The organism is Mesorhizobium sp. M0894, assembly GCF_040319725.1.
Lineage (GTDB): Bacteria > Pseudomonadota > Alphaproteobacteria > Rhizobiales > Rhizobiaceae > Mesorhizobium.
The window spans coordinates 227,235-282,489 of the sequence record NZ_JAMYOG010000005.1 but is presented as its reverse complement, the minus strand read 5'-3'; the positions used below and the strand labels follow the sequence as shown (position 1 = coordinate 282,489).

At 60.7% G+C, this 55,255-nt stretch carries 56 protein-coding genes and 3 pseudogenes (1 of these 59 running past the window's edge); 30 read left to right on the top strand and 29 right to left on the bottom strand.

What is annotated here, in order from left to right; translation table 11 throughout:
• Positions 1–63 precede the first annotated feature (63 nt).
• Complete coding sequence (locus NKH91_RS12790) at positions 64–648, top strand: PHB depolymerase family esterase (protein ID WP_502895954.1); 585 nt, start codon at positions 64–66, stop codon at positions 646–648.
• 16 nt (positions 649–664) lie between these two features.
• A complete protein-coding gene (locus NKH91_RS12785; RefSeq protein ID WP_352885117.1) occupies positions 665–1,015 on the top strand; it encodes a hypothetical protein in 351 nt (116 codons plus the stop codon).
• A 186-nt stretch (positions 1,016–1,201) separates the two neighbouring features.
• On the opposite strand, the gene NKH91_RS12780 is transcribed toward NKH91_RS12785, so the two are convergent.
• Positions 1,202–2,284, bottom strand: coding sequence for a sensor histidine kinase (locus NKH91_RS12780; protein ID WP_352494311.1), 1,083 nt, complete (start codon positions 2,282–2,284; stop codon positions 1,202–1,204).
• A 33-nt stretch (positions 2,285–2,317) separates the two neighbouring features.
• Between NKH91_RS12780 and NKH91_RS12775 the strand changes: the two genes are divergently transcribed.
• Both NKH91_RS12775 and NKH91_RS12770 read left to right on the top strand, forming a co-directional pair.
• A complete protein-coding gene (locus tag NKH91_RS12775; RefSeq protein WP_352589219.1) occupies positions 2,318–3,217 on the top strand; it encodes an alpha/beta fold hydrolase in 900 nt (299 codons plus the stop codon).
• 273 nt (positions 3,218–3,490) lie between these two features.
• Positions 3,491–4,417 (top strand): ArsR/SmtB family transcription factor, encoded by a 927-nt coding sequence (locus NKH91_RS12770; protein WP_352589216.1) that lies wholly within the window; start codon positions 3,491–3,493, stop codon positions 4,415–4,417.
• A 429-nt stretch (positions 4,418–4,846) separates the two neighbouring features.
• Here NKH91_RS12770 and NKH91_RS12765 read toward each other — a convergent pair whose 3' ends face one another.
• The gene (locus NKH91_RS12765; protein WP_023717098.1) at positions 4,847–5,770 is read right to left on the bottom strand and encodes a glycoside hydrolase family protein; all 924 of its coding nucleotides are present in this window, start codon (positions 5,768–5,770) and stop codon (positions 4,847–4,849) included.
• Positions 5,771–6,190: 420 nt separating this feature from the next.
• Between NKH91_RS12765 and NKH91_RS12760 the strand changes: the two genes are divergently transcribed.
• The 3 genes from NKH91_RS12760 to NKH91_RS12750 all read left to right on the top strand — a co-directional run bounded on the left by NKH91_RS12760 (position 6,191) and on the right by NKH91_RS12750 (position 8,857).
• A complete protein-coding gene (locus NKH91_RS12760) occupies positions 6,191–7,363 on the top strand; it encodes a glycosyltransferase family protein (RefSeq protein WP_023717097.1) in 1,173 nt (390 codons plus the stop codon).
• 2 nt (positions 7,364–7,365) lie between these two features.
• Positions 7,366–8,508, top strand: coding sequence for a UDP-galactopyranose mutase (gene glf / locus NKH91_RS12755; RefSeq protein ID WP_352589208.1), 1,143 nt, complete (start codon positions 7,366–7,368; stop codon positions 8,506–8,508).
• A 259-nt stretch (positions 8,509–8,767) separates the two neighbouring features.
• The gene (locus tag NKH91_RS12750; RefSeq protein WP_352494395.1) at positions 8,768–8,857 is read left to right on the top strand and encodes a hypothetical protein; all 90 of its coding nucleotides are present in this window, start codon (positions 8,768–8,770) and stop codon (positions 8,855–8,857) included.
• Between the two features lie 49 nt (positions 8,858–8,906).
• Here the strand turns inward: NKH91_RS12750 and NKH91_RS12745 are convergent, their stop codons facing one another.
• From NKH91_RS12745 to NKH91_RS12730, 4 genes and pseudogenes are all read right to left on the bottom strand, one after another.
• Positions 8,907–10,073 (bottom strand): beta-glucosidase, encoded by a 1,167-nt coding sequence (locus NKH91_RS12745; RefSeq protein ID WP_023717094.1) that lies wholly within the window; start codon positions 10,071–10,073, stop codon positions 8,907–8,909.
• Positions 10,070–10,342 carry a cell division topological specificity factor MinE gene (locus tag NKH91_RS12740; protein WP_023717093.1) on the bottom strand — a complete coding sequence of 91 codons (273 nt, stop codon included), beginning with the start codon at positions 10,340–10,342 and terminating at the stop codon, positions 10,070–10,072. The genes NKH91_RS12745 and NKH91_RS12740 overlap by 4 nt, the downstream gene beginning before the upstream one ends.
• Positions 10,339–10,452, bottom strand: a pseudogene (locus NKH91_RS12735) (septum site-determining protein MinD); the annotation flags it as partial. The pseudogene NKH91_RS12735 and the gene NKH91_RS12740, both read right to left, overlap by 4 nt.
• Positions 10,453–10,639: 187 nt before the next feature.
• Positions 10,640–11,164 (bottom strand): YciE/YciF ferroxidase family protein, encoded by a 525-nt coding sequence (locus NKH91_RS12730; RefSeq protein WP_352494317.1) that lies wholly within the window; start codon positions 11,162–11,164, stop codon positions 10,640–10,642.
• 784 nt (positions 11,165–11,948) lie between these two features.
• Between NKH91_RS12730 and NKH91_RS12725 the strand changes: the two genes are divergently transcribed.
• The 4 genes and pseudogenes from NKH91_RS12725 to NKH91_RS12715 all read left to right on the top strand — a co-directional run bounded on the left by NKH91_RS12725 (position 11,949) and on the right by NKH91_RS12715 (position 15,844).
• Positions 11,949–12,875: an NAD(P)/FAD-dependent oxidoreductase gene (locus tag NKH91_RS12725; RefSeq protein ID WP_352589202.1), complete on the top strand. Its 927-nt coding sequence runs from the start codon at positions 11,949–11,951 to the stop codon at positions 12,873–12,875.
• Between the two features lie 1,588 nt (positions 12,876–14,463).
• Positions 14,464–14,630: pseudogene (locus NKH91_RS32370) on the top strand (PIN domain-containing protein); the annotation flags it as partial.
• Positions 14,631–14,780: 150 nt separating this feature from the next.
• Complete coding sequence (locus NKH91_RS32365) at positions 14,781–15,065, top strand: DUF982 domain-containing protein (protein WP_353041502.1); 285 nt, start codon at positions 14,781–14,783, stop codon at positions 15,063–15,065.
• Between the two features lie 176 nt (positions 15,066–15,241).
• Positions 15,242–15,844, top strand: a complete 603-nt coding sequence (locus tag NKH91_RS12715; RefSeq protein WP_352884958.1) for a PTS sugar transporter subunit IIA — start codon at positions 15,242–15,244, stop codon at positions 15,842–15,844.
• An 89-nt stretch (positions 15,845–15,933) separates the two neighbouring features.
• On the opposite strand, the gene NKH91_RS12710 is transcribed toward NKH91_RS12715, so the two are convergent.
• Together NKH91_RS12710 and NKH91_RS12705 are read right to left on the bottom strand one after the other, a co-directional pair.
• The gene (locus NKH91_RS12710) at positions 15,934–16,290 is read right to left on the bottom strand and encodes a hypothetical protein (RefSeq protein ID WP_023717087.1); all 357 of its coding nucleotides are present in this window, start codon (positions 16,288–16,290) and stop codon (positions 15,934–15,936) included.
• A 346-nt stretch (positions 16,291–16,636) separates the two neighbouring features.
• On the bottom strand, positions 16,637–17,461 hold the full coding sequence (locus tag NKH91_RS12705; protein WP_352483876.1) for a 5'-3' exonuclease: 825 nt from the start codon (positions 17,459–17,461) through the stop codon (positions 16,637–16,639).
• A gap of 825 nt (positions 17,462–18,286) precedes the next feature.
• On the opposite strand from NKH91_RS12705, the gene NKH91_RS12700 reads away from it, so the two are divergent.
• Positions 18,287–18,562 (top strand): hypothetical protein, encoded by a 276-nt coding sequence (locus NKH91_RS12700; RefSeq protein ID WP_352884957.1) that lies wholly within the window; start codon positions 18,287–18,289, stop codon positions 18,560–18,562.
• Positions 18,563–18,725: 163 nt separating this feature from the next.
• Here the strand turns inward: NKH91_RS12700 and NKH91_RS12695 are convergent, their stop codons facing one another.
• From NKH91_RS12695 to NKH91_RS12680, 4 genes are all read right to left on the bottom strand, one after another.
• The gene (locus NKH91_RS12695) at positions 18,726–19,040 is read right to left on the bottom strand and encodes a hypothetical protein (protein WP_352884956.1); all 315 of its coding nucleotides are present in this window, start codon (positions 19,038–19,040) and stop codon (positions 18,726–18,728) included.
• A gap of 457 nt (positions 19,041–19,497) precedes the next feature.
• Positions 19,498–20,943 carry a HipA domain-containing protein gene (locus NKH91_RS12690; protein WP_502898984.1) on the bottom strand — a complete coding sequence of 482 codons (1,446 nt, stop codon included), beginning with the start codon at positions 20,941–20,943 and terminating at the stop codon, positions 19,498–19,500.
• A 731-nt stretch (positions 20,944–21,674) separates the two neighbouring features.
• Positions 21,675–22,082, bottom strand: coding sequence for a hypothetical protein (locus tag NKH91_RS12685; protein WP_352884954.1), 408 nt, complete (start codon positions 22,080–22,082; stop codon positions 21,675–21,677).
• On the bottom strand, positions 22,063–22,359 hold the full coding sequence (locus tag NKH91_RS12680; RefSeq protein ID WP_352483872.1) for a hypothetical protein: 297 nt from the start codon (positions 22,357–22,359) through the stop codon (positions 22,063–22,065). The genes NKH91_RS12685 and NKH91_RS12680 overlap by 20 nt, the downstream gene beginning before the upstream one ends.
• Positions 22,360–22,450: 91 nt before the next feature.
• Between NKH91_RS12680 and NKH91_RS12675 the strand changes: the two genes are divergently transcribed.
• The 7 genes from NKH91_RS12675 to NKH91_RS12645 are packed head-to-tail and all read left to right on the top strand — an operon-like array spanning position 22,451 to position 30,112.
• Positions 22,451–23,656 (top strand): ROK family transcriptional regulator, encoded by a 1,206-nt coding sequence (locus NKH91_RS12675; RefSeq protein ID WP_245278510.1) that lies wholly within the window; start codon positions 22,451–22,453, stop codon positions 23,654–23,656.
• A complete protein-coding gene (locus NKH91_RS12670) occupies positions 23,653–24,912 on the top strand; it encodes a M20 family metallopeptidase (protein ID WP_023717077.1) in 1,260 nt (419 codons plus the stop codon). The genes NKH91_RS12675 and NKH91_RS12670 overlap by 4 nt, the downstream gene beginning before the upstream one ends.
• Before the next feature lie 33 nt (positions 24,913–24,945).
• On the top strand, positions 24,946–26,007 hold the full coding sequence (locus tag NKH91_RS12665) for a substrate-binding domain-containing protein (protein ID WP_352589191.1): 1,062 nt from the start codon (positions 24,946–24,948) through the stop codon (positions 26,005–26,007).
• A gap of 59 nt (positions 26,008–26,066) precedes the next feature.
• Positions 26,067–27,128 carry a substrate-binding domain-containing protein gene (locus NKH91_RS12660; protein ID WP_031193416.1) on the top strand — a complete coding sequence of 354 codons (1,062 nt, stop codon included), beginning with the start codon at positions 26,067–26,069 and terminating at the stop codon, positions 27,126–27,128.
• A 35-nt stretch (positions 27,129–27,163) separates the two neighbouring features.
• Entirely contained in the window at positions 27,164–28,138 is a 975-nt protein-coding gene (locus NKH91_RS12655; protein ID WP_023717074.1) for an ABC transporter permease, read from the top strand.
• 12 nt (positions 28,139–28,150) lie between these two features.
• On the top strand, positions 28,151–29,350 hold the full coding sequence (locus NKH91_RS12650) for an alanine racemase (protein ID WP_352494326.1): 1,200 nt from the start codon (positions 28,151–28,153) through the stop codon (positions 29,348–29,350).
• 9 nt (positions 29,351–29,359) lie between these two features.
• Entirely contained in the window at positions 29,360–30,112 is a 753-nt protein-coding gene (locus NKH91_RS12645) for an ATP-binding cassette domain-containing protein (RefSeq protein WP_036244138.1), read from the top strand.
• A gap of 104 nt (positions 30,113–30,216) precedes the next feature.
• Here the strand turns inward: NKH91_RS12645 and NKH91_RS12640 are convergent, their stop codons facing one another.
• Positions 30,217–32,607 (bottom strand): thiamine pyrophosphate-binding protein, encoded by a 2,391-nt coding sequence (locus NKH91_RS12640; RefSeq protein ID WP_352884952.1) that lies wholly within the window; start codon positions 32,605–32,607, stop codon positions 30,217–30,219.
• A gap of 129 nt (positions 32,608–32,736) precedes the next feature.
• Between NKH91_RS12640 and NKH91_RS12635 the strand changes: the two genes are divergently transcribed.
• On the top strand, positions 32,737–33,210 hold the full coding sequence (locus NKH91_RS12635; RefSeq protein WP_352515862.1) for an Lrp/AsnC family transcriptional regulator: 474 nt from the start codon (positions 32,737–32,739) through the stop codon (positions 33,208–33,210).
• 66 nt (positions 33,211–33,276) lie between these two features.
• Here the strand turns inward: NKH91_RS12635 and NKH91_RS12630 are convergent, their stop codons facing one another.
• Both NKH91_RS12630 and NKH91_RS12625 read right to left on the bottom strand, forming a co-directional pair.
• A complete protein-coding gene (locus NKH91_RS12630) occupies positions 33,277–33,993 on the bottom strand; it encodes an acyl-homoserine-lactone synthase (protein WP_352589186.1) in 717 nt (238 codons plus the stop codon).
• 73 nt (positions 33,994–34,066) lie between these two features.
• Entirely contained in the window at positions 34,067–34,816 is a 750-nt protein-coding gene (locus NKH91_RS12625; RefSeq protein ID WP_352515860.1) for an autoinducer binding domain-containing protein, read from the bottom strand.
• Between the two features lie 127 nt (positions 34,817–34,943).
• Here NKH91_RS12625 and NKH91_RS12620 point away from each other — a divergent pair, with 127 nt between their 5' ends.
• Positions 34,944–35,159, top strand: coding sequence for a helix-turn-helix domain-containing protein (locus NKH91_RS12620; RefSeq protein ID WP_352790884.1), 216 nt, complete (start codon positions 34,944–34,946; stop codon positions 35,157–35,159).
• Between the two features lie 28 nt (positions 35,160–35,187).
• Here the strand turns inward: NKH91_RS12620 and NKH91_RS12615 are convergent, their stop codons facing one another.
• Positions 35,188–35,466 (bottom strand): helix-turn-helix domain-containing protein, encoded by a 279-nt coding sequence (locus tag NKH91_RS12615; protein WP_352515859.1) that lies wholly within the window; start codon positions 35,464–35,466, stop codon positions 35,188–35,190.
• Between the two features lie 146 nt (positions 35,467–35,612).
• On the opposite strand from NKH91_RS12615, the gene NKH91_RS12610 reads away from it, so the two are divergent.
• The 6 genes from NKH91_RS12610 (at position 35,613) to NKH91_RS12585 (ending at position 41,257) form a co-directional block, all read left to right on the top strand.
• Complete coding sequence (locus NKH91_RS12610) at positions 35,613–36,386, top strand: IclR family transcriptional regulator (protein WP_352846215.1); 774 nt, start codon at positions 35,613–35,615, stop codon at positions 36,384–36,386.
• Positions 36,376–37,569 (top strand): M24 family metallopeptidase, encoded by a 1,194-nt coding sequence (locus tag NKH91_RS12605; RefSeq protein ID WP_352857349.1) that lies wholly within the window; start codon positions 36,376–36,378, stop codon positions 37,567–37,569. The genes NKH91_RS12610 and NKH91_RS12605 overlap by 11 nt, the downstream gene beginning before the upstream one ends.
• Positions 37,566–38,858 (top strand): threonine synthase, encoded by a 1,293-nt coding sequence (locus tag NKH91_RS12600; protein WP_352589177.1) that lies wholly within the window; start codon positions 37,566–37,568, stop codon positions 38,856–38,858. The genes NKH91_RS12605 and NKH91_RS12600 overlap by 4 nt, the downstream gene beginning before the upstream one ends.
• A 160-nt stretch (positions 38,859–39,018) precedes the next feature.
• Positions 39,019–39,765 (top strand): substrate-binding periplasmic protein, encoded by a 747-nt coding sequence (locus NKH91_RS12595; protein WP_352790888.1) that lies wholly within the window; start codon positions 39,019–39,021, stop codon positions 39,763–39,765.
• Between the two features lie 107 nt (positions 39,766–39,872).
• Complete coding sequence (locus NKH91_RS12590; protein ID WP_352589171.1) at positions 39,873–40,529, top strand: amino acid ABC transporter permease; 657 nt, start codon at positions 39,873–39,875, stop codon at positions 40,527–40,529.
• Positions 40,526–41,257, top strand: coding sequence for an amino acid ABC transporter ATP-binding protein (locus NKH91_RS12585; RefSeq protein WP_352589168.1), 732 nt, complete (start codon positions 40,526–40,528; stop codon positions 41,255–41,257). Before NKH91_RS12590 ends, NKH91_RS12585 begins: the two co-directional genes overlap by 4 nt.
• A gap of 45 nt (positions 41,258–41,302) precedes the next feature.
• Here the strand turns inward: NKH91_RS12585 and NKH91_RS12580 are convergent, their stop codons facing one another.
• Both NKH91_RS12580 and NKH91_RS12575 read right to left on the bottom strand, forming a co-directional pair.
• Entirely contained in the window at positions 41,303–42,349 is a 1,047-nt protein-coding gene (locus NKH91_RS12580) for a cysteine synthase family protein (RefSeq protein ID WP_352884948.1), read from the bottom strand.
• A complete protein-coding gene (locus tag NKH91_RS12575) occupies positions 42,346–43,023 on the bottom strand; it encodes a GHMP family kinase ATP-binding protein (protein WP_352846209.1) in 678 nt (225 codons plus the stop codon). Before NKH91_RS12575 ends, NKH91_RS12580 begins: the two co-directional genes overlap by 4 nt.
• 652 nt (positions 43,024–43,675) lie before the next feature.
• Here NKH91_RS12575 and NKH91_RS12570 point away from each other — a divergent pair.
• The 3 genes and pseudogenes from NKH91_RS12570 (at position 43,676) to NKH91_RS32355 (ending at position 45,788) form a co-directional block, all read left to right on the top strand.
• Positions 43,676–44,563: a LysR family transcriptional regulator gene (locus tag NKH91_RS12570; RefSeq protein WP_352884947.1), complete on the top strand. Its 888-nt coding sequence runs from the start codon at positions 43,676–43,678 to the stop codon at positions 44,561–44,563.
• Positions 44,564–44,784: 221 nt separating this feature from the next.
• Positions 44,785–45,129, top strand: a pseudogene (locus NKH91_RS32360) (AAA family ATPase); the annotation flags it as partial.
• 95 nt (positions 45,130–45,224) lie between these two features.
• A complete protein-coding gene (locus NKH91_RS32355) occupies positions 45,225–45,788 on the top strand; it encodes a DUF4143 domain-containing protein (protein WP_502898983.1) in 564 nt (187 codons plus the stop codon).
• 388 nt (positions 45,789–46,176) lie between these two features.
• Here the strand turns inward: NKH91_RS32355 and NKH91_RS12560 are convergent, their stop codons facing one another.
• The 11 genes from NKH91_RS12560 to trbB form a co-directional block, all read right to left on the bottom strand.
• Positions 46,177–46,404 (bottom strand): DUF2274 domain-containing protein, encoded by a 228-nt coding sequence (locus NKH91_RS12560; RefSeq protein ID WP_352589159.1) that lies wholly within the window; start codon positions 46,402–46,404, stop codon positions 46,177–46,179.
• Positions 46,401–47,615, bottom strand: coding sequence for a TraB/TrbI/VirB10 family type IV secretion system protein (locus tag NKH91_RS12555; RefSeq protein ID WP_352857361.1), 1,215 nt, complete (start codon positions 47,613–47,615; stop codon positions 46,401–46,403). Before NKH91_RS12555 ends, NKH91_RS12560 begins: the two co-directional genes overlap by 4 nt.
• Positions 47,612–48,610 (bottom strand): P-type conjugative transfer protein TrbG, encoded by a 999-nt coding sequence (gene trbG / locus NKH91_RS12550; protein WP_352884967.1) that lies wholly within the window; start codon positions 48,608–48,610, stop codon positions 47,612–47,614. The genes NKH91_RS12555 and trbG overlap by 4 nt, the downstream gene beginning before the upstream one ends.
• Positions 48,611–48,672: 62 nt before the next feature.
• Positions 48,673–49,359, bottom strand: coding sequence for a conjugal transfer protein TrbF (trbF, locus tag NKH91_RS12545; protein ID WP_352884946.1), 687 nt, complete (start codon positions 49,357–49,359; stop codon positions 48,673–48,675).
• A complete protein-coding gene (trbL, locus tag NKH91_RS12540; RefSeq protein ID WP_352884945.1) occupies positions 49,356–50,720 on the bottom strand; it encodes a P-type conjugative transfer protein TrbL in 1,365 nt (454 codons plus the stop codon). Before trbL ends, trbF begins: the two co-directional genes overlap by 4 nt.
• Positions 50,717–51,085, bottom strand: coding sequence for a putative entry exclusion protein TrbK-alt (gene trbK-alt, locus NKH91_RS12535; RefSeq protein ID WP_352589147.1), 369 nt, complete (start codon positions 51,083–51,085; stop codon positions 50,717–50,719). Before trbK-alt ends, trbL begins: the two co-directional genes overlap by 4 nt.
• An 11-nt stretch (positions 51,086–51,096) precedes the next feature.
• The gene (gene trbJ, locus NKH91_RS12530; RefSeq protein WP_352589264.1) at positions 51,097–51,810 is read right to left on the bottom strand and encodes a P-type conjugative transfer protein TrbJ; all 714 of its coding nucleotides are present in this window, start codon (positions 51,808–51,810) and stop codon (positions 51,097–51,099) included.
• A gap of 32 nt (positions 51,811–51,842) precedes the next feature.
• Entirely contained in the window at positions 51,843–54,350 is a 2,508-nt protein-coding gene (trbE, locus tag NKH91_RS12525; protein ID WP_352884944.1) for a conjugal transfer protein TrbE, read from the bottom strand.
• Between the two features lie 10 nt (positions 54,351–54,360).
• A complete protein-coding gene (locus NKH91_RS12520; protein ID WP_352589142.1) occupies positions 54,361–54,624 on the bottom strand; it encodes a VirB3 family type IV secretion system protein in 264 nt (87 codons plus the stop codon).
• Positions 54,624–54,887, bottom strand: a complete 264-nt coding sequence (locus NKH91_RS12515; protein ID WP_254818676.1) for a TrbC/VirB2 family type IV secretion system protein — start codon at positions 54,885–54,887, stop codon at positions 54,624–54,626. Before NKH91_RS12515 ends, NKH91_RS12520 begins: the two co-directional genes overlap by 1 nt.
• A gap of 74 nt (positions 54,888–54,961) precedes the next feature.
• A protein-coding gene (trbB, locus tag NKH91_RS12510) for a P-type conjugative transfer ATPase TrbB (protein WP_352589139.1) crosses the window boundary here: on the bottom strand, positions 54,962–55,255 show its end. Its footprint extends 723 nt past the window's final position; only the last 294 of its 1,017 coding nucleotides appear in the window; the start codon falls outside the window, past its right edge; it ends in the stop codon at positions 54,962–54,964.

Here is a 55,255-nt window from a genome sequence, read left to right as displayed (position 1 = left end):
GGCGCGTTGGGGGCCACGTTTTATCTTCCCGATGAACTGCCCAAAGGCGCTCCGCTCGTCGTCATGCTGCATGGCTGCACCCAGACTGCGGCAGCGTACAACCGTCACTCCGGATGGTCGCGACTTTCGGACGAAACCGGGTTCGCCCTGCTCTTTCACGAGCAGCAACGCGGCAACAATCCAAACCTCTGTTTCAAATGGTTCCAGCCTGACGACGCCAAGCGCGGTTCGGGCGAGGCGCTTTCGATCCGCCAGATCAAGACGATGGTCGTCACCCACGGTATCGACCACGGGCTTTTCGGCTGGAGGCGCAATGGCAGCGGCCATGCTGGCGACATATCCGGAAGTATTTGGAAGGCTGTGCGATATTGCCGGCCTGCCCTACGGCAGCGCAACGACACACCGGACGCGTTCGATAGAATGCGTGGACATGGCGGCCCGTCGGAACAGGATCTGCAACGAACTCCGCGGCGCGTCGCATCATCGAGGACCGTGGCCGAAGATCTCAGTTTGCCACGGCACCGCCGACCAGACGGTTTCGCCTTCCAACGCCGAAGCGCTCGCGAGCCACTGGCGGGAGGTCCATCGGGCAAAAGCGCTAACGCATCTTTAGGCTGCCGGCCAGCACGCAAAGCAAGTTTGGCGTGATGGCGCGGGAGAAGTCTTGATCGAGGTCAACATGATCGCTGGGATGGGCCACGGTACACCGCTCGGCAACGGCCTCGGCGCTCCGGGACCCTTTATGCTTGATGTCGGCATCTCTTCCACTCAGCAGATCGCGCGGTTCTGGGGCATCTTGGTAACGGAGAAGGGTGTCTCCACGACATCGAGGCCAGAGTTGCCTGCTCGCCAGCACGTGCCATCCCGTTTGGAGATACCAGCTATGGAAAAGGCGAAGACGGCGTCCTCGGAGTCAACCGCCACCCTCCAGTCCCCGCGTACTAACGCATCGGGCCAGCCGGGCGTGAAGAACCTCATCGAGCACGCCCTTCGGACAGCGGGCCTTATGCGCTAACCCAAGCGAGCGCACCGCCCCCACACGTCGTCCCTGCTTCCCCGCCAATAATAATGCGGCCCTTCGACCGGGAAATTTGGACCGCGTGATGGAAGCCGTCTCGAAGACCTCGGGCCTATTTGCAAGCACACTGTTCAAGGCCGCGATATGAACGCAACCCAGTGCAGTATGTTCGACGGCAATTTTTCAGCTTGCTGCCGCCGATCGTTTGAAGATGATGGTCACCTTCGTCCCTTTGCTAGCGCTAGAGTCGACTGCGAACTGCGCCTTGGCGTTCTCGGTCAGCGAGCGCGCGATCAGCGCTCCGAGCTTGCCTGGCTTGGGCCACGTCTCGCCTTCCGGCAGGCCGATTCCGTCGTCCGCCACTATAACCCGGCAGCCGTCGCCATTGACGATGCTGTGCAGCGTTATCGTGCCGCCGTCGCGTCCCCGGAACGCATGCTTTAGTGAATTGGTCAGCAATTCGTTCACGACCAGTCCCGCCGGCATGGCGACGTTTATTGACACGGGATATGTATCCACCTTCATATCCAGGCGGATCCCCTCGACTGCGTGCGAACTCATCACCGCGGACGCGATCTGGCTGAGATAGACGCCAAGATCGACCTCCTCCTTCGGCTCGTCGGCCGTTAGCGTCTGGTAGAGGATCGCCAGAGCGTCGACGCGACCGGCGAGCCGCTCAAACCGTCTCCGGTCGGCCTCGGTTGCGTTGCGGCTTTCCAGCCGGATCAGTGCAGTGATCATCTGCAGGTTGTTCTTTACCCGGTGCTGCAGTTCGCGTAGCAGCGTGTCTTTCTCGCTGACACGCTCCTCCACCGAGCGCTCATCTCCCGCCTCGCCATGGGCCGATACGTCGACCAGCGCCACCAGCCGGAAGCACATCTTGCCGTTGTCGTCCTCGATCACGTTGGAATAAACATCGACGATCGTCGGCTTATCCTCGTTGCGTTCCAGCCTGTAGGTGCCGACTAAATCGGTTCCCTCGACCACGGCCTCGGCAAGCGGCCGGTCCTTCTGCTCGTGGAGGCCTTTGCCCAAAAGGGCTGCCCAGTTTTCCCGGGTGAGCCTGGCGGCCATCAGGCCTGAGAGCTTCTCGAATTCGGGATTGGCGTAGACCACACGCTCCTCAGCGGCAAGGTCGGAAACGGCTATGGCGATCGGCACCTGGTCAAGGAATTTTTTGAACTGTTCGCTTTCCAGTGCGGTTGCAAGCTCAGGTGTATCAAGCAACTGCTCGACCGCCGCGGGCTTCTCTGAATCAGATGTCATTTGCGCGCCTGTTCCGTGCGTACAATATCAACAATGCAGCGCCCCCGCCATCGCCAAAGCTGGACACTGCATTTTCATGCGCCGCGTATAGGCCTCGAGGAACAAGTCGCCAGTCAGCTGGACTTCATGCGGGCCGAGAACGATAGCGTGAATGCGATCACGCAGATGACCACCGGCCAATTGAACCAGCTACCTGAGCATCACGATAGCTTATCTATCTTGGCCCGGCCCTGCCCCGGCCTTTTCAGACGTGCGCTGACGCGATGGTCGAGCCATATCGACTCGCCTACATCGTATGTTCACGACAGCGGAAATCGCCTGTGGGCAATGCAACCAGGCAGATCATCGAAGATTGCCCGGGACATCACGTCGCCGAGGGAAACCGGGCATCGTATTCGCATGCTGATGCGCGAGGTCAACCATCGCGTCAAATCAGTATTCGATCATCATTTCGATCCGCGAGACCAACAAGCGGGCCGAAAGCCCGGCCGCATTGGAAGCGCATTGTGTCACACATTTATGCCACTCCTTGTCAGGCTGACTTGGCCGCTGGCAGTGCCGAAGATATTTGGGCCGGCTGCAGTGTCGACCGTCTCCGCTTCGGCTATGAAGGAACTTGCAAGCCGTCCCTCGCAATTGCGGTCCACCTCAGCGGAATCGGGCTTACTTGTTCCGTCGGCGCTGCTTCGCTCCAGCTATAAAGAGGTATCGGTGCCTGCCGGAATCCTAGCCGGCGATGGTGACCGCCTGCTCGATGCGAAGGGGCAGGCCCACCGCCTTCATGCTGATGTGCCAGGTTCGCTGATTCATATCGTGCAGAATTCCGGTCACATGGTGCACCACAGCGCGTCCCAAGCCGTCCTTGCCATGATCCATACAGTGGTCGCCACGGCGGGAGCGAACGATGAAGCATTGCGGCGCACCCATGACTAGCCCCCCGCAACGCTACCGGTGCGACTCGCGGCTTGCTGCAATCGATGGGTGCCTTGCCGAGCTGCGCGGCAAACAATTTAGACCTGAGCCAAACATCCTTGTTGCGGTGTGGCTTCAAATGCGTACCGAACGTGGAGCCGCTTGCATGTAACCAAATTGCCGGCTCGGCGTTTCCTTCGACGCCGTTGCAACGGTCCCGCCCACCAACGCAAGCTTACAGAACACGAATTAGCGAGGCGATAGCTTCTTCCACAAGTATAGACTGGCAAATTCATGGGTCGTAATTTTCTGGTGATTGAACCTGAGGAAGGCATTGCCGTGCTCAAGGGGCTTGCCTCCTCGGCGCGTATCTCGATGCTGAAACTGCTGCATGAGAAGGGGCCGATGAATGTCAACGAAATCGCCGCCGTGCTGTCGCTGCCGCAGTCGACCGTCTCGACCAACATCCAGGTGCTGGAGGATGCGGGGCTGATCCGCACCGAGCACCTGAAAGCGAAGAAGGGCAGTCAGAAAATCTGTTATCCGACGGCCGAAGAAGTGCTCGTAGTGTTCAAGGGCGAATATCGTGCGGTCAAGAACGACGCGATCGAAGTGTCGATGCCGATCGGGCTTTACACCGGCTTCGAGGTTACCGCGCCCTGCGGCCTTTGTTCGCCGGACGGCATCATCGGTCTGCTCGATGTTCCCAACACTTTCCTCGATCCGGATCGTATGAAAGCCGGGCTGTTGTGGTTCACCCGCGGTTTTGTCGAATACCAGTTTCCCAATAATGCCAAGCTCGCCAATGCCGAGATCACCGAGCTCGAAGTGGCGATAGAGCTGTCTTCGGAAGTGCCGGGCACCAGCGCCGATTGGCCCTCGGACATCACGCTGACGATCAATGGCGTCGATGTCGGCACCTGGACGTCGCCGGGGGATTTCGGTGACAAACGCGGCGTCTTCACGCCGTCCTGGTGGAAACTCAAGGGTTCGCAATACGGCAAGCTCAAGAACTGGCGAATTGCCAATGACGGCACCTATGTCGACGGCCTCAGGATTTCCGAAACCGGCCTCGCCGCACTCGATCTGAAGAGCCATCATTCAATCCGCGTCCGTATCGGCGTCAAGGACGACGCCAAGCGCCCTGGCGGGATCAACATTTTCGGCAAGGGCTTTGGAAATTACGATCAGGACATCCTGCTCAGGATCAAAACCGGTTGATATCATCGATCCCGGTTTGAAAAATAGTGAACCCAATTTCAGCTGCTTCCTTTCATCTAGCCAACTCGCATCCAATGGTCAGACTTACGGCTATCTTGTCACCGGCGCTGAGAAACCGATTGGCACGACTGGTCTCACCGAGGAGTTCGAAGAGAGAATTTAAATGTATTATCTGACGACCAGCTTACCTTGATCCATTTTATACTCTCAACCTGCCTCGTCGCAGGCTTCGCCGACTGCCTACGTCATCCGCCTGGGACATCTAGCCCATCCGTTATCGCTTGACGACCATTGATCCGAAACGGCGACTGGCAGCACCATTGTGATGAGCAAGCTTAATCTGTGCCTTTCTTGGGTTTTGTCGGCGTCCGTCGGCAATGCGACCTGGACGAGGTGGGTAGCCCAGCGGCTACGATTGGATCACGTTCTCTAGGCTACTCTGGAAAGTATGTGCCGATCCAAGTCGCACTTGGCCAAGCCATATCGCCAGCGGTGGTTCGTCGTCTCGCGTCTGCTCTGGTAGAACAAAGTCAATTGCCGGCCTTCGATCATTACGGTCGAATGGCCATTCTCGCCGGGCTCACCAGGGTCGAGAACGGGGCCAACGGAAACGTAGGGACCCTTGACGTCATCGGCGATGGCGAAGAAGACGCGCTGCCGGCTGCCGCGCGGACCTTCGGGGAGGAAGCAGGTGGCGTTAAGAAGCACACGACCGTCCGGGAGCTCGACGAGCTGCGCGCCTTCGATCCCCCATTCGTAATCCGGGTGTTCGCGCGCATTGTGATGCGGCACGTCGAGATGATCGAGTATTTTGCCGAGACGTTTCCATGGCCCGAACCAGGAATCGGATTGGCTGCGCGCCAGATAGACATCAGGCTGGGGCACCCTGGTGAATTTGGGCATGCCTGAATAGACGATGTAGCGCTTGCCGTCGACGATTGCCGGATGGGGATCGTAGATGCCGTCCTCATCGGTGTCGGGCAGCGACAATATCGCCGGATTGAGCACCACCCAATGAAAGCCGTCATTGGAGACCGCGTGCTCGCAACGTCCGCCGGACTTCATGAATTCGGTCTGGATGAACATATGGAAGACGCCGCACTCATGAATGACGCCGGGCGCCGCAATGCCCGATCCGGTTACCGGCAAAACGATCGCCTCGTGCTCTGTCCAGGGTCCATAAAGATCCGGCGCTGTGGCGTGGAGGATTTTCCAGCTCTCGGTTGTGACGGTGCCGCTGGAGCCGAAGACGTGCCAGAGCGTGCCATCGAACACCGGACAAGGGTCCTTCAGATCATCCACCGCCTGCGGGTGAAACAGTGGAAAGACGTTGGTTTCAAAGTCGATCTTCATTCGCAAGCATTCCCGCGATTGTTTCGCGGACCCCTTTCATTTGGACCGTCTGCGTGACTCAGCCGAATCGATTCGCAGCCCTCATTTATAACTCCGCCCATGAACGGTTGTTGAACGATTGAACGATTTCAACCGTTCTGTGGCAATGCGCCACATTTTGGGTGAGGTCACGCACGGCGCGGGGCTTCAGCTTCTGGAGCGGCCATCATGTCAGCCGGATGCAGGGTCGTTCGGCTTGACCTTCTCTGTTGAGCCATGGCCGGAATGGAGCGGACCGCTGGCCTCGCCCGAGACAGTTTGGAACTATGGAACAACTTACTGGGATGAAAGTTATATAGATGGCTGGGAATTTCATTCGAAGCTGCCTCGATTAACGTATGTTAGCCGAGGCAATTTCTAATTGTAACGAAGGATTTCTATATGGAAATGGCGGTGGGCACCTCCCTAAAACCAAACACCACCGTACAGTCGTCAATTTTACTTTGCTTTTCCCACCTCCGATGGAATTTTGTATTCCAAAGACCGCAACAGATTCTGACCCTCGCCTCAAAACAGCAGCAGCTAATTTATTTCGAGGAGCCGATCTTCGACGAAAGGCGCCACGCTTCGACGCGGGTGAACGATGTTTCACCTACGATCAGAATTGTGACGCCGCTGATCCCAGTTGGTACTTCCGCGACCAGGGCGAACGCGATCCAGCGCAGGTTCGTCGATCAGATCCTCGCCTCCACGCCGCATGACCGATTGACGACCTGGTATTACACGCCCATGGCGCTACGCTTCAGCGATCATCTCGCCTGTGACGTCTGCGTCTACGACTGCATGGATGAACTCTCCGCGTTCAAAGACGCTCCCGCAGAGTTGACGCAGTTGGAAAAGGCGCTGTTGCAACGTGCCGATGTCGTCTTCACGGGCGGGCAGAGCCTTTACGAGGCCAAGCGAAGCCTGCATCGTTCGATCTTTGCTTTTCCAAGCAGCATCGACGTTGCACATTTCCATCAGGCGAGAGAGCCGGGTGAGGACCCACTCGACCAGGCCAACATACCTCACCCGAGAGTGGGGTATTTCGGGGTCATTGACGAGCGGCTCGACGTCGAATTGGTAGCGGAGACGGCTGCAGCAATGCCGGACGTGCAATTCGTCATGCTCGGCCCTGTGGTCAAGATCGATCCGGCGAGGCTGCCCACGGCAAGCAACCTGCATTGGCTGGGCGGCAAGTCCTATGCCGACCTGCCACGCTACCTCCGGCATTGGAGTGCCGGCTGGATGCCTTTCAAGCTCAACGAGGCGACACGCTACATCAGTCCGACAAAGACTCCTGAATTCCTGGCGGCAGGACTGCCGGTGGTTTCGACAGCGATCGTCGACGTCGTGCGCACCTACGGCGCCGAAGGCCTTGTCGACATTGTCGACGCCGAGGATGTCGAAGCCAAGCTTCGATCCATCCTGGCGCGTCCTCGCGATTTCCTGGTGGAGAAAGCCGACGCCTACCTCGCCGATATGTCCTGGGAGAAGACCTGGAATGCGATGGCGGCCCACATCCAGCGCGCCCACGCGATGAAGAGCGTCGTGCCGTTGCTGAGGGGAGCGTGAGCATGTTCGACTGGCTGATCGTCGGCGCCGGCTTCGCCGGCAGCGTGCTGGCGGAACGCATCGCATCGCAGCGACAAGAAAGCGTCCTGATCGTCGACAGACGAAATCACATCGGCGGCAATGCGTATGACTGTTATGACGAGGCAGGGATCCTGATCCACCGCTATGGGCCGCACATATTCCACACCAACGCCCAATCGATCGTCGACTACCTGTCGCAGTTCACCGAATGGCGGTCTTACGAACACCGCGTGCTGTCGCTGGTCGACGGAAAGCTGCTGCCGATACCGATCAACCTAGACACCATAAATCGCCTTTACGGCCTTAAGCTGACATCCGAGCAGCTGCAGGAGTTCTTCGCTTCCCGGCGAGAGACGGTGGAAGAAGTCCGCACAGCCGAAGACGTCGTCGTGAGCACCGTGGGCAGGGAGCTCTACGAGAAATTCTTCCGCGGCTACACGAGGAAGCAGTGGGGTGTTGACCCTTCCCAGCTGAGCAAGTCGGTGACGGCGCGAGTCCCAACCCGGACCGATCGGGATGATCGCTACTTTGGCGACACTTTCCAGAAAATGCCGGCAGGCGGGTATACGCGCATGTTCCAGCGCATGCTGGATAATCCCAAGATCAAGATCATGCTGCAGACCGACTACCGCGAAATTCGCGACAAGATCCCCTTCCAGCGGATGATCTATACCGGTCCGATCGACGAGTATTTCGACTGGAAGCTTGGTCGCTTGCCCTACCGTTCGCTGCGCTTTGAGCACACGACGCTTGATTGCGAGGAGTTTCAGCCGGTCGCCGTCGTCAACTATCCGCAGACGGAAAACTACACCCGCATCACCGAGTACAAGCATCTGACCGGACAGAAGAGTCCGAAGACCAGCCTGACCTACGAATACCCCTCGGACATCGGAGATCCCTATTACCCGGTGCCGCGGCCCGAAAACGAGGCGTTGTACAAGAGCTACGAAGCGTTGGCAGCGGCGTGCCCACAGGTCTGGTTCGTCGGACGTCTGGCGACATATCGCTATTACAATATGGATCAGGTCGTCGGGCAGGCTTTGGCGACGTTCGCGCGCCTTCAAAAGAGCATGCCGGTAAACGGCATCGGGCAGATGCCGAGGCAGCGCGAGGCGGCGGAGTGAACGATGCGCCGGGATTAAGCTGCATTCGCGGTGACCATTAACATTTGAGATGGCGCAAAGATCAGCCGAAGCTAATATGCCGTTGGAGGGGTCGTGCGTACGAGACGTTTCACAAAGCCGATAGTCGTTCAACCGGCCGGATCGATCGCGACAGGGTTGTTGTCTCGGTAACGGACGCGGCCGAGGTTCTGCTGAAGGATTGGCCGGAGCCGGCTTGCAAGCGTCGAGACTCGCAACAATCGAGGCGTGCCTTGCCGTCATGCGCGGTGAAAAGTCGCCAAGAGTCGCACGCGAGGCGATCATCGCTGCGGCCAAGGACCCCAGGATCTTTCTCGGTGGACAGATTTAGGCTTACCGCGTTGCCGATGCAGTTAAAGCGCGGCGCACTATCGGCGGGGCTATACCGCGCCTGCTGGCTCGTTGTCGAAGGCCTCGAACAATCGGCGTTGGCGCTCCAACTCGTCGGCAAGCGGCTTGTGAAGAGTGCGCGAGCCGTTCGCATGAATGGTGGAGAACAAGCCTACTTCGGCGTGGCGCGAATTGTCCCAACCGGGGTAGGCCGTCACCGGGTACAGGCATATGCCCTGAATAGGTGCGCCGAGGCTCATCGCATCGCGCACTTCGTCGCAAACATAATGGAGCCAAGCCGGCCGTCCCGACCCCTCGGCGCCGGTCTCGGCAATAATCATCGGCTTCTTGTAGCGCTCGTCGACCTCGACCAGCATTTCCGAAAGCGCCCGGTATTCGTGGTGTCCCATCGGTATCGTTGGCCCATTCAAGTACCATTGGTTGTGCGGATAGAAGTTGAGGCCTATGACGTCGACAAGGTCCTCGCTGCCACCCAACTCCGGCTCAGCGCGCCCGACCAGCATGTCGTAAGCCTCGAACTGGCCCTGACGAGCATTTTCGGCGCGCCGCCGCTCGGCGCGACTGCGGTCACGAGGAGCAATATGGATGAGCGGTTCAGCCCAGATGAACCTGCAACTGGGTTCGGCCTCCCGCATTGCTCTGATCCCGGCGATCGCTGCCCTGACAAGGTGGCGTTTGAACCATCCGCGCTTATTCTGCCCGGCGCGCGGGAAATAGCCGACCTCCACCGCCCACGCAAAGAAAGAAATTTCGTTGATCGGACACACCAGGGGAGCCACTCCGGTGGCTAAGCGATGAACCCGAACAGCTTCCGCGGCGAAACGGACATAGGCCTCGACAAAGCCGGGGCCACCTTGGTCGACGTGGTCTGGCGAACCATAGTGGAAGATATCCCAGATGACCTGCACCCCGGCCGCCTGGGCTGCTTCGATCACCAACATCCAGCTCGACCAGTCAAAGACTCCCGGCGCTGTTTCGATCAAGTGCCAGCGCAAGCCGTCGCGGATCGTGCGAAGCCCAAGCTCGGCACAGTGGCGATAGTCGCCGGATGCATGGGTGTCATGTGAGGTCGCACGGATCAGATCAAGGCGCACCCCGTCGGCACGTCGATGCGAGGAACACTCGAAACCAGCCATGAAAAAGCTCTCGATGCCAGAAGGATCTGCCGCGGGCCGACGAGCCGGTTCCTCGTTCATACCGGCATCCTGTCGGCCAGGGATGGCGCAAGTACTTGCGTTCGGCGACCGCCCTTTGCCAGGTTCGGTCGCCTCTTCGATTTCGATGAGGCTGCCGTCACGTCGAGGTGTTGGCCTTGCCTGGCGTTCACAGCCATGATTTCCTCGCGCAACACGGAGACGAGATCGGGCTGGTTGCGGTTGCGGCGCTCGTAAGCCAACAGCAGTTGCAAGCGCTCGCGCGCCACGGACGCGCTGCCGCGGCGCTTGAATATATCGAGCAGGTTCATGCTGCCCTCCTTCCCAACAGCCGGTCGAGGAGGCCCCTCCGCTCGAAAGGCAGAATGACCGGCAGGTCCTCGCCCTCGAGTCTTCTTGCTGCGTCGATACAGGCGCGTGCGGCGGGGTTGGTGTTTTTGCATAACCGGCGCGCCCACATTGGTGCGCGTAGTAGTACAATGCGGTTAGAGCCAAAACACGTGTGCTCGACGGGCAAGCGACAGAGGAAATGGCCAAATCCGAATTCGCCCATTGCGCTGCTCACGAAGATGCAAATTTCGGATTGGCCACCCCAGCAATGCGCGACCTCACGCGGCCTGCTGCATTGCCCGTTCGTTGACGCCAGTTTCGCCGAGTTGGGTGAGCGCCTCATCGGTGGCTTTTTCTTCTTCGAGAGTCTGTTCCAGAAGTGGGACTGCGTCTCGTAGGCCGAGCAAGCCCGCCCACGTCACAAGAGTGCCGTAGCGCGCGATTTCATAATGCTCGACCGCCTGGGCTGCAGCCACGAGCCCTGCGTCCAATGCTGGAGCGTCTCCGAATTCTTCCAAAATCTCCTGCCCCTCCTCGATCATGCCATCGATCGCTGGGCACGTCTTACCCTGAGCCCTCTTGCCAAACGCGTCGAAAACCTGCTGCAGGCGCTCGATTTGACCTTCTGTCTCGTCTCGATGCTTTTCGAACGCGGCCTTCAGCTCTTCGGACTCTGCGCCCTTTGCCATTTTCTTTAAGGCGGTCAGAATCTTCCGTTCGACGTAGTAGATGTCCTTCAGACCATCGTAGAAAAGGTCTTCCAAGCCCTTGGAACTGCCCTGTGATCTTCGCGTCGTCGCCATTCTCATCTCCTGTTGAAAGCTATCGATGGATGTACGGCTCTAACGAGGCCAGTGCCTTGTTGTTCCTTCACGATGGCCCCACTGACGCCGACTCATGGTGGCGAGCGGCGTCGCTTGCAGGTCATCAAGATGCGTGGGGCATAAATACGCGGCGGCTACCACGACTTCGTCATCCAGCCGGACGTCGTTACCGTCTTTGCGCGGCTGGTAGCCGCCGAGCACCCTAAAGCCGAACACGGCTCGCCGGCCTTAAGCGGAAATTCCGTGGACACTCTGATCGGCGGCCGCCTCGATCGGGGCACAAGCTCGCTCTTGATCGGCCCTCTCAGGTGTCGGGAAGTCCACCATCGCTTGCTGCTACTCTCACGCGGCGCTCTCAAGGCCGCCTCAAGGTGCGATGGTGGATCCGCGGTTCCGCGGCTGAGCAGGTTGTTTACCTCGACCGGCAGGAGCGAAACGGCCCCGCCGTGGAGCCACTGAAGCGGCGAGGCTTTGGAACGACATTGCTGGGAAAGGTAGTTGCCGTGCATTGCAATGCAAAGATCGAATTACACTACAACCCCGAGGGACAATCCCGAGGGCCTGCATTTCACCATGGCGTTGCCATTGCGCGAGCCAGGCTCGTGCCAGCATACTCCTGAGCGCCGGGTCGAACGCAACGTGGGAAGCATGCAGCTATGCCCCAGCAACCAATACTTGGTAACCAAATTGGCGGTTCGGCGTTTCCTTTCAACGTGGTCCACGGTGCACTCACGGTGCGGTTTTGCGGTGTCAGGATTTCTGAATGGTCGACAGAGACAAAGCGCGCCGCGATCGGATGTTTGACTCCCTGGTTGTGGGCGGCGGGCCAGCAGGCCTCGTGGCCGCGACCTACCTTGGACGTTTTCGGCGTCGGGTAGTTGTCGTCGATGCAGGTCAAAGCCGGGCAAACTGGATTCCCTTGACGCGCAACTGCCCGGGCTTCCCGCGCGGAATCACCGGCCCTGACCTGCTTCACCGCCTCAAACTGCAGGCCACCCGGCACGGCGCAGATTGGGTGTGCGATACGGTCGTGGGCATTCGCATCGCGGAGAATGGATTTTTAGCGCAGGCTTCATCTCCCATTCATGCCCGCTCACTGCTTATTGCCACTGGTGTCGTCGACAGCCTCCCCGACGTTCCGGGCACCGCCGACATGATTAAAGCCGGAGCCTTGCGATTGTGCCCTATCTGCGACGGCTATGAGGTCATTGACAAACGGGTGGCCGTCATCGGACCGGCCGAACACGCAATGAAAAAGGCGCTGTTCATGCGGACCTTCACTCGAGACGTAACTTTGCTGATTGCTGATGCAGCCCAGCCCAGCCCGGATGACGTTCTTAGGCTAAAAAGGGCTGGAATCGAGTTCGGCGCATGCGCCCGAGACGCAATTTCAGCTGAGGGCCGTCGGGCAGTTGTCGAACTCGTCGACGGCAGGACGCTCTCGTTTGACACCATCTACCCTGCGATGGGGTCGATCATCCGCTCGAGGCTAGCGACCGACCTTGGTGCAGAATGTGACCGAGCCGGCAATCTTGTCGTGGATTCGCACCAGCGCACCGCCGTGCCGGGACTCTATGCAGCTGGAGATGTCGTCGACGAGATCAACCAGCTTGCCGTCGCGTTCGGGCACGCAGCGGTCGCGGCAAGTGACATGCATAACTATCTTGCGAAGGGCGAAGGGGAGCACTGATTGCAGGCTGAAAACACCGCGTAGTGACAGTCCTACGCGAACGGCGTGCCCGGCGCTGACGTTAAGATACCGACAATCACAAACCATTGGGCTGCTGCCATATGTGTCTCTTTCCGATCCTGCTGCCTCGCGCGAACAATTCCGGCAGACCGTTCCCCAAGCAGGAATTCGACCCGACAAGGCCGAGCTGGCTAGCCGTTCGCCGGCGTCATGGCTTTTCTGCAGTCACTGGCCGAAGGGGTGTGGCGGCAAGGCGGCCATTCCAACATTGACGACCTCGTCATGTTGGAGATGATGACGGACGAGATCGACTTGCCGCGCGGAACTCGAGCGGCGATTTCGCCAGGACGAAAATGACCATCCGTTCCCTATCGATCTGCGTCGTGTAGCGCACGCAGCGCTTCGGTTCGACCACGCGTGCTTGCCGTTCCGGCTCCTCTTCGGTGTCGGTTGCACAGGGGTGCCCCCTTGCAGCCTCCAAGCGCACTCCCCGATCCGAGCGGTCTTTGCATCTCGTGCTGCGCGCTCAACCTCGATCAGTGCTCGTACAGCATCGATGTTCGGTTCTCTCTCACTTGTCTCTTTTCTCAGCCGCGCTCCCCGCCTAGTTAACCGAACCATCGTCGCAAACGGGTGTTCCACCACGACAACAAAAAGCCCGCCGGCCGGAACCGGCGGCTAAGTGACCCAACAGCGGAACACAATTGCTAGGGGTCGGTGGAGTACGAGATTCCAACCGACGAATGCGCAGAAGGTTCCGCAACTGCTAATGTAACGTAGGAGGAGTTGGGGGAACTGGAATTCCGGTCGTAGACCTGTTCGTATCCGAGCTGCTACACCCGGCCAACGAAGCCCGTCAATGAACGATGGCGGAGCGTGCTGCCCTGCTCCGGCGCACGGCGGCAACAATCAAGACTATCAGACTGACCGACTATTCCGGATCTCAGCCAATGACAGCGCCTCAGGCGTGTAGCTTTCGACTTTGAGTCGATGGCGGTTGTAGTGGCGATTTTCCGGCCACCAACACGCGAGCTGGAGGGTGGTGAGTGCATCAAGGCCGGCAGAGCGCTGTTGGGCCGAAAGCTGAAACTCCGCCGCCGGCTCAGTACGGCCCACCGCCGAGAGGTATTTATAGCCGCCGGTGGTCGTCTAGCGAGCGCGTGCGAGATGCACTTCCCAAACACGAACGCCCGCTCGGAAACGACGGCTGGATGCTCTGCATAGCCAACGAGATCACAATCTGCGGGCTTCGGGAGCGGGGCTAGTCTCCATGACGTCAGGGCACGCCGCCGCTTCCGGTCTGTCAGCTTGGTGCATGTGTCAACAGTTCGGAGCCGAAGCAGTGCGCCGCCCTCCCAGCCAAAGAAAGTTGGCTCGCCCGACTGGCAGAAGAAGGCCCCGATGCTTCGCGCCTTCGCGGGGCCGTCAGCCAGACCATCGTCGGTGAGCCGCCGAAGGAACATGGCATCGTTGCCGCGCTGCGCCGATCCCGGCTGCCGGAGCCGATCTCCAGGTCAAGATCTGATGCGACATCTGCTCGATACAAACCGACTCGGAGCCCCTGCTCTAAAGGACAGCCGAACGAAACGACCATAACCTTTTCATCTCCTCCCTCACAGTCGCCGAATTCGTCGCGGTGTACTTGAGAAGCTGTCGGGCAAGCGGCGTGACGAACTCGAAAAATGGTTCGCGGCGTCGGACGGTGCGCAGATGCTTTTTGCCGGTCGGGTCCTGTTGTTCGACGAGAAGGATGGTCCGGCGAGGCAAAGAGCCGGGCCCAAGGAGAGCCTGCTCAGCCTCAATCGCATCGGCCAGCGGTTCTTTGAATTCGCCGTGATCCACATTCATGCAACCACTGCCCTTGTCTTCGCGTTTAGCCGCGTTCAATCGTGGGGAGCGACAAGAATGCGGGCCTTCAGTCCAATTACAATTTGCCTCAATCGCAACCTGACGGTGGTCGCGTCCATAGCCGACGCAATGAAGGTGCTTCAGCAGCCATGGCCTAGAATGGGAAAGCCGGGGCGGCTCAAGGCGATCCGAATGGTCGAGGAATCGCTCGCCGGGCATTGCAGCCAGCAAGCTGCGTTCGAGGCCTTCAAGGCGGCCGCGGCTGAACAGGGACTCCTTAGAACAAGAGGGACCAGCACAGGTCTGGGGAAATGTGCGCGGATGGTTGAAGACCTGATGTGAGGTCATGCCGGCCTCGCTAACACTGAAGAGCCACCCCACCTGAAGCCCGAAATACTGCCTTCTCCCGCGAGAGCCGAAACGCCTCAAAACGGGCTATTAGCCCGGACGCGAGAAGGCCCTGGCTTCGCGTCCGGGACAGCCACTTATCCGACGGTGAATTCTGCGCTGGCCAAGCAGTGCGCTGCACCCCATTTGCGATCGCGTTTGGGATCCACATTGAGGTTACTCTGACGGTCTGCCCCATCTTGTCAGAAGAAGACATTTCGCTTGACCTTGCGACTAAAGGAAAGCAATCAGCCTTGACAAAAATCGCGATCAGAATTGCGCGAAGAGCCGGGCTTGACGAGCAGGTGGTTCTCCGTAGTCTCTTCGACCGCGAGGATTTCGGCTCGACGGGCATCGGTCGTGGTGTCGCGATCCCTCACGCTCTACTGGGTATGATCTCTTCGCCTGTCGCGTCTTTGACACGCTTGGCCCAGCCTATCGATTTCGACGGCCCCGACGACGACCCAGTCGATCTCATTTACACTGTACTCTGGCCGCGCTCTGCTACTTCCGCCTTTCGCAAATATGCCGGGTGCTTCGGACATCTCAAGTTCGGGAGCGACTCCGACAGGCACAGTCATCCGATGAGGCCTTGGCGATTCTCGAAACTGAGCCGCTTCCGAGAATTTCACCAAATTTGCATACTTGCCGCGTCGGCGGGGGCTCGCTACCAGCCGATGAGGCGGTCTTCGCGGGGGATTGACGCATCTTCGGGTTCCTTTTCTGCGCGGTAACCCAAACAGAATGTCTGCGTCGTCATTACTCCGAGGCCGCGCCGCGCTCCGGCAACGCGCGGTCTGGTCCCCGCGGGTACTGCGATCGATCAGCCCCGCATCGTTGAGCGTAGGATGGCCTGCATGTGCTCTTTCAAGTCGAGTTCGCCTCGTGCCTCAACAGTCAACAGGTACTCGGCCTTGACCCGGCGGTCGCCTCGGCTGGTCGCAGGATAGGAACAGATGGCCAGCAAGGCTTGCTCTTCAATTCGGTCTGCCGTCTTGCGGTCGTGCCAGTTGCTGCCCGCTCGATGAACAACCCTGTGGAGCGCGGCATAGGCGGTTTCATGCCTTGCGATCAGCGCCTGCAGTTCGCGCGAGATACCTTCGCCTTCAGCAAACGTCGGTTCAATGACAGACGCAACGGCGGTGAACGCAAGAAGTGTACGGCGGGTGACTGCGGGCATGCCTCATATCCTTGCCGTCTGATGAGTGCGGGCACACCATAGCACCGGCGCAGCGTTCGGAGAGATGCTTTGCAACATGACCCTATTTTCTGCTGACAAAACGTTTCCGATCCCGCGGCTGCTCCTCCTGCAATGGCTGGCAGCTCCAGTCTCCTGAAGGTCCCAGGTGGACGCTAGTATGCCATTGAACGCCACCCACAACTCAGATGCTGTGTGAGCGCCTGCCCCCAGCCGGCACATTTGCCTGTGTCTTATTCCAGACTGTTCCCGCGTGCACAGTGCCCCTGTGCGATCGGGAATCGACGCTGGCCTTTTAAAGGCCGCTTCCAGATCTCGCCTCCCGAAGTCAGTTTCGGCGAGCGTTGAGAGCACGTGCGAGGAGCCGGGTGTCAGTTAGCTGGATCACGCACGTCTCGAACGCTTTGGTCGGGCCGCGCCAGCGCAGCTCTTCGACGTCATCGAACAGCCGAGCGTCCGTGCGAAGCGTCGCGAGATTTTTGAATAAAAGCGCGAGCTCTCTACGCTTGCCGAGGGCTTCAGGCGGAAAGCTTTCAAGAGGGCCGTAGCGGCCAAGCAGCCGGGCGGCCGAGACCAGGCCGATGCCTTCGAGACCCGGATAGCCATCGGCGGCATCACCGACGAGCGCGAGGAAATCTGGAATGAGGGCCGGCTCAACTCCGAACTTCTCGCGTACACCCGCGGCATCGCGAATTTTCTGGGTCCTGCGGTCTACCTGGACCACATGGTCACCGCGCACACACTGCGCGAGATCCTTGTCCGGCGTCCAGATGCACACCTTCTGCACGCGCCCATCGGCAGCCGCGCTGTGCGCCGCGGAGGCCAGCGCGTCGTCGGCTTCCAGCTCGATCATCGGCCAGACCGCCACTCCCATCGCCGCCAAGGCTTTCTCGAGGGGGTGAAACTGCGCGAGCAATGCCGGCTCGATGCCATCCCCGGTCTTGTAGCCCGGCCAGAGCTGATTTCTGAACGATTCTACTACATGATCGGTAGCCACCCCAATGTGTGTGGCGCCATTCTCGCTCATCTCCAGCACTGTGTTCAGCACGCCGACGACGGCGCCAAACGGCTTGTCTTGGCCGTTGTTGAACCGGCGTTGGCCGTAGAAGTGGCGAAACAGTTCGTATGTGCCGTCTACTAAATGTACGATCATCGCAATCCTCGAGAAACAGCATCCGGCCCCGTCTGCAAAGCTAGACCGACAGTTGGCCTTCTCCAAACCTTCAAGTAGGTGCGCTCGGCCGTGCCCGTACGCCCACCGCAAGCCATGCCTCTCACCGGCACTTAGCAACAGCTTACCTTCAAGGGCAGGCGATATTTCTCGCCCCGCCGCCTCGCTTTTGCGCCAGGCGGCCATTTGGTTCGCGAGAGTATCCCTTCTTCCAAACGCAGCGAAAAACGACTTGGCGATGCTGTCGCGACTAGCGCCGGCCGCGCAGGAGGCAGCCTGGGCCGATATTGCGACCAGCTTGCGATGTGGGGAAGCCCGGACGGGTGGGTTGGCCCGAACACACTGCTCCTGACGACAGAATGGAAATGACGACGTTCAGACGCTCCGATCTGCGGCGGCAGTTCCGTCATGACGATGATATGGAATGCATGCCCCCGGTTTGGGGTTCTCATTCCTGTGACGGCCGGCGAGGCGCACCCCGCCTCTTGAAACCTTCAAACATTTTGCAGTTGTTAGGACTCACCTCGTTGACGCACTTCGACACAAAACCCGATGTCGGTAAATTGCGCAGCTTCGGAGGTGGCACAGGCGCAGCCTCTAGCACCTGGTCTGTGATCGGTCGGGTCCCAAGCCAATTTCCGTCTGCCGCGCTTCACGCTATTGCAAGACGTTCAAATTTCAAATTTGAGCTTCCGCACTCATGCTTTGTCGAGAGTATCTCTTAAAGTCACTTAAACCTTCTGCGCAGTAAGTTTTAGCCGTTCTGAATCGCCGTCGGCGACGATGACGATGAAATAGGAGGACGCAATGGCTCGCAGTCACGTTGAACGTCTTGGTGAGTTCAGGGAAATCCTGGTCGCGACTCGACGCGAAGGAGTCCGTAACGTGCACCATACTCGCGACGCAATGCGGGCAAGTGGCTTTCAGATCGGGGACAGCGACGGCTCCAGCTACGGAGCCGAGATGAAGGTGCTTCAAGAGGAAATTGAGGCAGTCGATCGCGCCATCGAAGACGAGAAGCGGCTGGCTTGGCCATCGAGGGCGCGGCTCAACCCCGCCGACCGACTAAACCGAGAATCGTGAAGGGAACATAGAGTCAGGTACGGCCCTTGGCGCCGTCGCGTCGATCGCCTGCGGTATGGTGTCGGGCTCGTCGCCGCCGTGGTGCAGCACCCTGACGTCATCCATTGCCATCAAACGTCAGGAAGGGACGGCCGAAGCCGCCTCTGCCGGCGTCGCTGACTGCTCAGCTTTCATCTTCCCCGTCGATTTCGCCGTCTCCATCGTGACGATGCTTCGCTAATCTCGTGAAGGCGTTCTTCAGGTGTCCGAGTACGGCCTGAAACGCGACATTTGGACACGAAATCACGGAGGTCAGCTTCGAGGCGCGAAGCGGGGCGTGGCGGGGGAATATTGCGGCGAGCAGTTCGATAACGATGGCAGCATGGTCTCTGCAATCCTCAAAAATATGAAACGGGTGATGGCAAGCGAGTACAGCCGCGAGCTGTCCCCAAAGGTCTCCAGAGCGCAGCTGCAGCAGGCTCGTCTCGGATTCAGCCAAAGGGGGACCCGTGCCCTACGGCGTCCGGCGAATGTTGCTGGATAAGGATGGGAGCCCCGTTACGTTCTCGGCTCTGGAGAACAGAAAGGGCTCGCTGGCGAACGTGTTCTCCTTGTCCCTGGCCCGCCAAACGAAATCAGGCTTGTGAGGGGCATCTTCAACATGTTTGTTGCTGAAGGGCAGAGCATGGCTGGTATATCAGTTCGTCTGAACAAAGAGGGAGAGCCGTCCACATACGGCGATGTGTGAACGCCTGCCCGAACAGCCCGCCGCCGACGATGAAGTTGTTGGGGCTATGAAGCTTGAAGAGAAACAGTTCGCCCGGTTGGAGCGCTCGGAACTGCGACCGCCCCCCCGGGCTGCCAGATGTTCACCTCGTCAACGTCCTGGCGGCGCGACAGAAATTCGAACCAATCTAGATCGGTGACGCCGACATAGATCTTGATCCCATGGGTGCTCATGAAAACGCCTCAGCGCGGTCGCGCACGATCGCCTTCACTCGCTCCGCCGCTGTTTGAGCGGGATCAGCCCGTTCGGCAAAGGACGGCAGAGCGAGCATGCGCGCTGCTTCGCGCAGGGCAGCGGCGATCGAACCTATCGCTTCTTCCGCGCGAGTGACCGGCAACTCGATCGTGCGCGCGAGAGTTAGGAAGTCCTGCCGTGTAAGCCGGTCGTCCTTACCGTTGAGCTTCAGCGCCATACGATCGCCACCAAGCCCCGGAAAGACGCGGGTCGTCACGGCGTCGTAAAGGGATGCGAACCGGACGGTCTCGAACCGCTTGGAGCCAGGGCCTGCAATCTTGAGGAGCGCCAGGTTCTTGAGATGCATGTCCCCGTCGGCGATCAGCCACGCGAAAAACGCCCGGCGGAACAAGGTCTCGATATCGGCGGCAGGGTCGGTCGAAAGCGGCCGCAAACCGCGCGCCATGCGTTCGATTGTGCCGTCGTATTTGGCTGAGGTCGGCAGATCGAGAACCGAACAGAAGTCCTCGAGCGCTAGGAAGCGTCGATCATCGGGCCCGCGTCGCACGTCGAATCGCTCGACGACCAATGCAGGTGACATCCCATCCGGCATGTCGATGAGCGCGGCGGCCGGAACCTCGAAGCCCGCTGCGCGACCAAGTTCAAGACAAAGCCATTCGACGACCGGCAGCATTTCGAAGCCCGCGGTTCCGGCCGGCTTAAGGATGTGAGTGAATGGCAGATCGATCGCGGGTAGCAGCGCGCCGTCCGATGCCAAATTCATCGGCGCCTTAATCTGGACACCCGATAATCTCGGCATTTCCGCGCGCGCAAACAGCTGAGCCAAGTTGTGCTCGAACGTCTCCTGGATCTCGCCTCGCGACGGGCCGACGTATCGACCAGTGAAGCGCCCATCGTCGGTGAACGCGACAAGTTTGGTGTCGAGTTCGTCTCGCGGCAGGACGTTAAGCTCGGCTTGGCTCTCGACGACCGCGATATTTGACATGTAGCGCTTGCCGCTTCGCAGCGCTTCGCGTTCATCCCGCTGACGGAGCACTTGCGCGAGCCATCCTTCTGGGAGGAGCGACTCGATGAAAGCCGGCAGCTTGCCTGGTGCAGTCTGTCGAACGAGTGGCGGGCCGCTGCGCCTCACAGGCTTCCAGCGCCACTCGAATCCATCGTGGATTAGACGACCGAGAGGATCCCCATGCCATGCCACAAGGAAATCCAGGGCCGCCTTGTTAACGGGGCCCTTGGCCGCCGCCGGGCGCGCAATCAGATAACGCTCAGCGCCCTCCCCTTCGCGGTACCATCCGTTCTCGCGGGCCAACGCCCAGACCGCGTCAGCGGCCACCTGTGGCGAGCCGTGTTCTTCTATGAGTCTTGCCGCCATGTCGGCCCGCATCAGTTCGGTGATGGCGCTAGCATGCTCGCTCCGCAAGCGGAATGCTTCCAGGAAGCGTTGGCGCGGCGAGGAAACGTCAACTCGCAGCTCGCCAAGATCGTCCCCTACCACCGCAGAGGCAGTCGAAGGATGGGGAGGCGCCTCGTTTTGGATTATTTCGAGCGTCCGTAACCGGGTTCGTTGATTACGCCGACCGCTAACGAACAGGCGGCCGTCAGGTGTGGGAGCAAGAAGTTGGGCAGAGGCCGATGATAGATAGGCAGTAGGATAGAGGTAGCGCGCGATGCGTACGGCGTGGCCTAAAACTGCTTGCTCAACGTCGTCGCCTGATCGTGCATAAACACCGCGGACGAGCGGGACGAGTTCCCCTACCACCGCTAGCGCATGCGCACGTCTCTTGTCTATTGTCTCTCCAACCAGCAGTATGGACACGGACTTTCTCGCACTTCAGATGCGCAAAAGTCCGCCAATAGGCGTCAAGAGTCAAGGACTTTCTCGAATCTGAAATGCGCGAAAGTCATGCCTGTCTACGGGCGTCGCCAGTCTGCTCGGCCGCATTCTCGATCTGCTTTTGCCGAATGCACTGGTATTACGGTCGAGCAATGGAGCCCCGTCGAATGAGGGCTCGCGCCGAGCGGAAGCGACCAGTCCAGCACGGGTCATGCCCCTGCCCTGCGCCCTTTTCCGCAGGATCAACGTTCGTTGTTGTCATCCTCATAGCCTTCATAGTTGTCCTGCGGCGCATAATATTCCGCTGCGTCATAGACTTAGGTCTTCTTGTAGCGCTCTCCAGGCCAGCCGCAGCGAGGCGCGAAAAGCCGTTGATCTTCAAGCCGCAGGCGATGCACTCGAAACGATTGGGCAGATATCTGCGTCTCGGTGATCTCGCCGTCCTCGAGTTTCTGTGTCGGCGCAGTGACGGGCTCACCCACGACCAACGCTTGGGAAGCGCACGATGGACAGTTCACCCGATGGCCGGCCGGGCGGATTGCCCAACCGGCCGCCGACTGGCTGAGCGTGGTGCGCTCCTCGTTGCTCTTGGCGGCCCAGGCGTTCTTGTGAGCGTCGACATCTCCCAGGACCGCCTTAGCGCCGTCATCGGCAGCGGCGGCGATGAGTTTGGCGGCGACTTTCGCCTCGGCATCCCCGATGAAGTCAGGCAGTGACATGCCCATCGAACCAAGGAGAACCTCGCATAACCGCCAGGCGATCGATGGATTGCGGTGCAATCTCGCAATTGATGAGCCCGTCGGCGACGACGATGCCGATATCGGACGACTTCACCTTCCTGAGCTTGGCAAGCGAGCGGTCGACGATCGGGTGCGGCGACGCAGCTTGGTCATCGCCACCAACGCCGCAAATCGGTAACACCTGGTAGTCGCCTTCGAAGGGCTTCCTGCTTTTCACCGGGACGTTAGATCGCCAGCGCTGCTGTTTTTCCCCGGTGTACAAACCCCTCTTTTGAGCGGCCAGTTGACTGCCGTCCAAAATGATTATTAAGTTCGGTGACAGAACGAATTAATCGGAGCTGCTGTTGAACGACGTGCCACGCATTTCTCGTCAGTTCTCGCAGCGCTCCGTCATGGAGGCGATCGTGCAAGGTGGGCCGATCTCGCGCGCTTCAATCGCAAAGCAGACCGGCTTGTCTAAGCAGACAATCTCCGAGATCGTCAGGACACTCGAGCAGGAAGGCTGGGTGCAGGAAACGGGGCGCACGAGCGGACATGTCGGACGCACGGCTGTCACTTACGAACTCGTATTTAACGCGGCCTACATCGCGGCGGTCGACCTCGGCGGCGCCAAAGTCCGGGTCGCCCTCACCGATCTTGCCTGCCAGATATTCGCGGAGGAAACGGCGCCGACCGATCCTCGGGGCGGACAGTTCGTCGTCGACCAGATCGTGGATCTAGCGCTTCAGGCGGCCCAGAGGCACCGCATCTCGCGCACAAAGATAAGGCTGGCGGTGATTGGTGTTCCCGGTGCACCCGACAAGAAGACCGGCCGCGTCCTGCTTGCCCCGAATATTGCCGGCTTTGGCACAATGAATGTCGTTCGCGCTTTCGAGCACGCATTCGGGTTTCATGTGGTGATCGAGAACGATGTCAATCTGGCGGTGCTCGGCGAGAACTGGCAGGGGTGCGGCCGCGGTATCGACAATCTCGCCTTCATAGCGCTGGGTACCGGCATCGGCAGCGGCCTCATGGTTGGAGGCAATCTGGTGCGGGGCGCCAGCAATGCAGCCGGCGAGATGGGCTTTTTGCCGATTGGCGCCGATCCTTTCGCGCCGACATCGTTGCGCGCCGGCGCTTTCGAGCGCGTGGTCGCAACCAACGCCATGGTTGAACGCTACGCGGCGCTGACGGGCAACATCGTCAACGTGCCGACGATTTTCCACAGTGCATTGGCCGGAGACAGGCATGCCGCGACGGTGCTCGACGAAACCGCGCGCTACCTGGCGCAAGGCATTGTGGCCATAGCGGCAATTGCCAATCCGCAAAAGGTCGTCCTGGGCGGCTCGATCGGGCTGCGGCCGGAAATCCTGTTGCGCGTTAGGGACCTGCTGCCGCGCTGCTTCCCCTATCCTATCGCCGTTGAGGCCAGCGAACTCGGGTCGCGGGCAGCGCTCATCGGCGCCGCCGCCATCGGGCTCGGCCAGTTGCACAACAAACTGTTCGGCGTCGACGCGCCCGACGGACGCATTTCGCTTCCCCCAGCCAGTTCGGCCGTGCTGCGCGAGGCCACGCTATGACCGCTTCAAAGGACATCACCGCCCGCTTGCGCGCCGCCCTCGATTGCGACGCAGCGGTGGAGCTTCTGCAGGGGGCAATCGGCCGCGAAAGCATAACCGGTCACGAAGAAAACTTTGTCGCCTTCCTTGAACACCGCATGCGCATGCTTGGCTTGAGCGAAATTCGGCGTGCGGAATTCGCGCCCGGCCGGCCCAATGTCTGGGGTGAGCGCAAAGGTGCCGGCGCCGGCAAGCGGCTGCTCTTCATCGGCCACACCGATACGGTTCATGTCGAGGGCTGGCGCGAGCACTGGGCTGGCACCGCCAGGCAGGATCCGTTTGCCGCGCCAATGATCGACGGGCAGATCTGGGGCCGCGGCGCCGGCGACCTCAAGGCCGGCATCTGCTCCGCGCTGTCGGCACTCTCTCTGCTCGACACGGCCGACATCGAACTGGCCGGCGACGTTGCCTTTGCCTTCGTCGGCGACGAGGAGAGCGGCCAGCCTGGAATCGGCGTCTCCGCCGGCATCAAGGACTTCGTCGGCCGCATCGAGAGAGGCGAAGTCGTGGCGCCCGATTTCATCGTCTATGTGGAGCCTACCCGCCTTTCGGTTTATCCGGCCCAAATCGGCTTCTTCATTACCGACATCACCGTCACCGGACGATCGGCCTATTTCGGCGTACCCGAACTCGGCAAGGATGCCTTGCGTGCAAGCCACGCCGTCATGAGCGCGCTGTGGAAGCATTCGGAAGATGTTGCAACCAGAGCCGAGCACCCGCTGATTGGGCGTGGCTTCCTGCTGATCACCGGGCTTGCGGGCGGAGGCTACATCGCGGTGCCCGAACGCTGCACGTTGTCGCTGATCCGCAAGCTGTTGCCCGGCGAGTCACTGGACGAGGCCGCCGCCGAAATCGAGGCAGTGGTGCGCGGCGCCATCACCGATCCTGAAATCATGTTGGCGTTCGCCTATCCGGCAGGCCGCGATCATCCGCTCGGGGGTAACGCCGCCGAGATTGCACCTGACAGGCCGGAGGTCGGCGCCCTTGCTGCCGCCATGGCCCGATCGATGGCTGGTCGCGGCGCCATCGAAGGCGCGCCATTCTGGTCAGAGTCATCATTTTTCACCAACCGGCTCGGCATCCCCGCCGTGTACTGCGCGCCAGGCGACATTCGCAACTGCCACACCTTCGACGAACACGTCGATGTCGAGGAATATCTGGCGGGCATCGTAGGCTTCGCCCGGTTCATGGCGGAGTATTGCGGCGTTACGGAATAAAGGACAACTGAGAGCGAAAATGGGAGAACTACCATGCTGATAGACAGACTTGTTGCTACAGCACTTGCAGGCAGTCTGATGCTGTTGGCCGGCGGAGCCGGCGCACAGACAGTGGGACCGAGCGGCGAGACGGCGACGCCCAGCGCCGAGGTTACTCTGTCGGACACAGATCTGGCCGCAGTGAAGGAGAAGGGCTACAAGGCCGCGCTGCTGTGGCACACCTCGTCCGACTTCACCAATGCGGTCAGCGCCGGCGCCAAGGATGAATTTGCCCGTGCTGGCATTCAGATCGTCGTGACCACCGACGCCGGCTTTGACGCGGCGCGCCAGCGCAGCGACATCGAAACCGCGCTCGCAGCCAAGCCAAACGTCATCCTGTCGCTGCCCCTCGATCCGGTCACTTCGGCCGAGGCTTTCCGTCAGGCGCTCACCGACGGCACCAAGCTGGTATTCCTTTCGAATCTGCCGAAAGGCTACAAGCACGGAACCGACTATGCCGCCATCGTCACTGACGACCTGTTCCAGATGGGCAAGCACGCGGCCGATGCACTGGCCAAGGCGCTCGATGGCAAAGGCAAGGTCGGCTACATCTTCCACGACGCCAGTTACTATGTGACGAACCAGCGCGACCAGGCTTTCAAGACAACGATCGAGAAGGATTATCCCGGTATCAAGATCGTCGCCGAGCAGGGGATCTCCGATCCGGCGCGGGCAGAAGAGCTGGCCAGCGCCATGCTCGTGCAGCATCCCGATCTTGACGGCATCTACGTCACCTGGGCCGAACCGGCCGACGGCGTGCTGTCGGCCTTGCGGGCAAGCGGAAACACCAAGACCAAGATCGTCACGCTCGACCTCGCCGAACCGGTGGCGCTCGATATGGTCAAGGGCGGCAATGTGACCGCACTGGTGGCCGACAAGGCGTATGAGCTCGGTCGCGCCATGGCCGCTGTCGGCGTCAAGGCGCTGCTCGGCCAGGAGACGCCGGCCTTCGTCGTTGCCCCGGCGCTTACCGTGACCAAGCAGAACGTTGCGCAGGGCTGGAAGGATTCGTTGAACCGCGACGCACCGCAATCGGTGCTCGACGCGGCCAAGTGACAGGCGAATGCCGGCGGCCAATGAGGGCCGCCGACACCATAAAAACAAGGGGAACTGACATGCGCACAGCAATTGGAATGTTGTCGGCACTGGTAGCGCTCGTCGCCGCCAACGCCTTCGCAGCCGACGGCACCACCACGGGACCGAACGGGGAAAAGCCGACGCCGGCAAAGAGCGTCGTGCTCACACCAGCTGAGGAGCAGCAGATCAAGGACGGCAAATACACCGCCGCGCTGGTCTGGCATGAGATGAGCGAATACACCAACGCGGTGAACAGCGGCGCCCAGGACGAGTTGAAGCGGCTCGGCATCACGGTGGTCGCTCAGACCGACGCCGGCTTTGATGCAGCCCGGCAGAAATCCGACGTCGAGACAGTACTCGCCAAAAAGCCCTCGATTATACTGTCCCTACCGGTCGATCCCGCAAGTGCGGCCACCGTCTATGATCCTGCGCGCCAGGCCGGCGTGAAATTGGGATTCGTCGACAATTCGCCAGCAGGCTACGTTCACGACAAGGACTATGTGACCATCGTTTCGGACGACCTTTTCCAGATGGGCAATAAGGCCGGGATCGCAATGGCCGACGCGCTCGGCAAGCAGGGCAAGGTCGGCTACATCTTTCACGATGCCGATTTCTACGTCACCAACCAGCGCGATGGAGCATTCAAGCACACAATCGAGCAGGACTATCCGGACATGAAGATCGTAGCCGAGGCCGGAATGGCCGACCCCGCGCGCAGCGAGGAAATCGCGCAGGCGATGATCACACAGCACCCAGACCTCGATGGTATCTACGTCACCTGGGCTGAGCCGGCGCTTAGCGTGCTGTCCACATTGCGGGCGGCCGGCAACAGCCACACCAAGATCGTCACGCTCGACCTGAACGAACCGGCGGCACTGGACATGGTGAAAGGCGGCAACGTTGCGGCACTCATCGCAGACGAAGCCTATGACATCGGCGTGACGCTGGCACGCGCCACGGCCGCCTCGTTGATCGGCAAGAAGGCCGCGCCGTTCATGGTGGTCGATTCCCTCGCCGTCACCAAGGACACTGTCAAGGACGGGTGGAAGCGGTCCCTCAACAAGGACGTGCCCGCGACCATCGCGGCCGCCATGAAGTAGCGGCAGACAATGGCGCCCCGCCGGAGGAAGTGAGAATGTCGAGTATCAACACCAGCCCCGGCCGGGCAGCGAGCTTGGTCAGCCGCTTCAACCTGCAGCAATATGTCGTCTATCTCGGATTTCTGGCGATCTTTCTGTTCTTCGCGATCGTACTGAAGGACAGCGGTTTTCTGACGGTTCGCAACCTGTCGAACATCGTGCTTCAGACGGCACCCGTGACGATCATGGCGATCGGCCTTGTCTTTGTCATGTCGGCGGGCGAGATTGATCTTTCGATAGGTTCGATCGTTGCCGTGGCAGCTCTTGCTGCCGCGGTGGCGATAAACGCCTGCGGCTTGGTGGCCGGGGTGCTGGCTGGCCTCGGCGCCGGCCTGCTGATCGGCCTGCTCAACGGCGCCCTCGTGGCTTACGTCAAGTTGCCTTCATTCCTGGTAACGCTGGCGACGCTCGGGCTGTTTGCCGGCGTATCTCGCTCGATGACCGATTTGCGGTCGATCCCGGTCACCAACGACGCCTTCACCGGCTTCTTCGGCTCGGGTTCTTTGCTGGGTGTTCCGTCCTTGATCTGGTGGACGGTCATTGTCGTTGCGATCGCGCATCTCGTCTTTCGCGAGACGCGCTTCGGCGCCCATGTGCTGGCCACCGGCGACAACAGCCGTGCCGCCAGTGTTTCCGGCATCAGCGTGGCGCAGATAAGGCTGGCCGTTCTGACCATAAGCGGCGGGCTCGCCGGCCTTGCCGGGCTGCTCTATGCCGGCCGGCTGCAGGCCGCGAAATATACGCTCGGCGAAACCGACCTTATGACGGTGATAGCGGCCGTCATTGTCGGCGGAACCCTGCTCAACGGCGGCAAGGGATCGATTGTCGGCGCGCTGGTCGGCTCGCTGATGATGGGCATGCTGAACAACGGCCTCATTCTGATGGGCCTGTCCGTCTCCGATCAGATGATCGTGCGCGGATTGATCATTCTTGCGGCGGTCGCCGTATCGCTGCGCGAAAAGTCGCGTTGAAGGAGTTTTGTCATGTTCCTCGCTGTTCTGCGGCGCCGCAATCCGAGCTTTATAGAAAGCGCCATGCGCCTGCACCAGGAAGGAAAGCTGCCGGCTAATTCGTATGTGCTCGACCTCGATGCCGTCGAAAGCAACGCCCGGGTCCTGAAGCGCGAGGCCGACCGGTTTGGACTGAAGATTTTCGCCATGACCAAGCAGGTCGGCCGCGCCAGTTCGTTCTGCCATGCGCTCAAGCGCGGCGGCATCGATCAGGCCGTTGCCGTCGACATGGCCTGCGCGCGGGCAACGCACAGAGCCGGCCTGAGGCTCGGTCATCTTGGCCACCTGCAGCAGATCGCAAGGCACGAGGCCAATGCGGCGGCCAAAACGTTCAGGCCGGACTATTGGACCGTCTTCAACGACACCAAGGCTGAAGAAGCCGCTGCCAGCGCAAGGCTCGCCGGGTACACGCAAAACCTGCTTGCCCGCATCCGCGCCGATGGTGACGTTTTCTACCGCGGCCACGAAGGTGGTTTTGAGGCGGCCGATATCGCCGCGGTCGCCGAAAAACTGGATGGTCTCGACGGCGCACGATTCGCTGGCATCACCACCTTCCCGGCGCTGCTGTTCGACCAGACCACGCGAAAGGTCCTGCCGACACACAATCTGGCGACACTGGGCGGAGCTGCCGAAGCGCTCGCCAAGTCCGGCCGCAGCAACATAGAGGTGAACGCGCCCGGCACGACGTCGAGTGTCCTGCTTGGCGCGCTGGCCGAAGCCGGCGCCACGCAATGTGAACCGGGCAATGGCTTGGCCGGCACCACCGCGCTGCACGTCATGGAGGATCTGCCGGAGCTCCCTGCCGTTCTGTATTTGACCGAGGTGTCGCATTTGTCTGGCGGCAAAGCCTACTGCCTTGGTGGCGGCTTCTATATCGATCCGATCTTTCCGGACTATGAGGTGAAGGCAATCGTGTCCGCAGATCCCACCACGGCCGCCGCCGCGCTCAGAAGCGTCGAGGTGCCGCCGCCTGCGGCAATCGACTATTACGCAATGATTGACGCTAGCGGCGCCAATGCTCCACGCCCCGGCGACACGGCGGTGTTCGGCTTTCGCGGCCAGGCGTTCGTGACCCGCGCCTACGTGGTCGGCATCTCCGGTGTCTCAAAGGGGGCCCCCCAAGTCGAAACGATCGAAAACGGTTTTGGCGAAACCGCTGCCTGGCCCGTCTAGGAGCAAGCGATGAACGCGACCATGACCGGCACGGCCCCTGTTTTGCAGCTGCGCGACATCCGCAAGAATTTCGGCGGCCTGACCGCCATCGAAAATTTCTCGCTCGAGCTCTATCCCGGCGAAATAGTGGCGTTGGTCGGCGATAACGGTGCCGGCAAGTCGACGCTGGTCAAGATCGTGACGGGGGTGCATGCTCCGACATCCGGGACGATCATCATCGAGGGGCAGGCGGTGGCAATGTCAAGCGCCACCATGGCGCGCGCCCACGGCATTGAGGTGGTCTATCAGGACCTGGCGCTCGCCGATCAGCAGACCGTCTACATGAACATGTTTCTTGGCCGCGAGCCGGTGAACCGCTTCGGCCTGCTCGACCGACGCCGGATGATTGACGACACCGAAAAGCTGGTGAAGGATCTCGACGTTCGCATCCCATCGGCTCACGCCACCATCCGCGATCTCTCGGGCGGCCAGCGCCAGGGCGTGGCGATCGCGCGCGCCACGCACTGGGCAAGCAAGCTGATCCTGCTCGACGAGCCAACCGCGGCGCTCGGCGTTGCCGAAACCGCCAAGGTCGAGACGATCGTTCTGTCGCTGAAGCAGCGCAATATTGGCGTGCTGATCATCAGCCACAGTCTCGACCAGGTGTTCAGGCTCTCAGATCGGATCTGTGTTCTGCGACGTGGCAAACAGATCGGCGTGCGCAAGACCAGCGAGACCGACAAGAACGAGATCGTCGCCATGATCACCGGGCTTCAGCACTAGCCTGGTCGATAGAGGCGCGCCGTTCCAGATACTGCGTTACCCGAGCAGTGAGTGGCATCACTTCAGATCCACGATCAGGCCTCGGCCAGAGAATGTTGCCAGCATCAATCTAGAGCACGCAGGTAGCGAATGGGGCGACCGCCGGCAATCCGGTCGGCCGCTGTGGCTATGGAGTTGGCGTCGATGCCGAAATGCCCGTAAAGGTCGCCGATCGTGCCCGACTGGCCAAAATGCTCGACGCCGAGACTACGCGTGCGATGGCCGTAGACCGAGCCCAACCAGCCGAGCGCGGCCGGATGGCCGTCGGTGACGGCGACGATGGCGCAATGCGCCGGAAGGTCGGCAAATAACCTTTCGACATGGCTCCTGGCATGAACAACGCCGCGTTCGCGTGCCCGGCTCGCGGCAGTCCAGCCTGCGTTCAGCCGATCGGCCGAGGTCACCGCCAGGAGACCGACATCGCGACGGTCCTCCGCCATAATGCCGATAGCCTCGATGGCTTCCGGCGCAACCGCGCCGGTATAGGCAACAATTACTTCGGCATTAGGACCCGGATGCCGCAGCCAGTAGCCGCCGTCGATGATCTCCTGCTCGAGTACGGGCGTCACGCTACGCGTGATCTGCTCGACCGGGCGCGTCGAGAGCCGCAGATAGACCGAGCCGCCGGACTCGTCGCGCAGCCAGGTGCGCTCCGACTGCACGGCGTCGCCGTCGCGCTGCATATAATCCAGGGCAAAGCGCATGATCACGCCCAACTCGTCGACGAAGGCCGGCTCGTAGGCGGCAAGCCCGTCTTGCGCTATGCCGATCAACGGTGTGGCGATCGACTGATGCGCCCCGCCTTCCGGCGCCAATGTGACCCCCGAAGGCGTCGCGACAAGGAGGAAGCGCGCGTCCTGGTAGCAGGCATAGTTGAGCGCATCGAGACCGCGCTGGATGAACGGATCGTAGAGTGTGCCGATCGGCAGCAGCCGTTTGCCGAAAACCGAATGCGACAGCCCAAGTGCCGACAGCAGGATGAACAGATTATTCTCGGCGATGCCGAGTTCGATGTGCTGGCCGGAGGTGCCGAATTCCCATTTCTGCGCCGAGGCGATGCGTTCGCTGCGGAAAGTGTCCGCGAGTGACTGACGCGCGAACAGGCCGCGCCGGTTGACCCAGGGGCCGAGATTGGTCGAAACCGTGACATCGGGTGATGCCGTGACGATCGCGTCGGCGAGCGGCCCGCCAGTCCGCGCAATCTCGTCCAGAATTCTGCCGAAGCCGACCTGCGTGGAGACGCTGCCTTTGGCTTCCGCGACGAGACGACCAGGGATCACGATGCGCTGGGCGTGCCGGCGCCGCTGGCCCTTTGCCGCGAACGGAACGGCATCGAGGAACCCTTGCAGCTCCAAATCCCCAACAGCCAATCCCTCGAAGGCGTCCCACTCCCGCCCGTCGCCGACCGACATCGAGGCGCGAAGGACCGCCATCTGATCCTTGGTCATCAGGCCGGCGTGGTTGTCCTTGTGGCCGGCGAGCGGCAGGCCGAAGCCCTTGATCGTGTATGCAATGAAGCAAGTCGGTCGATCGTTGCGGCGTGCCGTCCCGAAGGCCTCGATCAGGCCTGGCAGGTCATGGCCGCCGAGATTGGTCATCAGCGCGGCGAGCTCGGCATCGGAGCGCCGCTCGAGAAGCGATGCCAGGCCCGGCTTGTCTCCGATGTCGGCGATCAGGCGCTTGCGCCAGGCGGAGCCGCCCTGATAGGTCAGCGCCGAATAGAGCTGGTTCGGGCAGGCGTCGATCCAGGCCTTTAGCGCCTCGCCGCCCGGTTCGGTGAAGCAGGCTTCGAGCAGCGAGCCGTATTTCAGGATGACGACGTCCCAGCCGAAATTGCGGAAAATGTTCTCGAAGCGTTCCCAAAGGCCTTCGCGAACCACGGCATCGAGGCTCTGTCGGTTGTAGTCGACGATCCACCAGCAGTTGCGCAGGCCGTGTTTCCACCCCTCCAACAGCGCCTCGAAGATGTTGCCTTCGTCCATCTCGGCGTCGCCGATCAGCGCCACCATGCGGCCCTCGGGCATGCTTTCGTCGCGGGCGCTGAGATAATCCTGCACAAGAGAGGCAAACAGCGTCTGCGCGACACCGAGCCCAACGGAGCCGGTCGAGAAATCCACGTCGTCGACATCCTTGGTCCGCGACGGATAGCTTTGCGCGCCACCGAGGGCGCGAAACCGTTCGAGCTTCTCCCTCGTCTGGTTCCCAAGGAGATACTGGATAGCGTGGAATACCGGCGAGGCATGCGGCTTCACCGCAACGCGGTCGTGTGGCCTCAGCACCGAGAAATAGAGCGCGGTCATGATCGTCACCAGCGAGGCCGAGGATGCCTGGTGCCCGCCGACCTTTAGGCCGTCGGTGCTTTCGCGCAGATGATTGGCGTTGTGGATCATCCATGCCGACAGCCAGAGCACCTTTTTCTCCAGCGCCGAAAGTGCCTCCAGTTTTTGCTTGTCCATTCTGCAAGACTCCCGGTTGCGATCGCCGCAATCATAGGGCTGACCAAAAACCGATTGTCGCTAAACTTGCATGAGATTGGCAGCTGAGTTAGCTGTTTTCGCCAACATCGACGACAGGAGTGACGTTTCGTGCCAAAAAGCCGACTGGACGATATCGACCGGAAGATCATCGCCGCGCTGCAGGTCGATGGCAGGATGACGGCGCAGCAGCTTGCCGACCAGGTCGGCCTTTCGGCCTCGCCCTGCGCCCGCCGGGTCCGCCTGATGGAGGATATGGGCGTCATCACCGGTTACGCCGTGCTGATCGACCAGGATTTGGTCGGCCTGCCAATCTCGGTGTTCGCCTCAATCAAGCTGGAACGCCAGCGCGAGAACGAGCTGCAGCGGTTCAATGCGGCGATCGCGCGCTGGCCGGAGGTGGTCGATTGCTATCTGATGACCGGCCAGCGCGACTATCTGCTGCGTGTCGTGGTGCGCGACCTGCACGCCTATGAGCGCTTCCTGAACGAAAAGCTGACCCGGCTCGACGGCGTCGCCTCCATCGAATCCAGCTTCGCGCTTGCCCAGATCAAGCGATCGAACCGGCTGCCGGTAGAGGCATGACCTTTGCGCGTTGGCAGGTCATTCACTCAATTCCATGGTTGCCGCAAGTTCTGGGAGAGCATGATTTCAGCCGGTCGCGAGTGGCGCTGTGGAGCCTTGATCAAAGTTTTGGCCGATAGAGATGGCTGCGCCCCCGCGGATGGTGTCCGGTGAGGCGAGCTGTCCGATTGCACTTTCGGCCCAAAGCACAGGCTCCGTTATGCGGTAGAATTGTCGCGTCGCGCTCAAGGCTGATGGGCTGACATCAACCATCAGACCGATGATTGTCATATCATCATGTGCGAGCGAAGGCCCGAGCTGCTTCGGACTCCAGCCAATCGATGCGAGGCGGTCGAACCAGTACTCCTCGCACACGATTGTCAGATTGCTGATATGTCGCTGAATACAGAATTCCAAAATTCCGCAGTAGATTACGCCGGCTGCCTGGCAAGGTCGGCCGGGCTCACGAAGATTCCGCGCCACGAAGAACCTGGTCCATTCAAAGATATTGGATCGGCGCGGAACGCCACCGTCGGCGAGTTGCGGAAAGGTTTCGCTCATCAGATGTGGCCGAAGGCTCGGCACGAAACGGGATCCGGCAACAACGCCTCTTCCTGGCTGGATGCCGAGCAGATAAATCGCTTCTGGAGTATCGAACGAGTCTATCTCGCGACCGTCGGGGCGTCTCAACTCGTGCCATCCACGTTCATCGACATAGATTTCATGCCGCAGGCGAAAGTAGCTGTCGAGATCGCCTCGATAGGCAAAGCTGTTTGACGCGTCGACGACATGGACCTGAATCATTGCGGTTCCTCGAGATGGAACCCCATCCGACCACGCGACGATTGCCCAGGAAATACCCAGATATGGGGATGGATCAAAGTTCGATTTCGTGCCTGCGAAAAGCCTCGACGATCGCGTGCACAACGTTGGCGGTGCTGAGCTTCTGCTTGATGTTGCGCAGGTGGGTCGTCACAGTGTTTTCCGAGATGCCAAGTATTCGGGAAACCTCCCATGCGGTCTTTCCTCCCGCGACCCACTGCAGGATTTCACGTTCTCGTTGGGAAAGCTTTTGTCTCGGCCGCCTGCGCGAGTTGCCAACGAGTCGTTCGGCAGCCGAGTAGGCATGGCGCGCAAGGGCATGAATGGTACGGCGCACCGCCGGCGCCAAGTCAATTTCGCTTCCAGCAACCGTTACGCAGGCCGGATCGCCAAACGCACTCTGGATTGGGATGCAGATGCCGTCGCAAAGACCAAACTCTTTCGCTTCATCCATCACCCTCCTGGCATTGCTGTTCGTCAAGTCGTGATAGACATCCCTCCAAAGGAAGGGCCCGATCGCACCACGGCACAAAGCAGCGCAAGGGTCATGACGATAGTGTCCGGCAGCCATGTAGTGGTCGTACCATTCCTGCGGCCAACCGTTCACAAGGATGTGTTCATTCAGGGACCCGGTGTCCTGGCGTGGCAATTCGGTGACGAGACAGGCTGCGTAGCCGTGACGTTCGATGCTCTTGCGCAGTTGCCGAATGATTTCTGTGGCGCTGGTTGCACGATCAATCTGCGCGGTTGCTTCAAAAATTTGTATTAGCTCATTTTGCAAAACGCTCCCGTGAACCGCAGCCATTGCACGTCCTTTCAATGTACTGAGACAAAGAAACAATAAGAAACTTAGGTCCGACCGCAACCTGCGCCATGACGTTTGACTACTATAGTAGGTGGCACTAAAGGGCGCGTTCTGACTGCCTCGCCGCATGAGGCTGAGGTCTGTTTTTGCTCGCAATCTGAGGTTGCTGCGCCAAGGCATGGGCTTGTCGCAGGAGCAGCTCGCGGACCTTGCCGGCCTCGATCGCAACTATGTCGGCAAGCTCGAGCGGGAGGAAAACTCACCGACCGTCGATACGCTGGAGGTACTGGCGTTGGCATTGCAAGTTGACGTGGAGCAGCTCATCCGTCGAAATTCGCCATGATGCACTGGCCAGCAGGCCGCCGAGAGCATCAGGATTTTCCCTTGCGCCGCTCACGCGGCGCCACAGCACAATCGCCAGCTGGGGCCCGGGCGTTTTTGCCGGGGCGTTTCGTCAGCTCCTCGATGTCGACGCTCAATGCAGTGGCAAGCTTTGCCAGCGACAGGAGTGTGGGATTGCGACGGCCGGCCTCGAGACCACTCAGATAGGCGCGCGTGAATCCTGAACGGAACGACAGTTCCTCTTGAGAGAGGGCCTGTGCGCGCCGAATCCTCTGTACGTTGAGGCCGACAACCAACCGTAGGTCCATGACGGCATGGTCGTCGCTGCGCACACTTTAGGACGACACACTATAATGAACATTCGTCATTGACAGGCACGGCCTTTGCTGCTTTTCTAATCATATTAAGGAACGCCATTCCGAAATAAGGAACGTCAGTGACAGGAAATCTTTCGTTGGAACGTGGGCTTGCGGTTCTCAATGTCCTCAAGGAAGCGGACGAAGCTGTCGGAGTGCGCGAACTCGCCCGCCGGCTTGAGCAGAGTGCTCCCGCCGTGCAGCGAATTCTGAATACCCTGGCAGAGCAGGGCTATGTCGAGCAGTCGCCAGACTCGCGGCGCTACCGGCTGGGTCACTCCGTGCTGGCGCTGGCGCGGAAGGTCCTGGGCAGAGATCGCCTGGTTGGTTTGGCTGAAATCGAACTGCAGGCGCTGGCCGCCGAAGGGTGCTTCAACGCATTCCTCGGTATCAGGCGGGGCAGCTGCGGAATTTATCTCTTGACAGTGCAAAGCAAGAGTCCGGTCGTCATTCGTTCTTCACCTGGCGAGACCTTCCCCTTGCATTCCACCGCGTTGGGTAAGGCGCTCCTGATGGAGCTGAGCGGCGAGGCGGTCATTGGGATTCTTGGACGAGGTCCACTGGAGCAGGTTGCCGTACGCACAGTCACCGATCCGCACAAACTCGTTGCTCAAATCAGAGCGTCCGAGCCCATTGGTTACACAACATCCCTGGACGAGAACTTTACCGGGCTGATTGCGGTCGGCGCACCGCTTCGCGATGCATCAGGCACAATCATCGCGGCTATAAGTGCGGCCTACCCCCGGTCAGTGGGACCGCATGTGGAGATCGCTGAGATTGGAGAGGCAGTAATGGCGGCTGCGGCGCGCATTTCCACCGGCCTCGGCTTTCTGGAAGCAAAACAGGCTCGGGATTCCCATCATGCTGCTTAACGAAGCGCGCCTGAAACAATGCATGTCGGCAGTCGGGCTTGACGCAATTATAGCGACTGCCCCGGAAAACGTGACCTATATGAGCGGCTTCTGGGCTCTGCCGCAATGGATCCGTCGCGGCCCGCAGGCTTATGTGGTGTGGCCGGCTCCTGACAAGGGCACGCCTGAAATCATCGCAAGCTCCAGCACCCTCGACCTCGTTGCCGATCAGGAACTGTGGGTAAGCAAGGTTCGGCGCTATGGCGACTTTTACGCCAATGTCGGTTCCTCGACCACCGTGGACCTCGCCAATGAACGACACCTCCAGCTTCGAGACCTGCCGAGGCATGGCGATGCCATTGCGGCTTTGGTCGCCGCATTGGAAGAAGCCAAGCTCGGCCGTGGGCGGATCGGCATAGACGAGGCGGGGCTCGCGCCAGGATACCAGGAAACCCTCAGAGCCCATTTTCCCAATGCGTCGTTCCTACCAGCCACCGCATTGCTTCGCGAGGTTCGTGCCGTAAAGACGGCAGATGAAATCGAACGGCTCGGCCAAGTTGCCCAGATTGCCGAACGCTCCATTCAAGCAGCACTCGCAGTTGCTCGGGAAGGCGCCACCGAAGCAGACCTGGCGCGTGCTTTTCATGTCAAGACGGTTGAGGAAGGCGCCCTGCCTGTACTGGGATGCATCGGCTTTGGCGAGCGCAGCGCGCTCATGAACGTCCAGCCGTCGGACCGCAAGTTGCGCGCTGGAGAAATCATCCGCTTCGACGTCGGTGGCCGGTTTCGGCACTACCGCGCCGACATTGCCCGCATCGCCACGCTGGGCGAGCCGCCGCCGCAGGCGCATCGGCTTCAGCAGGCTCTGCTGCGCGGCGTTCAGCACGCCTGCGACATTATCCGGCCCGGCATGGCAGCAGCACAGCTCTTCGAGGCGGTGATGCGTGTGGTTCAGCGCGAAGGAATTGCCCACTACGAGCGCGATCACGTCGGCCATGGCATCGGCCTTGATGGTTATGATGCGCCGACGCTCTCGGCGCGCAGTACAGACGTCCTTGAAGAAGGCATGGTGCTGTGCGTGGAGACGCCCTACTACGAAATCGGCCGCTGGGGCCTCCAGGTGGAGGACATGGTTGTTGTTCGCCAGGGCGGAGTGGAGCGGCTGACGCAAACGCACGATGCAATCACGCGGGTGCCGTCATGAACCGCGCGGCAGGTCTTTCCTGTATTCGATGCGGCGTCTTGTTCCGGATCGATACCAAAATCGACTCTCGCGGCTGCCCGATATGCTGTGCGGAAGCGCCAGCCAATCTTAGGGTCGTCTACGATCCATCAGGAGCTACATCGGCCGCTTCCGCAGCGGGTGCCGCGCTGCCCTCGCTCTGGCGCTACGCCGACATGCTCCCTTGTGCGCTCAGCGATGCAATCTCTCTGGGCGAGGGTCTGACGCCGTTGCTGAGCGCCGAGAGGCTGGGGAAGCAGCTCGATGTCCCCAAGTTGCTTATCAAGGACGAGGGCGCAAACCCCACCTGGTCCCACAAGGACCGCTTCTCGACCGTGGCGGTGTCGATAGCACGTTTGAGTGGCGCACGCGTCGTGGCGACGGCTTCGTCGGGCAACGCCGGGGCCTCACTTGCCGCCTATGCTGCTCGGGCAGGCTTGAAATGCGTCGTTGTCACATTCTCAGGCACTGCTGGCGCAATGTTGGCGCAGATCCGCAAATACGGCGCCAGCGTCGTATCCCTGGCCGACAAGTCCCATCGCTGGCCATTGCTGGCCGCTGGTACCGAGCGCCTCGGATGGTTTGCGACGTCGCCGTTTCACAGCCCCGTCGTCGGCAGTCATCCTGTTGGGATCGAGGGCTACAAGACCTTGGCTTACGAGATCGTCGAACAGATGCACGGAGCCGTGCCGGACTGGTGCGCCTTGCCTGTTTGCTATGGCGACGCGCTTGCCGGGCTCTGGGCGGGATTCAAGGATCTTCTTAGCCAAGGCAGGATCGATCGGTTGCCGAGACTCGTGGCGGCGGAAGTGCACGGATCCTTGGCCAAAGCGCTTGCCGGCAAGGCCGATCTGGTCGCCGAGGTTCCCGCGGGTTTCGACACGCTTGCCATCTCGATCGGCACCACACGAAGCACGTTTCAGGCGCTCAATGCGCTGCGTGAATCTGGCGGCATGGCAATGCCGGTCGGCAACTTCGGCCTGATAGACATGCAGCAGCAGCTTGCGGCCACCGAGGGAGTGTTTGCCGAGCTTGCCTCGGTGACGCCATTTGCGGCCATTGAATCCTTGAGACGGGAGGGCACGATCGCGCGCTCGGACAGCGTCGTTGCCATCGTGACAGCGAGCGGCCTCAAGGATTTGGATCGTTCGACCGGCCCGGACCACGCACCACAATCGTTTCGGTCAGTTGCCGACGCGTGGCAACATCTGGCCGGGGACTGTGACCATTTCACGCCCTCTCATGAACAACGCGCGGCGAAGATGTCCTGAAGAGAAGATAGAGACGATCATGAACAGATGCGACTTCTGATCGACTGATCTCGTCCATCACTGGACGGTATTGCGACTTCCAAAAGCTATCCACGAGAGGCAAATTCAACTCGCTTAGCGAGCGGAACCTCGATTCAAACACGATGAAAGGCGAATTTTCATGCTTCGCAAAACGCTCATCGGCTGGCTCGCAGCCCTCAGTGTCGCAATGGCAACTCAGACGATGGCTGAGGAAACGCTCAGAGTCGGCGTCACGCCAACCGGAGTGCCGTTCACGTTTGTCGACACCGCAACGCGAAGGCCGACTGGCGCGATGGTCGATCTGGCAAGTGCGATTGCCGCGAACCTTGGTACGACCGCTGACTTCCAGGTAAATGCTTTTCCAGCCCTGATCCCGGCATTGACGACCGACAAGATCAATCTGATTTCCGCAAGCATGTTCATAACGGACAAGCGCAAGCAGGTGATCGATTTCAGCACGCCGGTTTACGCCTATGGCGAGGCGATGTTTGTTGCTGCCGGCGACAGCAAGAACTACACGATCGAAGAGCTGAGAGGTGAGACCGTCGGGGCGCAGATCGGCTCGACCTACGCTGACGCCCTGGAAGCGATTGGCGTCTTCGGTCAAGTCAAGCTCTACGACTCAATCGCTGACATGATGCGTGATGTGGTCTTGGGCCGCATCAAGGCCGGCTTTGGTGACGCCCCGATCGTCGCATATCAGCTTTCAAAGAACCCCGAACTGGGTGTTCGCCTCGTCGACGGCTATCGGCCGATGAAAAAAGGCGAAGTCGCGTTGGCGGTTGCCAAGGAAAATCCACTGCTTCTCGAAAAGGTGAATGCCTCCATCGCCAAGCTGAAGGAAAGCGGCGAATTAACCCGAATATTTGCCAAATATGGCCTCTGAAGCCATCCCGCAATGACCTCGAAACAAGCGCCGGCTGGCAGGGCCATAGGATTGCATCGGAATGACCGGCTGTGACGGCCGGGGTACGTGCCAAAAGGAAGCCGGCCATGACCAAGTTCATCGCGCACGCAACGGAATATCTACCGCTTCTTCTTCAAGGCGTTTGGCTGACCATCGTGATAACCCTTCTTGCGCTGTGTCTGGCGACGGCGCTCGGCCTTGTCTGGGCGCTGTTGAGGACATCGGGGATACGCTGTCTCGCCGTGCCGACGCGGCTCCTTGTCGACTTCGTGCGCGGCATACCACTGCTGGTGGTTCTCTTTTATATCTACTTTGTCGCGCCCGAGATCGGCATCAACCTGACTGCGCTCCAGGCTGGCACGATCGGGCTGGGCCTGGCTCACTCCTGCTATCTCGGGGAAACCTTCCGGGCGGGCATCGAGGCGGTCGATAAGGGTCAGGTCGAAGCGGCAAAATCGATCGGGATGAAGCGTCCGTTGATGATGCGCCGCGTCGTGCTGCCGCAGGCAGTCAAGATTATCCTGCCGCCTTACGCCAACAACATGATCATGCTGCTGAAGGACTCCTCGCTTGTGTCGGTGATTTCGGTTCAGGAGTTGACCATGCAGGGTAAGATGCTTGCGTCGTCCACATTCGACAACATGACAGTTTTTACCTTGGTGGCACTGCTTTACCTGTGCCTGACCGTTCCGCTGAACCTGTTTATGCGTAGAGTCGAGAGCTATCTTGGGGCGGCGGGATGATCACCTTCGACGATGTGCACAAGTCCTTCGGCGCCCATGAAGTCCTCAAGGGGATCAACGCCGAGATCGTCAAGGGACAGGTCGTATGTTTGATCGGGCCCTCGGGTTCCGGCAAATCGACGCTTCTACGATGTGTGAACGGGCTTGAGACCTATCAGCGCGGTCGCATCAGCATCGACGGCACCGTGGTGGATGCCGCCTCACCTCAGGTTCACGCCATCTGCACCCGTGTTTCCATGGTTTTCCAACGCTTCAACCTGTTTCCGCACCGCACAGCCCTGGAAAACGTCATGGAAGGCCCGCTCTACGTGCTGAAGGAAAATAGGAACCAGGTGCGCGAGCGGGCCGTGGCATTGCTCAATCGCGTTGGCTTGGCCGACAAGACGAATGCCTATCCCGCGTCATTGTCGGGCGGCCAGCAGCAGCGCGTGGCCATCGCCCGCGCCCTGGCGATGCGCCCACAGGCCATTCTTTTCGACGAGCCTACCTCCGCACTTGACCCCGAAACGGTCGGTGAGGTCCTGCAGGTCATGCGCGCGCTCGCAAACGAGAACATGACCATGCTCGTCGTTACGCACGAAATTCAGTTCGCGCGCGAGGTTTCCGACAGCGTCCTCTTTCTCGACGGCGGCAGGATCGTTGAGCAAGGCCCGGCCAAGGAGCTCCTTCGACATCCGAAACACGAACGCACTAAGGATTTTCTTCACCGGGTCATGCACCCTGTCTGACTCCGAGCCGATGTTGGTTTGTCGCCTAGCCTGAATTCGGACCTGTTACTGCGTAGGGGACAAGTCGTCCAGCCCTGCGAGGACGGCGTTTAAAGTTCTGCGGTTCCAAGGGAATCTCGTCCATGCCGTCTCTTCAGCCGGACGAATTTGCGTGAGAACAGTTGGTTCAAGAGGAATTGAGATTGGCCAATCCTTCAAACCGGCGAGCCAGTCGGGGTTGTAGACTGTGTCGGAATGACGATGCCCTTCATCTGGCATTATCACGACGGTGGAGGCTTCCGGATTTTCCCTGGCGAACCAAGCGCCGACCAAGGCTGCGGCGCCGCTGGTCGGACCCATGAAGAGCCCGTGATCGCGAAACAGCACATGCGCCATTGCGTAAGCCGGCAATGCGCCCACCCAATGAATATCGTCGATCATCTCATGACGAACATTGTCCGGCAAAACACTGTTGCCGAGTCCGCGCAGCATGCGGCGTCCGACAGGCTGGCCAAAGAGCATGCTTCTGTGGGTATCGACAGCAATCATCCTGAGATCAGGAAAGAGCTCACGAAGAAAGCCTCCGGTTCCACAGAGCGATCCCCCAGTGCCCACGCAGCCGACGAGGCAATCGATACGGCCGAATGAGCGGACTACGAGGTCGGCCAGGCGCGCGTAGGCAAGGCGGTTTTCCGGACTGTCGTATTGTCTAGGCCAATACGTGCCCGGGCTATCTTGCAGGGTCTGCTGAAGATACTGAAGCCGACCGCGCTGATTGCCGTCTCCTTGAGGATCGTCAATGGCCATGACTTTGGCACCAAGTTGTTCCAGTCGCCACCTGAGTTTCAGGTCGATGAGGCTGGAGGCCGTGACAAGTGTAAGCGCATAGCCACGAACCGCAGCTAGCATGGCAATTGCGAGGCCGAATGTGCCCGACGTCGTTTCGATGATATGCCCTTGCCGCCTGAGGCGCCCTGACGTTTCCGCCTGATCGACCATGAAGCGGGCGGGAATGAGCTTCATGAGGGAGAAGCAGGCGGCGTTGAGGTTAGGTGCGAGTTGGGCAAATCGCGGCGTCTCGTAGGCGCGCAAATAGTCTTGCGCCGCGCTCACTGGATTAGCCCCGTTTCGGCATTGAGGGCAAACGTATGGACACCTTGGAGGCCTGCGCCACTCACCTGCCTTGCGAGTTCAGCAGCGCGCATGGCCGCCCTGGGTGCAGTGGCATCGAGAAGGATCCCGATCAATGTGCCACTGTGGGCCACCTGCACACCGCACGCGTCATGCGCCCGCGCTATATCCAAAACGGTATTGAAGGATGCCTTCGGCAGGTGCCTCTGACTGATACTGGCGCTGATGGTTGCGACACGTCCAAGCAGGCGGGGATCTTGTTGCCGGACGGAGCGGTTCGCCAGTCCCCGCAGAACACGGAACAGCCCGATTTCCTCACCATCGTAGCGTGCCCGCGGCATACTTAGGGTATCGATCGGCCGGGCACTGCCGTCCCTGAAACCTACCAAGAGAAGGGGTGGGAACTCGCCACCGAAGTGTTCGATCGTACGGCCTTCCCGGTGGGCGAAGAGGAGGGGTTGGTCGCCGTAGGCAATGGCGTCGCTTGCGCCTTCTGCGGCCACCGCCAGTCGCGCAATCGTTGACTGGCGCAGCGTGAGGCACGCTGCAGCTGCCACCGCACGAATCGCCGCAATGACGTCCGCGGTCGAGGAACCGTAGCCATGCCCTATCAGAATAGGGCTTTCGATCGTAAGCTCTCCACCTCCATCAGCCATTCCGATATGCTTGAGCGTGAGGGCTGCCGCGCGAGCCGCTTTGGTCCGGTTTGCGGGCCGCGGTCGAATCCCTTTTTGTTCATGCGGCCAGAAAGTCGCTAGCGACTCTTGCGACGTGAGCGGCAAGGTTACGAGTCCGCGGCAAAGCCTTCCGTTTTCCCCTTCAAAGACGCCTTGGAGGAATTCCCCATGATGGGCGTGCGCTCGTCCGACTCCTACCGCCAGAGGCAGCCTGATAGTCTCGTTGTTGATGTTGTTCGAGCTTGTCCGATGGCCAGATCTCGTCATCTCCGTCTTTGTCACCACGTCACCTCCTCACCTGGAATTGACAGATGATGCGTATGACTGATCCATGCTGTCACTCGCCAAATCTTGGTAGTGCCACTGGCAAGCGCATCATGCAAAGATACGGATAAGATCGCCCCACCAGTTTGGGCGTCCAATACTGGACTAGACACAGCAGCACTCGCCGAGCGCGGTTGGCCATGCGGACAACTGTTTCCGAAACGGGTGCGTCATGCACGGTGTTTTCATTATTGCTCTTGTAAGGAGAATTGGACTGCTCACCCTGTCAATACTGAGATTTGGCGATAGCCCGCAGCGGCCAAAAACGCTCAAACGCGTTTTGTCGCCAACTTGACTTTGGGCAGAGATGCGGAGCTCCATCCAACTCGCGACCCTCAATTATGCGCTTGTGGTCGCGGAGGAGGGCAGCTTTCTTCGCGCCTCGCAACGCGCAGGGATCGATCACTCCGCGCTCAGCCGGCGCATACGCGATCTCGAATATGCGATGGGAACGAGGATATTTCATCGCCATGCTCGCGGCGTCGGCCCAACCCCGGTAGGCGAGCGCTTCCTGGAGCGTCTGCGCTCCGTTCTGCTCGAGCTTGACAATACTCTCACCCTGGCCAGGACCGGCATCAAAGATGAACACCAAAAGCTTTCCATCGGCTCCAACGGGATCATCCTTGCCGGGCGAGCGTTGGATGCAATCATCGAGTTCGGGCGATCTCATCCCAATGTGACCGTCAGCTTGACAGAGAGTCCTTACCCTTCGCCTGAGGCTACACTGGGTGCCACGCAGGTCGACGTCGTCGTGACCTCCTCGTCCCGATTTAGCGGCGGCGCATTCGAACTGACGCTATGGAAAGACACTTTGGCTATCGTTCTTGCCTCAAATCATCCTCTGGCAACCCGTTCCGTGATCGAGTGGCACGAGTTGCACCAGGAGACATTGCTGGTGCGCCAGGGCGAAGCATTTCTGCTCGCCGACGTTGTTGGACGCGGCGTGCAGCTTCCTCCAATCGTCGAACATCACGTCAGTGCGGGCATCCTTTTGCGCCTTGTCGGAAACGGGCTTGGAGTCGCCTTGATCCACGATCAAGATGCCGACAGAGTTCCTCAGGATGCGGTCTGTCGTAAGCTGCGGATCGGGGGCAAACCAATCCAGATCTCCAGTTTAGCCCGTTGGCGTCCCGACAACGCCAATCCTGCCCTGCCGACCTTCATCTCATTCCTGCGCGATCGGTATTCGTCCTGACAGTCATCCGACCGGCATGACCCGAACAGTCACCCGGTTTCAGAGTGCGTTGGGGCCTAGCAACGCTCTGTCTGTTGTCATGAACCGTGTCAGCATCGGTTTGAGCGGTTCGGGGCCAATCTAACCAAGGCCTCCACGCTTTAACGCCACTTCCCCTTCCGCCCGTCTCGCGCCGCCGGGCCGCGGTTCTTCCTTGCAAAACTGGAACCATACTTGCAAGGATGATTGAACCCCGCATCAGCACAGAACTCACCGAGATGCTGGATAGCATGCCGGCTGTGGCGCTGCTCGGGCCGCGTCAGGTCGGCAAGACAACCCTGGCGCTGGAGATAGCCGAACGGCGTCCTTCGATCTATCTCGACCTCGAATCGGACGCTGACCGCGCTCGGCTTGCCGAGCCGGAGCTTTACCTGGCCGAGCATCGGGACAAGCTGGTTATCCTGGACGAGGTCCACCGGCTACCGAACCTGTTCCAGAGCCTACGCGGGCTGATCGACCGCGGTCGGCATGGCGGTCGCAAAGCCGGCCGGTTCCTGCTCTTAGGTTCGGCGTCGATCGATCTTATGAGGCAGTCAGGCGAGACCCTTGCCGGCCGCATTGCCTATCTCGAAATGCATCCGATCGATGGCCTCGAGGTCGGCGTCGCCCACCTTGGGCCGCTATGGGTACGCGGCGGCTCCCCGACAGCTTTCTGGCCGCGAGTGACCGCGCCAGCCAGCGATGGCGGCTGGATTTCATCCGCACTTATCTGGAACGCGACATCCCCCTCCTCGGTCCGCGCATTCCGGCCGAGACGCTGCGCCGCTTCTGGACTATGCTGGCGCACCACCAAGCCGGCCTGCTCAACGCTGCCGAGTTCGCCCGCGCACTCGGCGTCGACGCCAAGACAGCCGCGTCCTATCTCGCCCTACTCGTTGATCTCCTGCTGGTTCGCCGGCTGGAACCTTGGCATGTCAATGTCGGCAAGCGCTTGGTGAAATCCCCGCGCGTCTATGTCCGCGACAGCGGAATCACCCATGCACTGCTTGGTCTCGCCACGCAGGAAGACGTGCTTGGGCACCCAGTGGCCGGCGCCTCCTGGGAAGGCTTTGTGATCGAAACCCTGACCGCCGCCGCCCCCGCCGGCACGCTGAGCAATTTCTATCGAACAACCGCAGGCGCGGAGATCGACCTGCTACTCACGTTGCCGGGCCAACGCCTCTGGGCCATGTCAAGCGCAGCCTGACGCCGAAGGTGGAAAAGGGTTTTCATCAGGCCTGCGAGGATCTTGCTCTGGCACGGCGCATCGTCGTCTTTCCCGGGATCGGAGCGTTTTCCGCTCCGGCATGGCGTCGAAGCGATGCCCCTGCAGGACCTAGGCCAGGCGCTGCTTGGCGAAGCATAATAAAATGGCTTTGGTATTCATCCCGTCAGGACGGTTCGTTTGTTTGGTCTGAGATGAGGCCACCTACAGGTCCGTCAGCCCTGCTGTCCTTCGTGTTCGTCTGCCGGTTTCATAGGGTGCGACCTTGATCGCTGGCGGACCGCAATGCTGATCTTGAGCAGATGCGGGGTGGCTCTCAGTGCGGACAACCGTCAGGCCGAGCAGACAACAGGCCGATCGCTGCCGTTGATTACCCTGACTTCGTGTTGGAACGCATTCGGCCGAATGCCCTGTCCGTTGCCATGAACCGTGCCAGCATCGGTGCGATCAGCTTTGCCGGATCTGCGATTGTCTGGCCGCTTTCACGGCCAAGCACATCGGCATAAGCGACAAGGTCGCGATGAACGGCGGCAGGCAGTTCGGCCGTGATCTTGACCGGACGGTCATCGGGAATGGCGGAAAGTTTCAGCTTGGTCATGATGGATCCTTCGGCGTGCGGTGAGGTATAAGAACAAGGTCGCGATTGACAATCACGCGAACCGGAAAACCGGGCCGCACGGTGAGCGTCGGCTGGACATTGAGCTGATTGCGTACGAGCTGCTGGCCAATATTGGCGGCCGAATCCTGCGCGCTTTCGCGGATGGCCTTGGCGATTTCGCTTTCGTCGTCGCTGGACCCCAGCGATGTCCCAATGCCCAACAATGTGGAGAGCGCTGCGGCCCGGAACATCTGGCTCCAATGATGGTCGACCTCGTCCTCCAGCCCAGAAAATCCTTCAGCGTCTGCGCCCTGCTGGCGCTCCAGCACGATCGAGGTGCCGTCAGGCATGATCAGCCGGTTCCAGACCAGCAGCACGCGCGACTGGCCGAAGGCGACGTGGCTGTCGTACTGGCCGATCAGCCTCGCACCCTGGGGGATCAGAAGATTGGATCCTGTCGGGCTGTCGTAGACATTTTCCGTGACCTGAGCGGTGATCTCGCCGGGCAGGTCGGAGCGGATGCCGGTGATAAGGGCAGCCGGTATAACGGTACCAGCTTGCACCACATAGGGCGAGACTTTCTCGGCGAGCCGATTGGGACTGACGGTGCGACGTTCTGGCTCGGCATTGACGAAGGCGAGCTTGCGGTCCTGCATGTTTTGCGCGGCACCAGGATCGATCGGTGGCGGCCCGGGGTGCAGAGTTAGACCAGATTGGGTGTCCGGTTCTATGACTCTGCTGCCAGCACCCTGTCGTGCCGGACCAGCTCTCGCGTTCGTATCGGTGAAGAGCTTCGCCACGCGTGCGGCCTCGATCTCGGCCAGTCGGCGTTGTTCTTCCGGATCGGCGCGCGGTGCACTGATGTTGGACGCCCCAATCGGCTGGCCGCGCTCCTGCGCGCGCAAGATCGGCCGGCCCAGATCGCCAGGCAGCGCGGGGCCGAGTTGTGGAACTCCGGAATAATCCTTCGGCAGGTTTTGCAGGCCGTCGGCCGTTGAGCGGTTTTCGGTGGTGAAGAGCTCGGGTGGTTGCTCGATCCCGCGCCGTCTGGTGTCGAGCGCCCAAATCAACGTGCCGAGGATCGCAGCGCTGGCAACTCCACCAACGCCTAACAGCGTCTTGCGCGACAATCGCGTGACCCTGGCCGGCTCGGGCCGCAGGCGCAGTTCCTCTCGAATGTCCTGGTTGGGCACATTTGCAGGGTCGCTCATCGGAACAGCCTCGTGCTGGGCGAGGTTCGTTTCCCGTCCGTGCGCACGATGCGGACGCGCTTTTCGCTCGTCTTGTCGCCGAGCCTCAATTCTGCGGCGGCAAACAGCCGATCGACGACGTAGTAATTCTGGCGAGCACGGTAGTTGACCAGTTCCGAGCCGCCCGATGGGCCGATGACAAAGAGCGGCGGCATTTCCCCCTGCCCTATGCCCGACGGGAACTCGATGTAGACTTTTGCGCCGTCATCGAAGGCGCGAAGCGGCCGCCAGGGTGCCGTGTCGCCCTCGATGCGATAACGGAAATTCAGTTTCTGGAGGTCGACGCCGGATGCGACCGGCTGTGCGGCGGAAGCCTGCGCGTTCTGGCGCCGCAGTGCAATCAGCTGGTCCTGTGGATACTGCCAGGAGACCGAGGCCATGTAGGTCTTTTCGGTCGAGCGCAGCTCGAGATGATAGGTGCGGCGGTCACTGTTGATGACGAGATTGGTCTGGAGGTCTGGCCGCGTCGGCTTGACGAGAATGTGGACCTGCTGGCGCTCCCCTGCCCCACTTTGTGTATCGCCGATGATCCAGCGCACCGTGTCGCCAGCGGCCACAGGCCCGGAGCCGACAAGCTGCTCGCCGGGCTGCAAGGCGATGTCTGTGACCTGACCGGGCGCGGCATAGATCTGGTAGAGCGCGCCCTCGCTCCACGGATAGAGCTGGATGGCATTGACGAACCCGTCGCGAACCGGCTGCATCCTCGCTGCCTCGTTCGCCTGGCTGATCCGCTGCTTCGGATCGGTCGGCTCCGGCTTCACGTTCGTGGCCTCGACCGGTTTCAACTGACCTGGTAGCGGAAGCGGTTTTGGCACTTCCACCACCTTCACCGGGCCAGGCGGGTCGACCTTGCGCACGGCAGCCACCGCATCGTCGTAGGCGATTTCCGGCGGAACATATTTTTTGGAAGCACAGCCGACGAGCGTCATCGCTGACAGCAACGCCAAGCCAAGCATATGTGCCTTGGGCGCATTGCGCGTGGCCGGTCTCGCCGATCTTCTTGTTCGTGCCGCACGCATCATGAAAGCTCCTTCGACCAATTGATGGCGTTGACATAGACGCCGAGCGGATTGGCTTTGAGCCGGTCGGCGTTGCGGGGTTGCTGAATCACGATTGTGAGGATTGCGGTCCAGCGCTCGGTGCCGGCCAGGTTGCCATTCTCGTAGCGGCGCTCGAGCCAGGCGACGCGGAAGGAGTCTGGCGAAGCGCGGATGACGCTGGAAACCTCGATGGCGACCTGGAGTTTGCCCACTTTGGCAAAAGGGTCGTTCAAGCGAGCGTATTCATTGAGGGAAATGGCGCCGCGGTCTGTGGTGTAATCGTAGGCGCGAAGCCAGTTTTGGCGGACGATGACCGGGTCGGCCGGAATGCTTCTGACCTGTTCGATGAGGCGGGCCAGATGCCAGGCGATCTGAGGATCGGTCGGCCGATAGTCGGCAACGGCCGGGGCGACAACCTGCGCCTCGCCAAACTTGTCGACCTGAACCACCCAGGGAACCACCGACCCGCGCGTCGACTGCCAGACCAATGCGGATGCAAAACCGCCGGCCAGGACGAGCGAGCCGAAGGCCATCAGCCGCCAGTTTTTCGCCTGGACGCGAGCCGAGCCGATGCGCTCGTCCCAAATCTGGGCGGCACGCTGATATGGCGTCTCGGGATGAGGCGTTTTTCCGTAACGAACAAAAGGGCGTTTAAAGGGGGTCATCGGCGGTCGTCCTGATCGAGGGAAACATTCATCGAACCGCCGCCATGATCGCTGGAGTGGACTGAATGCGCGGCGATGCTGGCGCTGTGGCTCATGGCCTGGCCGCGCTTCATGCGTTTTGCCCAGGTTGGCGGCGAGTCCGCACTGGAGTCGGCGGTGTCACCCGAGGAAGCTCTTCCCACTGACTGTTCTCCATTCGTCGCAGCCCAAGCTGCCAAACGGCCGGCCTCGTAGCTGTCGGACAGGGCTGACGCGGCGCGCGACATTGACTGCTTGACGGGTTGAACGGCAGCGCTGGCACCAGCCTTGGCGACACCCGCCATGCCGGCGGCGATTGAGCCAGCACCACTTCTTCCGGATGTGGCTGCGCCAAGTTCCCAGGCGGCCGAAGTGCTGCCGGCCAGGTGTGCGCCGCCGCGTGCGGCTGCTGCCGATATGCGTCCACCGGCATTGAGTGCGCCTGCAGTACCGCCTATTGCGGCGCGGGCACCCATAGCGCTGGCAAGGCCAAGGCCGCCAGCCGCGAGGCTCGTGCCAACAGCGGCACCTGCGCCCAGTTGCGGGGCACCAGAGACCAGCCCCGTCGCAATGCCGGGACCGAAGATCGACAGCCCCATCAGCGACAGAGCACCCAGGACAAGCGACAGCGCATCTGTGATCGTGGGTTGTTCGGCGCCAAAGCCGTGGGTGAACTCGCCGAACAGGCCCGAGCCGATGCCGACGATGACGGCAAGCACTAGGATCTTCACGCCGGAGGCGACGATGTTGCCGAGCACCTTTTCAGCGAGGAAGGCGGTCCGGTTGAACAGCGCGAAGGGGATCAGCACGAAGCCGGCAAGCGTTGTCAGCTTGAATTCGACCAGCGTGACGAAAATCTGGACGGCCAGAAGAAAGAACGCAATCAGTACGATGGCCCAGGCGATCATAAGCACTACGATCTGGACGAAATTCTCGAAGAAAGAGACGTAGCCCATCAGCTGGCTGGCGGCCTCGAGGATCGGATTGCCGGCGTCGATGCCGACTTGCGCGACGCGGCCCGGCTGCAGCAATGCCGAGCCTGAAAGTGCCGAGCCTCCAGCCTTCAGGCCGAGCCCGGAAAAACTCTCGAAGACGATGCCGGCCAGACGGTTGAAGTTGCCGATGATGAAGGCGAAGAAGCCGATATAGAGCGTCTTCTTCACCAGCCGGTGCAGCACGTCCTCGTCAGCGCCCCAGGCCCAGAACAGGCCGGCAATCGTGATGTCGATGACGATCAGCGTGGAGGTCAGGAATGCCACCTCGCCGCCGAGCAGCCCAAACCCGGAATCGATGTAGCGAGTGAAAGTTTCGAGGAAGCGATCGATCACGCCGGTGTCGTTCATGGCGCCACCGTTTCCGGATGATGCCGGTCTTCCGCGAGAGGTGGTGTTGGCGGTTGGAGCGGCAACATTCGGCTCGGGTCTTTTTCGATCGACGGAGCCGCATTTGGCGCTACGGGACGAGATGGCCGCAGGAAGCGTCGGCGGTTTTCCGCCCAGGCTTTCCTGCAGGCGTCGTCATCAATCGCGGCCATGCCAATGTCCCGGCATCGGGCAAGTTCGACGCTTGCCGGCTCGCCGCCCGGATGTGCGGAGCGCGGGGAGGACGCGTCCTGTGAGCCGTCGCCGCGCAGCGCCATGAAGGCGGCGGTCATGGCGGCGCCAAGGGCGAGAACGGCTGTCATCCGAGCGGCGATCTTGAGATCCATGCGTCTTCGCCTCAGTCGTGGAACATTTTTACGGATGACGGGCTGTAGCTGCTGCCCGTCATGAAACGGCTGAACTGCTCCCGCGCCTGCTCCTGCGCTGCCGCCCTCCTTGCCTGCTCAAGCGCCTCGGCTCTTCCTTGTGCCGCCAGCATCGCGGTAAGATCGGCAACTTGCTTGGCCTGCACGGCAAGAAGCTGGTTGCCGGCCTGCGTCGCCTGCAGCACGCCGACAGCCGACTGGCTGGCGCTGACCAGCGCGCTCGTCTGCTCTTGTGTCCCTGCGATGTTGTCGACTGCGACGGCGCCGGTTTTCAGCGAATGCTCGAAGGCAGACACCGAGGTCTGCCAGCGTTGATGCGCACCCTCAACAAGCTGCTGGCTGGAGAGATCCGAACCGAAATTCTTGTAAGTGGAGGCAAACTGGCTCTCGATGTCCTGGACGCTATAGGCCAGCTTCTCGGCCTCGCCGAGCAGGGCCTTCATCTCGGAAAAATTGCCCTCGATCTGGCCAAGCAGCGAGGTCGGCAGCGAAGTGAGATTCTTCGCCTGGTTGATCAGCATCTGCGCTTCGTTTTGCAGCGAGGTGATCTGGTTGTGGATCTGCTCCAGGGCGCGCGATGCCGAAAGCAGGTTTTCGGCATAGTTCCTGGGATCGAACACGATCAGCGCCGATGCTGGTGCCGATGAAAGCGCCGTGGCGACCGCGATGGCGCCGGCTGCCGCCATGCGACGGATAAGGCTGCCTGCAAGAACGGAATTCATGACGAAATCTCCTCTGTGGACTGGTCGATCACATTGGTGAGATTTGGGATGAGGTCGGCCGCCCAGGAGAGACCGCGCTCCGCTAGCCAAGCCTCGAGAAAATGGTCTCGGCCGGCCTCGGCGATAATCCGTTCGATCGCGGCCTGGTCCGATTTGGACGACGTGGCGCAGAGCGCCAGCGCGATCGGACCGAGCCCCAGTTCGAACAGGCGGTTGCCGCGGCGGCTTTGACAGTAATAGTCGCGCTTCGGTATCGCCCGGGCGATGATCTCGATCTGGCGATCGTTGAGACCAAAGCGTCGGTAGATCTCGGTGATCTGTGGCTCGATGGCGCGCTCGTTTGGCAAGAACAACCGCGTCGGGCAGCTTTCGACTATTGCCGGCGCGATTGGCGATCCGTCGATGTCGGAAAGCGACTGCGTGGCGAAGACCACGCTGGCGTTCTTCTTTCTCAGCGTCTTCAGCCATTCGCGCAGCTGGTCGGCGAAACCGCCATCGTCGAGCGCCAGCCAGCCCTCGTCGATGAGCAGCAGTGTTGGCCGGCCGTCCATCCTCTGCTCGATGCGGTGGAACAGATAGGCAAGCACCGCGGGAGCAGCACCTGTGCCGATCAGGCCCTCGGTTTCGAACGCCTGGACGGAGGCTTCGCCGAGACGCTCATGCTCGGCATCAAGCAGATGGCCATAAGCACCGCCGATACAATAGGGACCAAGCGCCTGTTTCAGTAGCGAGGACTGCAGCAGCACGGACAGGCCAGTCAGCGTCCTCTCCTGGACTGGCGCAGAAGCGAGCGACGTCAGCGCCGACCACAGATGTTCCTTGACCTGCGGCGTGATGGCCACGCCTTCGCGCAGTAGAATGTCGAAAAGCCAGTCGGCCGCCCAGGCCCGCTCTGGCGTATGATGGATGCGGGCAAGCGGCTGCAGCGACACGGTGTGAACGTCGTCCGACAGATCGGCCAAGGTGAGCAAGGACAACGGATCGTCAGACCCCTGCCCGCCTGGGGCATTGCTTCCGAGACTGTGCCAATCGCCATTCATGGCGAGCATGGCCGCGCAGATTGAGCCGCCGAAATCGAAGCCAAAGACCTGGCTGTTTTGGTACCGCCGGAACTGAAGCGCGATCATCGCCAACAGGACCGACTTGCCGGCGCCGGTCGGGCCGATGACGAGAGTGTGGCCGACATCTCCAACATGCAGGCTGAACCGGAACGGCGTGGCGTCTTCCGTTCTGGCGAAGAACAGCGGCGGAGCGCCAAAGTGCTCATCCTCGATCGGCCCTGCCCAGACCGCGGAGAGCGGAATCATGTGCGCGAGGTTGAGCGTGGAAAGCGGCGGCTGGCGAATATTGGCATAGACATGGCCAGGGATACTGCCCAGCCAAGCCTCGACAGCGTTGACGCTTTCGGCGATGCAGGTGAAGTCCCTGCCCTGAATGATCTTTTCGACCCGACGCAGCTTTTCGTCGGAAATCGAGGGATCGGCATCCCAGACAGTCACGGTGGCGGTGACATAGGCTTCGCCGATCTGGTCAGAGCCCAGATCCTGGAGCGCTGCGTCCGCATCGGCCGCCTTGTTGGCGGCATCCGTGTCGACGAGAACGGACGCCTCGTTGGTCATCACCTCCTTGAGGATCGCGGCGACAGATTTCCGTTTCGCGAACCACTGACGGCGTATCTTCGTCACCAGCTTGGTCGCGTCGGTCTTGTCGAGCATGATCGCCCGCGTCGACCAGCGGTAGGGGAAGGCAAGGCGATTAAGGTCGTCGAGAATCCCCGGGAAGGTCATCGTCGGAAACCCGGTGATGGTGAGTGTGCGCAGATGCGCCTCGCCAAGCCTCGGCTCTAACCCGCCGGCCAGCGGCTGATCGACAAGCAGGCCATCGAGATGCATCGGCGTTTCTGGTACGCGAACGCCATGCCGCTTGGTCGAAATGGTTGAGTGCAGGTAACTCAGCGTCTCCCCATCGTCGAGCCAGTCAGATTCCGGAACGAAGCCTTCGATGAGGTTGAGCACGCGGTCGGTGCGATCGACAAAACTCTTCAGGAGCTCCCACGGATCGACACCGGTCTTTTCCCGGCCTTCGTAGAGCCAGCTCTCCATTCGCGACGCCTCCTCGGCCGGAGGCAGCCACACGAAGGTGAGAAAGTAGCTGCTTTCAAACAGCACACCGGAGTCTTCGAACTGTTCGCGACGCTCGATGTCGAGAAGTGCGGATGCACAATCCGGGAACCGGCTGTCGGGGTAGCCGCTGGCGGGATTGCGCTGCGCTTCGACAAAAATTGCCCAGCTGGAGCCGAGACGGCGCAGCGCGCCGTTGAGCCGCGCGGTTTTGCCGACCAGCTCGGCCGGCGTGGCGGAGTCCAGATCCGGCCCGCGAAAACGCGCCGTTCTTTGAAAACTGCCGTCCTTGTTGAGCACCACGCCCGGCGCCACCAGGGCGGCCCAAGGCAGATAATCGACGAGGCTGGCACTCTTCTTTCGGTATTCCGCGAGGTTCATCATGGCGAAAACCTCAACATCCGAAATGCGTGGGATAGCGAAGGTGCCGGCGAACCACATCGATGAATTGCGCATCGCGCTTTGCCGCCCAGACGGCCACAACATGCCCGACCGCCCAGATGATGAGCCCCGCGATCCACAAACGAAGTCCCAATCCGACCGCGCCGGCCAGCGTGCCGTTGGCAATCGCGACTGCACGCGGCGCGCCGCCGAGCAGGATCGGTTCGGTGAGTGCGCGATGAACCGGCGCGAAAAACCCACGGATCTCCTCATCCATCAGATCAGCGCTCCGCCGCCGAAGGAGAAAAAGGACAGGAAGAACGAACTTGCCGCGAAAGCGATCGACAGCCCGAAGACGATCTGGATCAGCCGGCGAAATCCGCCTGAGGTGTCGCCGAAGGCGAGCGAAAGGCCGGTGATGATGATGATGATCACCGCCACGATCTTGGCGACTGGTCCCTCGATCGATTCGAGGATTTGCTGAAGCGGCTCCTCCCAGGGCATGGAAGAACCGGCAGCATGGGCGGGTGCAATCATCATGATCGCAGCGGTCGCCGCATACGACAGCTCCACGACAGGCTTGCGGAAAGCCGATGAATTGAAGCGGATCTGGGTCATTCTGAAGCTCCATAGGGCGAGTGGTGATTCAAGGTCGTTGTGGTCTCGAGATTTGCTTCCAGGGTGCGATAGTCGCCGGTGGCCGGATCGAGCCCGTCGACCAAGGCGATCTCGACGAGCCGGCGCGCTGAGCCGCGGCCAGCGAGAACCGCGATGAGATCTATGGTTTCGCCAATCAGTGCGCGCGGAACCGTAACGACGGCCTCCTGCACGAGCTGCTCCAGTCGGCGCAGTGCGCCAATGGCAGAATTGGCGTGAATGGTGCCGATGCCGCCGGGATGGCCGGTGCC

What these genes read in the sequence shown, in the direction of transcription:
- NKH91_RS12790 (WP_502895954.1), top strand. Translation starts at nt 64, where the DNA reads ATGCTGCATGGCTGCACCCAGACTGCGGCAGCGTACAACCGTCACTCC.
- NKH91_RS12780 (WP_352494311.1), bottom strand. Translation starts at nt 2,284, where the DNA reads ATGACATCTGATTCAGAGAAGCCCGCGGCGGTCGAGCAGTTGCTTGAT.
- NKH91_RS12775 (WP_352589219.1), top strand. Translation starts at nt 2,318, where the DNA reads ATGCAGCGCCCCCGCCATCGCCAAAGCTGGACACTGCATTTTCATGCG.
- NKH91_RS12770 (WP_352589216.1), top strand. Translation starts at nt 3,491, where the DNA reads ATGGGTCGTAATTTTCTGGTGATTGAACCTGAGGAAGGCATTGCCGTG.
- NKH91_RS12765 (WP_023717098.1), bottom strand. Translation starts at nt 5,770, where the DNA reads ATGAAGATCGACTTTGAAACCAACGTCTTTCCACTGTTTCACCCGCAG.
- NKH91_RS12760 (WP_023717097.1), top strand. Translation starts at nt 6,191, where the DNA reads ATGGAAATGGCGGTGGGCACCTCCCTAAAACCAAACACCACCGTACAG.
- glf (WP_352589208.1), top strand. Translation starts at nt 7,366, where the DNA reads ATGTTCGACTGGCTGATCGTCGGCGCCGGCTTCGCCGGCAGCGTGCTG.
- NKH91_RS12750 (WP_352494395.1), top strand. Translation starts at nt 8,768, where the DNA reads ATGCGCGGTGAAAAGTCGCCAAGAGTCGCACGCGAGGCGATCATCGCT.
- NKH91_RS12745 (WP_023717094.1), bottom strand. Translation starts at nt 10,073, where the DNA reads ATGAACGAGGAACCGGCTCGTCGGCCCGCGGCAGATCCTTCTGGCATC.
- NKH91_RS12740 (WP_023717093.1), bottom strand. Translation starts at nt 10,342, where the DNA reads ATGAACCTGCTCGATATATTCAAGCGCCGCGGCAGCGCGTCCGTGGCG.
- NKH91_RS12730 (WP_352494317.1), bottom strand. Translation starts at nt 11,164, where the DNA reads ATGGCGACGACGCGAAGATCACAGGGCAGTTCCAAGGGCTTGGAAGAC.
- NKH91_RS12725 (WP_352589202.1), top strand. Translation starts at nt 11,949, where the DNA reads ATGGTCGACAGAGACAAAGCGCGCCGCGATCGGATGTTTGACTCCCTG.
- NKH91_RS32365 (WP_353041502.1), top strand. Translation starts at nt 14,781, where the DNA reads ATGCGGGCCTTCAGTCCAATTACAATTTGCCTCAATCGCAACCTGACG.
- NKH91_RS12710 (WP_023717087.1), bottom strand. Translation starts at nt 16,290, where the DNA reads ATGCCCGCAGTCACCCGCCGTACACTTCTTGCGTTCACCGCCGTTGCG.
- NKH91_RS12705 (WP_352483876.1), bottom strand. Translation starts at nt 17,461, where the DNA reads ATGATCGTACATTTAGTAGACGGCACATACGAACTGTTTCGCCACTTC.
- NKH91_RS12700 (WP_352884957.1), top strand. Translation starts at nt 18,287, where the DNA reads ATGGCTCGCAGTCACGTTGAACGTCTTGGTGAGTTCAGGGAAATCCTG.
- NKH91_RS12685 (WP_352884954.1), bottom strand. Translation starts at nt 22,082, where the DNA reads ATGGGCATGTCACTGCCTGACTTCATCGGGGATGCCGAGGCGAAAGTC.
- NKH91_RS12670 (WP_023717077.1), top strand. Translation starts at nt 23,653, where the DNA reads ATGACCGCTTCAAAGGACATCACCGCCCGCTTGCGCGCCGCCCTCGAT.
- NKH91_RS12665 (WP_352589191.1), top strand. Translation starts at nt 24,946, where the DNA reads ATGCTGATAGACAGACTTGTTGCTACAGCACTTGCAGGCAGTCTGATG.
- NKH91_RS12660 (WP_031193416.1), top strand. Translation starts at nt 26,067, where the DNA reads ATGCGCACAGCAATTGGAATGTTGTCGGCACTGGTAGCGCTCGTCGCC.
- NKH91_RS12655 (WP_023717074.1), top strand. Translation starts at nt 27,164, where the DNA reads ATGTCGAGTATCAACACCAGCCCCGGCCGGGCAGCGAGCTTGGTCAGC.
- NKH91_RS12650 (WP_352494326.1), top strand. Translation starts at nt 28,151, where the DNA reads ATGTTCCTCGCTGTTCTGCGGCGCCGCAATCCGAGCTTTATAGAAAGC.
- NKH91_RS12645 (WP_036244138.1), top strand. Translation starts at nt 29,360, where the DNA reads ATGAACGCGACCATGACCGGCACGGCCCCTGTTTTGCAGCTGCGCGAC.
- NKH91_RS12640 (WP_352884952.1), bottom strand. Translation starts at nt 32,607, where the DNA reads ATGGACAAGCAAAAACTGGAGGCACTTTCGGCGCTGGAGAAAAAGGTG.
- NKH91_RS12630 (WP_352589186.1), bottom strand. Translation starts at nt 33,993, where the DNA reads ATGATTCAGGTCCATGTCGTCGACGCGTCAAACAGCTTTGCCTATCGA.
- NKH91_RS12625 (WP_352515860.1), bottom strand. Translation starts at nt 34,816, where the DNA reads ATGGCTGCGGTTCACGGGAGCGTTTTGCAAAATGAGCTAATACAAATT.
- NKH91_RS12620 (WP_352790884.1), top strand. Translation starts at nt 34,944, where the DNA reads ATGAGGCTGAGGTCTGTTTTTGCTCGCAATCTGAGGTTGCTGCGCCAA.
- NKH91_RS12615 (WP_352515859.1), bottom strand. Translation starts at nt 35,466, where the DNA reads ATGGACCTACGGTTGGTTGTCGGCCTCAACGTACAGAGGATTCGGCGC.
- NKH91_RS12605 (WP_352857349.1), top strand. Translation starts at nt 36,376, where the DNA reads ATGCTGCTTAACGAAGCGCGCCTGAAACAATGCATGTCGGCAGTCGGG.
- NKH91_RS12600 (WP_352589177.1), top strand. Translation starts at nt 37,566, where the DNA reads ATGAACCGCGCGGCAGGTCTTTCCTGTATTCGATGCGGCGTCTTGTTC.
- NKH91_RS12595 (WP_352790888.1), top strand. Translation starts at nt 39,019, where the DNA reads ATGCTTCGCAAAACGCTCATCGGCTGGCTCGCAGCCCTCAGTGTCGCA.
- NKH91_RS12590 (WP_352589171.1), top strand. Translation starts at nt 39,873, where the DNA reads ATGACCAAGTTCATCGCGCACGCAACGGAATATCTACCGCTTCTTCTT.
- NKH91_RS12585 (WP_352589168.1), top strand. Translation starts at nt 40,526, where the DNA reads ATGATCACCTTCGACGATGTGCACAAGTCCTTCGGCGCCCATGAAGTC.
- NKH91_RS12575 (WP_352846209.1), bottom strand. Translation starts at nt 43,023, where the DNA reads ATGGCTGATGGAGGTGGAGAGCTTACGATCGAAAGCCCTATTCTGATA.
- NKH91_RS12570 (WP_352884947.1), top strand. Translation starts at nt 43,676, where the DNA reads ATGCGGAGCTCCATCCAACTCGCGACCCTCAATTATGCGCTTGTGGTC.
- NKH91_RS32355 (WP_502898983.1), top strand. Translation starts at nt 45,225, where the DNA reads ATGGGTACGCGGCGGCTCCCCGACAGCTTTCTGGCCGCGAGTGACCGC.
- NKH91_RS12560 (WP_352589159.1), bottom strand. Translation starts at nt 46,404, where the DNA reads ATGACCAAGCTGAAACTTTCCGCCATTCCCGATGACCGTCCGGTCAAG.
- NKH91_RS12555 (WP_352857361.1), bottom strand. Translation starts at nt 47,615, where the DNA reads ATGAGCGACCCTGCAAATGTGCCCAACCAGGACATTCGAGAGGAACTG.
- trbG (WP_352884967.1), bottom strand. Translation starts at nt 48,610, where the DNA reads ATGCTTGGCTTGGCGTTGCTGTCAGCGATGACGCTCGTCGGCTGTGCT.
- trbF (WP_352884946.1), bottom strand. Translation starts at nt 49,359, where the DNA reads ATGACCCCCTTTAAACGCCCTTTTGTTCGTTACGGAAAAACGCCTCAT.
- trbL (WP_352884945.1), bottom strand. Translation starts at nt 50,720, where the DNA reads ATGAACGACACCGGCGTGATCGATCGCTTCCTCGAAACTTTCACTCGC.
- trbK-alt (WP_352589147.1), bottom strand. Translation starts at nt 51,085, where the DNA reads ATGGATCTCAAGATCGCCGCTCGGATGACAGCCGTTCTCGCCCTTGGC.
- trbJ (WP_352589264.1), bottom strand. Translation starts at nt 51,810, where the DNA reads ATGGCGGCAGCCGGCGCCATCGCGGTCGCCACGGCGCTTTCATCGGCA.
- trbE (WP_352884944.1), bottom strand. Translation starts at nt 54,350, where the DNA reads ATGATGAACCTCGCGGAATACCGAAAGAAGAGTGCCAGCCTCGTCGAT.
- NKH91_RS12520 (WP_352589142.1), bottom strand. Translation starts at nt 54,624, where the DNA reads ATGGATGAGGAGATCCGTGGGTTTTTCGCGCCGGTTCATCGCGCACTC.
- NKH91_RS12515 (WP_254818676.1), bottom strand. Translation starts at nt 54,887, where the DNA reads ATGATGATTGCACCCGCCCATGCTGCCGGTTCTTCCATGCCCTGGGAG.